Genomic DNA, 56589 nt, shown 5'->3' with positions numbered 1-56589 from the left:
TGCTTGTCTTTTTTCTTTTCCTTTCTTGTCTTTGTCTTTTTGCAATAGGTTTTTATTTGTTAATCGGTTCCTTTTTCAAATGCGCTGGTAACGGTGGCGGTATGAAACGTTGCGCATTTTGAAACACAAACTTATCAGCCTGCTAAGCCGTTGATTAATTGTTATTTCGTTCAAATATAGCACTATCCGCGCAATGTTTTATGACCGCGTGTTGTGCGTTCGTTTATTTTTTAATATCAATCCTAATGTTCAAATCCCAAAACTTATCAAAATCTATATATAAGTCACCTTCTTTCAAATCTATCGTCAATTTCTCATCGTATTTTTTCTTTTCATGGTCCGCCTCGCATCCATAAAATTCAACTTTATCATTTTTATTACATAAACCAGTAATCAAGGTATAAAGCTTTTGAGTATCCTCTGAGTAGTCTTTACTTTCTTTAACTGTAAAATCAATCTCATCAATTGTACTTTCATATTCAAAGAATTGCCTAATCTTATCGGTTAGTTCTTTTTTTGCATTGATTAGTTGTTTTGCTTCATTAATAATTTCACTCGGAATTTCTTGAATCCCAAATTTGCATCCACAACCTTCTCTAGTTCCAATATAATAGATGTTATTAGTTGAAAAAGTGTCTTTGTCAAAATCCGATTTATCAACTTTCACAACACAAAATTCAGGATTGTTCCTGTCAAATTCTATTTCTTTCAATTCTGAATCTGTCCCTATGTAGCAATTAACACACATATTTTCTTAAAAATCAAGTTATTGTTTATCCCACCAATTTACGATTTCCTCTGTCAATTTAAGAATATCCTTATCAATAGGGTCTAAACCGTAATAACTTATTAATTCACTTTTTAACACGTTAAATAACTTCTCATTATCTGAACCCTTTGTCAAATGAATTAGAATTTTATGATTCAAAGCATCGAACTCGTCAGATGGTGCCCCTGGTATGAAATCCCAACAATTTATCAGTTTTCTTAAATCCTTTTCCCAATAATAAAATTGACTCTTCATATCTTATGCTCAACTTGGTTTAGATGCACGATGTTAAATGACGCACAACGGATTGGTGCAAGTGCCTCTCGCCAACCGCCTAAATTAATTAGAGGCACATAACCAGCTAACGAGATGGAACTGCCGTAAAAGCTAAGAGGCGAGTGGCATTTGCACAGTGTTAGCGCAAGTATTTTGTCTTTTAGTCAATTTGCTTGTTTTAAGTTTTAACAGTATGACTTGCTCATGTGAACACAAACAGTTGTTAAGTAGTCTTTCTGACAGCGTTGATGGATTAAACGATGTTTTATATGAACTACGCAAATGCGGGTACGAGATTTCAGTAAACACAACTATTGTTGATGTCAATGATGCTCGTGCAGTTAGACACCCCATTATCAAAATCAGTGCAAATTTTTTATCAGACAAGGTTGATATGTAGTTTTTTTGCCAGTTGGTGTATTAAGGTTGGAGTATTGAAAAAGTCTTTTACTCCTACCACACATCCGCAATTTGAGCAACGAACAAACATTAGTCTGTAATTTGAGTTTTTGACAGGTGTTTCTGCGATTTCAAATGATGAAGAATCGCATTTTGGACAAATAGATTGAAGTGCCATGATTTTTTGTTTTTAGAGTGAATTAATAATTTATAAAATTTAAAAGTTAATGTTGTCTTGGTTTAAAAAAACTATTGAATGTGATTTTGATAAAAGATTTTCTCATTTTTTAAAAGCAGGCTGGTTTACCAAACAGGAATACAATCGCATTAAGAATCTTTTTTATCAGCTTCCAAAAGAGCGTCAAAATAGCTTGCTGTCTTGGGGAGATAGCGATTAACTATTTCTTTTCTTAATTCTTTTTTTGTTCCTGATATTACAGTTGTTGCAAACAGCATTAATTCAGCAAATTCTTCATTTACTTGTTTTTCTACTGTATCTTCAAATTTTTTAATATGTGGCTTTAAAATGTCATTTATAAATTCTTCGTCAACCTCGAATTTTAACATCATTTTCTTTATTTGCATTTCTGCAATTTTCTTTTCGATTGAAGCGGCTTCTTTAAATTTTTTTAAATCGAATATCGGCAGCAGTCCACTGAGCATTTCGTTATGAGATTTAAGTGCTTTTATTTGATTTTGTTGTATTACAGTTACGATTAAATATACGATAGTAAACAGAACGATTAGTATTAATTGTAATTCTTCCATGACAAATAGTTTATTGGTTTTTTATGAATATTTTGTTTTTACAAATGTTCCTGCTGATAAGTCATGTAATCCCTGCTTGTTTTTGGTAAAAGCAATCATAATGAAACCAATACCAAGTATTAAACCTGAAATGATTTTTGCAAAGAAACGTCCAGATGCCTTTCCAAAGGAAATTTTATTGCCGTTTATATCTACGACCTTTAATTTTAAAATACTTTTTCCAATTGTGGCTTGATAGTATGGATTGCTTTCTAAAATTGCGAAGTATAACCAATTTATAATTATATAATATGGGTGTGAGAAGAAATAAATAGGATACCACACCTCTGATTCGACTGCATATTCGACATTGAAAATTGTAATTATAACAACGTTTAAAATTGATATTATTACAAAATCTATCATAAAGGCAATAAGTCTTAATAAAAATCCTGCATGTACTTTCGGTTTGTTCAAGTTGAAGTACATATTTAAAAAGATGTCGTTGAGTTTCATTTTACTGCTTTTTTATAGGTTTTTTTTTGTGTTGTAATTTTGTGGTATGAAAAAAATAAAGACACGTTTATACAATGTTTTGTTTGCGATTAAATGGATGACTTATGGTTGTGTTACTTATTTATTACTTGAAGCATTATTAAAATATCTTTCCAGTTAGCAAGAACAAAACCGATTATACCACCTATTATGGCGTAAATCAATTTGTTTTTTAATAATTTGTTTTGTAGCCTTATATTTTCAATTTGTAAATTTTTAATTTCATTTTCTTCGTCAAACGACACAAATCTGTCTCCGCGAGGTGTTATTTCATAAACATCTTCACTTCGTTTGCTGATATAGTTGCCTTTTTCAAGATAATTTAGATGCGATTTTAGCTTGTCGCTATATTGTCCTTCTCCTATTTGTTTACCAATATCCTTCCTGTTTGCAGTTCTGCGTGCTTTTAAAAATGTTATTATTTGTTCCATTTGCTGTTTATCCATTTCCTTGTGTTTTTTCATCAATATTTGCGCTAACTAGTTTGTATGTATAAAAAAGGTATACTATATTTTATATTTGCGGTGGTATTGTCAACCTTTTGTACTTTATATTCATAACCAAAAAATGAACAATTGATTGACTTTTTTAATGTGCTTTCAGAGATTTTACGAATCATAGGAAACGGTTTTTGTATGTTCCCTGTAAAAGTAAGTATATTGTAAATAATAACCAACGAGCCAGCAGATAATTAGAGCACTAACCGCCTATAAAAACCGTCCATCTCCCCTATTTGCCATTCCAGACCAAAATGCGCATTTCTTCTGAAAGCTGAAAAACACTTCACAAAGAGCAAAAATAGAAGCATTTTTAAAGTCCGATGATGGCATCCGTTAAACTGTCATTGACATCAAGCTCCAATTTCTTTCGTAACCGGTAACGATGATTTTCCACTCCGCGCACAGAAATGCCCAACATGGGAGCAATCTCTTTCGATGACAAATTCATTCTCAGAAAAGCACAAAGTTGCATGTCACTGGGCGTAAGAAGCGGGTATTTATTTTTCAGCTTTTCAAAAAACTGTTCGTGTGCCCTTTCAAAATTAGTCTCGAATATTTTCCAGTCATCGTGGCTCGAAATGTTATCGTCAATTTTCTTCGACAGATAATTATAGTATTTATCGGGATACCGGGATCCCAGCTCCGCCTTTTGCTTCTGAATGATTGTTTTCAGGTCTAACAAAAACTCATTTTTTTTGATAATCGACATGGTTGAACTGGCCAGTTCTTTACTTTTAAAACGTATCTCTGCCTGTAGTTTTTCGTTTCTAAGCCGAATCAGCTCTTTCTCCTTTTTCTCCTGCTGCAGTTGTATTTTTCGCCGGGTCTGCCTAACACCCCAGTTTCTGAATATCAGCAACGAAGAAATGAGCACCAAAAAATAAAACAATTTTGCTCCAAACGATGCATAAAAAGGGGGCAAAACTTCAAAAGAAAATTTGTAAATCTGACTCTCATTTCCCCACGAATCAACAGCTTTCACCTTCAACACATAGTCGCCTTTGGGCAATCGCACGAAAGAAAACACCGGCCGACTCGTTTCTTCAGACCACTCATCGTCAATTCCTTCCAAAACATATTGATAATAAACCGGAAGCTCATTAATCAGCGGGAAAGAAAAATTAAAAGAAATATTATTGAAATTATGGCTTAACTTGGTTCCTTCTGACGCACCCAGAGGCAACAACTTTACTTTCCCTTTTTTATTGCGAACCTCAATCCTGCGTAACCCGGGCGTTTGCCTCTGAATTAAATCAGGAGAAGCTCCTTTTTGCGTGGCATCAAGATATGCAATGCCGTTTTGTAACGACAGGATAGCATTGTTGCTACTGAGCGGCAAAATGTTTTCGTAATTTTCAATAGGCACCGGATCGTGAAACAAAGACATCGGATACTCTTTTATCAATTCGATATTATCGTTTAAAATAGAAAACAGGCCGATGTACTCTTTGCCGATAAACCAGTAGTGATGATTTGGAGCGCTAACAATTCTGTGTGATTTGGAATATTTCCCAACGCCCTCATTTAATGTATTGTAAGGAATAATACTGTCATTCAGGTCGTCATACGTAAAAAATTTCTCACCCGTAGTAAAAACAATTCTGTTCTCTACCTTAAAAACATGAACGAAATAGTCTTTTCCGAAAATCTCTTTCCCGTAATAAATTGCCTCGCGCACGCTATCTCTCTTACTGTCAACTGCAATTTTATAAATTCCACGGTGCATGTGGCTTGCCCACAAATTTCCACGATGATCAAATTCAATATAGCGTATCAAATCGATGAAGCCACCAATTCGATTTCTGAAAACAATTCCATTTGTAGTTTTCTCAAAAACGATTAAACTATTATAAGTTGATTGGAGAATCAAATTTGGGTTTGCCGGATCCTCAATAAAATTGAAGCCGCCGGATTCGGTAGATATTTGCCTGACAGAACCGTCTTTTAGAGAGAATGTCCCCAGGTTATGACCAATAAGCAACTGGTCGTCAAAAACTTTCAAATCCCATATCTGTTCACTCAATTTCGGAACCATATTCAATTCATGCTCTCCGGGCTTTTCAGATTTTACAAAAAGCCCCTGGTTGGTTCCCAGGTACAGCTTATTCTTATAAATTGCCGTACTGTAAATAGCGCCTAATCCCGGAAGTTTCTCTATTTCAAAACTTCTGTCCTGGTTTCCCGAAACAAATCCAATCCCGTCATCCAACGCCAGCCAGATATTATTCAGCCTGTCGGGTTCAATTCCCAGCACCGTATTATTAGGCAGTCCGCTGGAAGTATTTATTTTGGAAATCATATTTCCATCCGTGTCGAACACCACAATTCCGTCAACCAAAGTACCCACAATCACATGATTATCACTGGTAAGGTACCCCCGGTTCAACTCGTTCTCCACAAAGTAATCGTTCCACGCCTTATTCCACGGGGTTAGTCTTTTCCCATCCCACAACAAAATCCCGTGCGAGATGGTACCAATCAGAATTTGATCTTCATAAAACGGAATAATAAACCTGACGTATTCATTTTCAAGCAGTTTATCCTGAATAACCGGAACAGCATTCAGCCCCGAAATTTCAAAAATACCTCTGCCGCTTACCGCAACAAGAACTTTATTATGAACATTATTCATAACCGATATTTGCCCGTGCAGGTCGACCTGAAAAACGGAATCGCCCTGATAGGCCAAAATTTGAGAAAACGACTGAAAGTAAACATTATCGTCGGTTCGCGCGATGTTCCAGAATTCAATATTTTTCGAAAAATACTTACTTGCCTTCGGAGTTAACGAAAAATAATCCAGCTCGCCGGTACTATTCTTTTTCCAGTAACCGAGCTCCATATATCCGCCAGTATAAATCAACGAATCTGAAGCAGCATTAACTGCCCTTAAAATGGTTTCCACAGGAAGCCGGTTCAGTTTCCAGCTTGTTCCGTCGAACATTAACAGGCCGGTATGGTTGGCAAAAAAAACGAACCCGTTTTCGGCAGCACTTACGCTCCAGTTTTGCCGAGATCCCTTAAAAGTAAGCTGATCAAATGCAATAACTCCTTTTTCGTGTTCGCTGGCGCCTGCACAAAAAATTAACATTGCATTAAAAAAAAGTAACAAAAAAGTAATTCGTTTATTCATTGCTGTATCTGATCGTTCCAAAAAATCACCCGAAAAATAGGAAAAATCCCAAACTTATCTCTCCTTTCCGTTGTTTTATTCCTTGAAATCGAGTTGCCATTTTTCATTTTTCACACATTAAAACATCAACATAAAATCCATATAATCAATCAGATATTTTATCATCGCAAAAATTGGTGTAGTAATTATGAGGTAGACTTTACGGCTCACGGCGACATGAGAGTCAGAAGTGTGTATAATTTTTTCTTAATCTATTAAGTCCAATCTATTTTTACAACACAAAATTAACCAATTCATAATAATTATGCGAAAACTAATAATCAGTTTATTCTTCCTGTTTTCAGCAACAGTGCTTTTTGCACAGGAGAAAGTAAATCTTTCCGGGAAAGTTGTTGACACGAAGGGAGTGACATTACCAGGGGTGTCTGTTTTAGAGAAAGGCACAGTTAACGGCACGGTTTCAGACATTGACGGAAACTACACGTTAGAAGTACGCAAAGGTTCAACCGTAGTATTTAGCTTTGTGGGATTTCTCTCTCACGAAGTTGACGCCAAACAAACTGCAACAGTCAACGTCACACTGGAAGAAGATGTGATTGGACTGGAAGAAGTTATAGTTGTAGGTTACGGTGGCATGAAAATGAAGGATCTTACTTCATCAATAACAACCATTAAAGCCGACGAACTGGTAAAAACACCTGCCGGACAAACTATGCAGGCATTGCAGGGAAAAGTTGCCGGTGTACAAATTGTAAACTCGGGCTCGCCCGGTAGCGAACCAACTGTTCGCATCAGGGGTATTGGCTCATTCCCAGGCAGCAGCAACTCTTCTCCGTTGTATGTTGTTGACGGAATGTATTTCGGTAACATCGACTTTCTGAACCCTTCTGACATAGAAACTTTATCGGTTTTAAAAGACGCTTCGGCATCTGCTATTTATGGAGTAAGGGCTGCTAACGGTGTTGTTCTTATCACCACTAAAAAAGGTTCTTTAAACTCCAAGTCAACCATTACTTACGAAGGATACTACGGAATACAGGTTCCGCAAAATGTATTACAAATGGCCAATTCTGAGCAATTTGTAAACTACATTACACAAACAGGTTCTGCTGCTGATATGACCTTCATTGAAAATGCCATGCAGCGTTACGGCAGAAGCCGCATCAACCCGCTGGTACCGGATGTAAATACCGATTGGTATGCCGAAATCATGAAAACATATGCACAACAGCAGAACCATTCGTTATCAATTTTGGGTGGGAATGAAAAAACATCGTACTCCCTGGGATTAAGCTACTACAACCAGGAAGGGTTGCTTGAAAGTGACAACTCGTACGAACGACTAAACATTCGCTCTTCGATTGATCATCAGGCAAACGAATGGCTAAAAGCAGGGGTCAATTTTAATGTAAGTAACGGTGTTCGTTACATTGCCAACGATGCTGCCTGGTTTAATGCATACCATGCCGTACCTATTTTACCGGTGTACGACGATGAAAACTATCAGAGCCTGGTTACTGAAGGCATATCAAATGCCAGTAACTATTCCAGCGCACAACTGCTCGGCTACAGAGGAGCACAAAACCCTTTCCTTAGCCTGGCTTATAACAACAACCGGCAGGATATTCGCAAAATATTAACTGGAATCTACGCTGAAGTTGAACTGATTCCCAACACGTTGAAATTCAAAAGTAATTACAACGTCTCCATGATGTTTCTCAAAGCACGGGATGTTGGAGTACCATACTTTATTACCAATTCAACAAACAGGCAGTTATCAACTATTTCGTCAAGCCGCACAACCGACGTAAATCAGTTTATTGATAACACATTGACATTTACCGACAGTTACGGGAAACACAACATTACTGCAATGGTTGGCCAGTCGTTCCGTGATGAGTGGTATGATTATCTTAGAGGCTACGCAGAAGATATTCCACTTTCTGAAAATTCATGGTATATCAACCAGTCGAATTCAGCCGCTTCTAAAACAGTTAGCGACAATGGCGAAAGGCTTTACGGGCTTTCGTATTTCGGCAGATTAAATTACAACTTCGACAACCGATATATTGCCTATTTCACCCTGCGTAGAGAGGGCACATCCAAATACCAGGAAAAGTGGGGAACATTTCCTGCCTTTGGGCTGGGATGGGTTGCTTCCGAAGAAAATTTCTTCCAGACTATAAATTTCATCGACTACCTTAAAATAAGAGGTGGCTGGGGTAAATTAGGAAACGACAAAATTGCTCGTCAGGATGGAGCAAATACAACCAACCCTATATACGTAGCCGTTGACGACCAGCAGATAAACGGAACCACAACAACAAGCACATTCGGATACCTGGGATGGGAAACCGTAACCGGCACAAACTTCGGATTTGATGCCGACTTATTCAAACACCGGTTGAATATAACTGCTGATTATTACATTAGAGACACAGAAAATGCAGCAATACCGGTTAGCCTTAAACTGCAATCGGGAAGCATTTTAAGAAATGTGGGCGAAATTCGCAACTCTGGGTTTGAACTGGCAGCCAGTTGGACACAAGAAATTACCAGAGACCTGAAATTCACCGTTGGCGGAAACATTGCAACACTGAAAAACGAAGTGCGTGACTTATACGGACAAGAATACCTGAACAGCGGAAGCGCAGAATTCAGGCAAAGGTCTGAAATTGGACAGCCGCTCCTCTCCTTCTACGGATATCAGGTTGCAGGCGTTTATCAAAACCAGGAAGAGATTGATGCCGACCCGATTGCTGTTGCCAACAATCTTGTGCCCGGAGACTTCAGGTTTGTTGACCAGGATGGAAACGATGCCATTGACGATGACGACAAAGTTTTCCTCGGTTCTTATTTCCCGAATTTTACTTACGGTGGTTTAATCGGAGTTTCATATAAAAACCTCGAGTTCTCGATGAACATTATGGGACAAAGCGGAAACAAAATTCTGAATCGTAAACGAGGCGAAATTATCTGGACCAATGACACAAACATTGATGCCGAACTTGCAAAAGGATTATGGAACGGAGAAGGAACTTCAAACACCTACACTTCAGCATCAGGATTAAGAAGGGGCTGGAACCAAAACTTCAGCGATTTTCTGGTAGAAGATGGTTCATTCTTCCGGATTCAGAATATTCAACTGGCGTACAATCTGAAAGGTAAAACCCTTTTAGGCGGTGACATGCCCGATGCGAGAATTTTCCTTACTGCGGAAAAACCGTTAACAGTGTTTAAATACAACGGTTTTAGCCCAGAAGTATCTAACGGTATCGACCGCCAGTTCTACCCGGTACCTTCAGTTTACACCATTGGTCTTAATCTCAAATTTTAAATTCGAACACCATGAAATTAATACAGATAAAAAATTATACCACACCCCTGCTACTTAGCGGATTGCTCCTTTTTTCAGCAATAGGGTGTACCGACAAACTGGACGCTCCGTTTGAAAACGAAGCTTTTACAAGCGATGTAGATTACACCATTGGAAGTAACATGAAGCTTCCGCTGCTGGGAGCATACTATGGTGTTTACACCCGCGCATGGGAAGAACCCGTAACACTGGGATTAAGGGGCGATGATGTAAATGCTGCCGGAGACCAGGTTCCCATGCAGGAACAGGATGAATTCAAATACATTGCCAGCCAGTGGAACACCAATTCAATTTGGCAGCAACACTACAACGATATCGTAAATATTTTTACTGCGATGGATGAAATTGAAAAATATCGTCCGGCTGCGAATAACGATGCTCTGGCCGACCAATACATTGCCGAAGCCAGGGTTCTCAGGGCATATTTGTACCTTAATTTGGCCAGGGCATTTGGCGGTGGTATTGTCATCGACGAGCTGGACAACATTCAGAATACTCCGGTAAGCAACAAAGCTGCAATTATGCAATACGTTGTTGACGAAACAAGCGCTGCTATACCCGATCTGCCGGCCATGCACCCGAACAAGCGTACCGACATTCGCGGAGGGGTAACCCGGTATACTGCTCTGGCTATTCAGGCTCTGGCTTACCAGGAAATGGGAGACTACCAGGGAGTTGCCAGCGCCACCGGTGAAATCATCAGTTCAGGAGAATTTGCGCTGGCTTCCGACTTTTACCACCTGTTTAAAAAAGCAGGAAAACTGGATAACGAAAACATCTTCGAGTTTCAGTATTCCGACTTCAACCAGGGCGAAGGCGACAGTTTTAACTTTCTGTGGGCACCTTTTGGAATTGGAGGCTGGACTCCCGCAGTTACAGGTTCAGATGCAGGATGGGGTTTTTACGAACCTACCATGAAATACATCACCTTTATGCTCGACAGGGGTGAAACGGTAAGGCTCGAAACAAGTGTGGTTTTCACACCCGACGGAATAAATCAACTGCACAACGAATACGGAAACATTCCGTCGTGGATTACCAACACAAACCGCGAAGGCGACATTTTCAACAACAACGCAAGAATGAATTTTGCCAGCGGCAAACATATTCAGCCATCAACAGAGTTGATTCCCGGAAGAAAAGGCTTCGGAAGCAATAAAAACTTCATTGTAATTCGTTATTCCGAAATGCTACTTATGTATGCAGAAGCACTTACCAGAGGAGCTTCAGAAAGCATTTCGATGACCGCTACTGAAGCTGTAAACATGGTACGCGCCCGTGCAAAAATTGGCGCATTGGGCACGGTTACAACAGAAGATGTGCTGAACGAAAAATTTGCTGAACTTGCCATGGAATGGGGTACCCGTTACTACGACATGGTACGCACAAAAAATACTTCGGAACTGAGCCACGAAGGAAAAACATTTACAATGGACAAAGCCTACTTCCCTTTCCCGGCAGACCAGGTTGCTGATTTGCCTCAGTTAGGCGAAGGCGTTGTCAATGAATAATATAAATCTCCGAAAATATTGTTACAACAAACAATTTTAATAAGATGAAAACATATAGTAAATTAATCATATTGGTGCTGAGCATACTCATGTTCAATGCCTGCGAAGAAAAATTCATTGACGACATTTCCCGTGTTGAGCCGGGGGTTGATGAAACCGCACCGCAAATTAAAGTAAACTTTCCGCCCGACGGATACGAATTGCAAACCAACGAAGCAGTCGCTTCCATCACAATCGATTTTGAAGTAAGAGACGATATCGAAATTGCCGATATTTCTGTTCAGATTGACGACGAAGAAATTGCCAGTTTTAATGATTTCAAAGATTACCGGATTGCATTTAAGAAAATCACTTACGATAATGTAACAACCGGTCTACATACCTTGAAAATATCTGCAAATGACCTTGAAGGTAAAAACTCTGTAGTTAATGTAAACTTCACTAAAGCGCCGCCTTACGTACCTAAATATGGCGACGAAGTATTTTACATGCCGTTTAACAACGAATACCTCGAAATGAACAGCCTTCAACTGGCTACAAAAGCAGGAATGCCCGGATTTGCCGAAGGAATCCAGCACGGAACCGCTTATGCTGGTGCAGCAGATTCATACCTTTCGTTCCCGGCGGCAGCGCTTCAGGAAGCAACTGAAGTAAGTGCCACCTTCTGGATGAAAGTTGGCAATACCCCGGATCGGGCTGGTGTTTTGGTTGTAGCTCCGCCGGCTGAAAACAATAACGACAGAACAAAAGGATTCCGCTTCTTCCGCGAATCAACTAACGGTGGTACTACCCAGCGTTTTAAACTCAACATTGGTACAGGAAGCTCCGACTCGTGGATTGATGGTGGCGCTGCTGCCGATGTTACTCCAGATACAGAAGAATGGACTCACTTTGCATTTACAATTTCACCCACCAGTGCAGCAGTATATATTAATGGTGAATTGGTAAAAGAAGGCGATATTGGCGGTATTGACTGGACAGATTGTGATCAGATTTCAATTATGTCGGGGGCGCCAAACTGGACCGGATGGGATCACTTGTCAGATAACGGTCTGATGGACGAACTCCGCATCTTCACCAAAGCACTGACCCAGGACGAAATAAAAACCATTATGCTGAAAGAGCAGTCATCATTATATATGAATTTCAATGGAAAATTCAGAGATGAACTCACCGGAACAGAAGCCACAGTAGTTGGTGCTCCCGGATTCAGTTACGGCGGTGGTGTTAAAGGCGACGCCTACCAGGGAAAAGCTGATTCTTACCTGACATTCGCAAATCCGGATGTACAGAATAATGAATTCAGTGCAAGTTTCTGGTTAAACATCAACGATGTTCCGGACAGGGCAGGTATTTTGGTTATGGGTCCTGAAGACACCGAAAACCCGGAAAAACAAAACAACAGGAAAAACGGATTCCGCTTCTTCCGCGAATCAAGTAACGGAGGAACAACCCAACGTTACAAACTAAATGTGGGCAACGGAACTGCTGATTCGTGGATTGATGGTGGCGCCGCTGCCGATGTTGACCCGACAACGGGCGACTGGGTACACTTTGCCTTTACCATCACCGATGATGCTGCCAAAGTTTACATTGACGGGGCAATGGTTAAAGAAGGCGACATCTCAGGCATCGACTGGACTGGCGTTGACCTGTTGTCAATCATGTCAGGGGCCCCCCGTTTTAATGGCTGGGATCACAAATCAGACGAAAGTTTAATGGATGAGCTTTATATATTCAAAAAAGCCCTTTCAGAAGAAGAAGTAAATCTGATGAAAGCTGATGGATTACAGTAATTAATAAAAAACATTCTAAGTTTTAAAGACCCGCCGGAATATCCGGCGGGTCAAAAAATTTCGGCATGCGATATTCTCTTGTACTTCTATTGATTTTCGGCCTGTTGTTTTCCTGCAAAGAGAAGGAGCCAATGGCAAACCCGGAAAAACTAAATATCACTTATGTGTATGTTGGTAAAACAACACTAACCACAAATGAAAGCAATAACAATATTTCAATTGACGAATTAATCGAAATCCGGTTCAACAAACCGGTTAATCAGGCATCGGCAGAAGACAACATCCGCTTGGTTGACGAAAACAACCAACCTGTTGAAACAGTTTTGTCTTTTTTCAGCCAAAACAGCCTGGTGAAAATCGAGCATCCTGCTTTTTCGGAAAATTCAACCTACCGGTTAATCATTTCAAGCCATTTAAAAGGAGAAGAAAACGAATCGTTTGTAGAAACTATCTACACTTTTTCGACCTTAACAAGGCCGCTTGTTTTAGAATCAATAACCATTGATGAAAAGCCGGCACGCGAGTCGGTTAAACTACAGGAAATTTCTTTACAGCCTGAAATAAAAATGGTGTTTTCTCATCCGCTGTCTCTGGAATCGTTAAAAAACAACATTCAGTTCAAAAGCCGCGGAGCAGTGCTGGACATTCAACTTACAGCCGAAGAAGAAAATATTTTCGTTGCAAAACCCGTTGCAAATCTCGAAGGATTTGTCATCAATAATTTCACCATTTCAAATAAATTAAAAACAGCGGACGGAAGCCTTTTCGAAGGGTTCGAAACAAATTTTTATACGCAGGCTGATTTAACTCCAAAGTTCCCTGCTATTTCCGACGACGAACTGCTCACGCTCATCCAAAAACAAACCTTTAAATATTTTTGGGATTTAGCCCACCCTGTTAGCGGGCTGGCCCGTGAAAGAAATAACTCAGGAGAAACAGTAACCATCGGAGGTTCAGGTTTCGGACTGATGACTATAATTGTTGGAATAGAACGGGGATTCATCACCCGAAGCGAAGGAGTTGACCGCCTGAAAACCATTGTCGATTTTTTGGGAAAAGCCGACAGGTTTCACGGTGTGTGGCCGCACTGGCTCAACGGAACAACTGGAAAAACCAGGCCTTTCGGCACAAAAGATGATGGCGGCGATTTGGTGGAAACATCTTTTATGGCCGCCGGGCTACTCGCAGTACGCCAATACCTGGATTCTTCAAAAGAAGATGAAAACGCCCTGATTGGAAAAATTAATGATTTGTGGAATGGCATTGAATGGGACTGGCACACCCGGGGAGGACAAAACGTACTTTACTGGCACTGGTCGCCAAATTACGGCTGGGACATGAACATGAAAATCTCGGGGTACAACGAAGCGCTGATAACCTATATTATGGCTGCTTCGTCTGAAACTCACACCATAGGTGCAGATGTTTACCACCAGGGATGGGCACGTAACGGAGCCATCAAAAATGGAAAATCGTTTTACGGAATTCCTCTTCCTGTTGGATTTGACTACGGCGGCCCGTTGTTTTTTGCTCACTACTCCTTTTTGGGCATCAACCCCCACAATTTGTCCGATCAATATGCAAATTACTGGGAACAAAATCGCAACCACACGCTCATAAACAGAGCGCATTGCGTTCAAAATCCCAACAACTTTGTAGGATACAGCGAAGAGTGCTGGGGACTAACGGCCAGTGACAACCACAACGGTTATCTTGCGCACTCGCCAACAAACGATATCGGGGTAATTACTCCTACTGCAGCCATTTCATCCATCCCGTTCACTCCCGAAGAATCAATGGAAGCCATTCGATTTTTTTACTATGTGCTGGGCGACCGGCTGTGGGGAGAATACGGGTTTTATGACGCGTTCAATGTAACAGAAAGTTGGACAGCAAGCTCATTTCTGGCCATCGACCAAGGCCCGATTATCATTATGATTGAAAACCACAGAACCGGCCTAGTCTGGGATTTGCTGATGTCGGCTCCCGAAGTGCAGGCAGGTCTCACAAAACTTGGTTTTAGCTATTAATAAATGAAACAACCATGGCATCTAGCATTTTCACAAAAAGAAAAAGCTAACGGGAATTCCATGAGTTGACTATATAATAAACGATTTACACGAATGATACGATTAAGAAACAACATATTTTCGCTCCTGGTAATTGCTGTTTTATTTGCAGCGTGCAGCTCTCAAAACAGAACCAGTGAAAATGCGGAACATACAGCCAAATTAACGCTGGAAGACTCGTTGCTGAATGTGGTGCAGCACCAAACATTCAGGTATTTTTGGGACGGGGCAGAACCCGTTTCGGGAATGGCACGGGAACGAATTCATATGGACAATATTTACCCGCAAAACGACCAGGAAATTGTAACCCTTGGCGGCGGAGGGTTTGGAGTAATGGCCATTCTGGTAGGTGTAGAACGAGGGTTTATTACCCGCGAACAGGCGCTCGAACGCCTTCAGCACATTGTAAATTATCTGGGTAAAGCCGACCGTTTTCATGGTGCCTGGCCACACTGGCTCAACGGGCCTACCGGCAAGGTAAAACCTTTCAGCAAAAAAGATGATGGCGGCGACCTGGTGGAAACTGCGTTTATGGTGCAGGGACTCCTCACCGTAGCCGAATATTTCAGAGACGGAAACGAAGCAGAACAAAAACTGGTTAACGATATCCAGAAACTTTGGGAAGAAGTGGAATGGGACTGGTACACCAAAGGGGAAAACGTTTTGTATTGGCACTGGTCACCAAATTACGGATGGGACATGAACTTTCCGGTGGGAGGATACAACGAATGCCTGATTATGTACATTCTGGCAGCCGCCTCTCCTACTCACACCATCGAACCTGAAGTTTACGACAAAGGCTGGGCACTTAACGGCCAAATAGCAAATGACACCGTGTATTACGGATTACCTACCGTGCTTAACTTCTACCAACACGGCGACGATCCTACCGGCCCTTTGTTCTGGGCACATTACTCTTACCTGGGATTAAACCCCGAAGGGCTGAAAGATAAATACGGCGACTATTGGAAGCTGAATCAAAACCACGCGTTAATTCATTACAAATACGCTTTGGATAATCCTAACGGATACAAAGGCTATGGCGAAAACCAATGGGGCTTTACATCAAGTTATTCCATGAAAGGATACGCGGGCCATCGCCCGGGAATGGATTTGGGTGTTATTTCACCTACTGCAGCTCTGTCGTCGTTCCCTTATACGCCAAAAGAATCCATGCAATTTCTGAAATACCTCTACCTGGAAGCCGACTCGCTGATTGGGGAATATGGGCCGTACGACGCCTACAGCCAGGAAAACAACTGGTTTTTACCCCGCTACCTGGCTATCGATCAAGGGCCAATTCCGGTAATGATTGAGAATTACAGAAGCGGTTTATTATGGAATCTGTTCATGAAAAACAAAGATGTTCAGAAAGGGCTCAAAAAACTCGGATTTGAAAGTCCGTTTCTAAACGAAAAATAAAAACACTTAACCATGATTCAGTCCGGAAACAGAATTTTTCTTGCAGCATTTTTTCTTTTGATTCTGTCAAAAGCAGCTTCCTCGCAGGAATATATTCCGCCAACATATTGTAATCCGCTTAATATCGATTACACCTACATGGTATACAATTCGGATAAGGACTGGTCGTACCGCTCTGGTGCAGACCCTGCTGTTGTTGAATTCCGCGGAGAATACTACATGTTTGTTACCCGCTCGTTTGGGTACTGGCATTCTACTGATTTACTGAATTGGAAATTCATCACTCCCGAAAAATGGTATTTCCAGGGCTCCAACGCACCGGCTGCATTCAATTATAAAGATTCTGTGCTCTATGTTGCAGGCGACCCGTCGGGTTCAATGAGTATTCTTTATACTGAAAACCCGAAAAAAGGAGATTGGAAAGCCGCTCCTTCCATCATCAACAACCTGCAGGATCCGGCATTATTTATCGACGACGACGGACAGGCTTACATGTATTGGGGCTCGTCAAACACCTATCCGCTCAGGGTCAGAAAGCTGAACAAAAACAAACGGTTTGTTGACACAGGCGAACATTTTGAGTTGTTTAACCTGAATGAAGAAGAACACGGCTGGGAGCGTTTCGGAGAAGACAATTTTCATCCTACCCTAAAAGAAGGATATATGGAAGGTGCCTGGATGACAAAACATAACGGAAAATATTATCTACAGTATGCTGCACCGGGAACCGAGTTTAACGTGTATGCCGATGGAGTGTACATTTCTGACCATCCGCTGGGGCCTTTTGAATATATGCCCAATAATCCCATTAGCTTTAAGCCGGGAGGTTTTATGAATGGTGCCGGTCATGGGTCAACCGTTTTGGCAAACGACGGACAATATTGGCATTTTGCGTCCATGGCGCTTTCGTCAAATGTAAAATGGGAACGGAGGTTATGCATGTATCCTACCTATTTCGACAACGACGGGTTAATGCACAGCAACACCCATTACGGCGATTATCCGCGCTTCGCACCCGGCGTTCCGGGAAAAGCAGGCCAGCCAACCGGATGGGTTTTGCTCTCGTATAAAAAACCGGTTACTGTTTCTTCTTCACTTTTACAACAACGAAGTGTAAGCACAGGAGACAAGCCTGTGGTGGAAAATTTTCCCGTTGAGAAAAACGAAAATGGCGAGATAACATCCGGTGTTTTAAGCGATGAAGACGCCAAATCGTTCTGGGTTGCCGAGGCAAACGATACCAACCAGTGGGTTACAATCGACCTGGAAAACATCTATAACATCTATTCATTCCAGATAAATTATCACGATTACAAATCGGATATCTACTCCCGGGAAGATGGACTTTATCACCGGTACACCATAGAAATATCGCTTGATGGGATAAACTGGAAAATGGTAACCGATAAAAGCAAAAACTTTAGCGATGTTCCAAACGATTATGTGCAATTAAACACGCCCGAAAAGGCCAGATACTTCCGTTACAACCATATTCATTCCCCCACCCCGTTTTTTGCCCTGTCCGACCTGCGAATATTCGGGTTGGGAGATGGGAAAAAAGCCGAAAGGGTAAAAAAATTCAAGGTCGAACGCCAGGATGATCGTCGCGATGCCCTGATTTCATGGCAAAAATCTGCAGATGCATTTGGTTATAATATTCGCTGGGGCATTGCTCCCGACAAACTTTACAATTCGTGGCTTATCTACAACAACGACAGTTTGTTAATGCGCAGCCTCGATAAAAACACAACCTATTACTTTACAATTGAAGCATTTAACGAAAACGGGATTTCTGAAAAAACCAATCCTATAAAAGTAAAATAGACAACTAAGAAAAAACAACCACCGGGAAAAAATAATGAAGATGAAAAAGTTAGGAATTATACTTTTAGCTATTGCCCTGCTGGCAGGGTGCCGGAAAGAAAATACAGATCCGGCAAAAAAAGAGATGGACAAATTCGTTTCTGAAATGATGTCAAAAATGACAATTCAGGAAAAAATTGGTCAGTTAAACCTGGTAACTCCCGGAGGAGGAATTTTAACCGGTTCGGTAGTAAGCACCGATGTAGAGGCTAAAATTAAAAACGGACAGGTAGGAGGAATTTTCGGCGTTTATGGCCCTGAGAAAACACTTCAGGCGCAAAAGCTGGCAGTTGAAGAAAGCAGGCTGGGAATTCCCATGCTTTTTGGCTCAGATGTAATTCATGGTTATAAAACCACATTTCCTTTACCCATCGGCCTTTCGTGTTCGTGGGACATGGAATTGATAAAGGAAACTGCGCGTGTTGCTGCGCGGGAAGCTACTGCCGACGGAATTTTCTGGAACTTCTCCCCCATGGCAGACATTGCCCGCGATCCGCGTTGGGGGCGTATTGCTGAAGGTGCAGGAGAAGATCCTTACCTTGGTTCGATGGTAGCACAGGCAATGGTAAAAGGATACCAGCAGGATGATCTCAGCAGAAACAACACCATGATGTCAACAGTAAAACATATGGCTCTTTACGGAGCATCAGAAGCAGGCCGCGATTACAATACTGTTGACATGAGCCACCTCAGAATGTTCAACGATTATCTGCCCCCATACAAGGCAGCAGTTGACGCCGGTGCAGGTTGCGTAATGTCATCGTTTAACGATGTAGACGGTGTTCCGGCCTCCGGAAACAGATGGCTGTTAACAGATTTACTGCGAACCAGATGGGGCTTCGACGGCTTTGTTGTTTCAGACTATACTTCGGTTAACGAAATGATTGCCCATGGCATGGGCGACTTACAGCAGGTTTCTGCTCTCGCACTTAAGGCAGGTCTGGACATGGACATGGTGGGCGAGGGATTTTTAACTACGCTGGAAAAATCGCTGAACGAAGGCAAAATTAACCAGGAAGATATTGATTTGGCATGCCGCCGTGTGCTGGAAGCAAAATACAAGCTGGGGCTTTTCGAAGACCCATACCGGTATTTCGACGCCTCAAGGCCCGAAAAAGATATACTGATTGATGAACACAGGTCGCTTGCCCGTGAAACGGCTGCCCGTTCTATGGTGCTGTTGAAAAACGAGAACCAATTGCTTCCCCTAAAAAAATCGGGAACAATTGCGCTGGTCGGGCCGCTGGCTGACAGCAGGAACAACATGCTCGGAACCTGGGCGCCAACCGGAGACCACAACCTCGCCGTTACAGTACTCGAAGGGTTCAAAAATGTTGCAGGGAACACTGCAAATATTCAATATGCAAAGGGTGCCAACATTTGCGATGACCCAGAGATGGCAAAAAAAGTAAATGTATTCGGCCCGAAAATCGAAATTGATAAACGTTCTCCGGAAGCCATGTTGAAAGAGGCTTTGGCTGTTGCCGGAAAAGCTGATGTTATTGTTGCAGTAGTTGGCGAAGCCTCAGAAATGACCGGAGAATCAGCAACCAGGTCAGATATTTCGTTGCCAATGAGCCAGAAAAAACTGGTAAGAGAACTGGCAAAAACCGGAAAGCCACTGGTAATTGTAAACATGAGCGGACGTCCGATGACCATCGGCGAAGAGGTTAACCATGCAGATGCGTTACTGCAAATGTGGCACGCCGGTGTGGAAGCAGGAAATGCGCTTGCCGATGTGCTCTTTGGCGATTACAATCCTTCAGGAAAACTAACGGCAACCTTTCCGCAAAACGTTGGGCAAATACCTATCTACTACAGCATCCGCAACACCGGAAGGCCCCAGGAAGGCAGCAATTTTGAAAAATTCAAATCGAACTACCTGGATGTAACCAACTCACCGTTGTTCCCGTTTGGCTACGGACTGAGTTACACCAGTTTTCAATACGCCAACATCTCAACCGACAAAAATGAGATGGCACAGGATGGAACTATTCACGTATCGGTAGAGGTAACCAACACCGGAAATTTCGATGGAGAAGAAGTAGTTCAACTTTATATCAGGGACATGGTAGCCTCAGTTACCCCTCCCCTGCGCCTCCTGAAAGGGTTCAAAAAAATATTCCTAAAAAAAGGCGAAACCACTACAGTTGAGTTTGCAATTACTGCCAACGATCTGGCATTTTACCATCCCGACCTTTCGTTTTATGCGGAACCCGGAGATTTTACAGTTTTTGTGGGAGGTGATTCCAATGCTTCACTTTCTAAAGTATTTACACTGAAGTAAATGTATCATGATCAAAAACAGACGAACATTATTTCTGCTTTTTGCCGGCCTGGCTCTCTTACTCCTGGTTCAATCCTGCCAGGAAAAAACAGAAGAAACTGCAAGGCCTAACATCATTTTTATAATGAGCGATGACCATGCTTACCAGGCCATCAGCGCGTACAGCGACAAACTGATTCGCACGCCAAATATCGACCGGATTGCCCATGAAGGAATGCTGTTCACCAATGCCAGTGTAACCAATTCGATTTGCGCCCCGTCAAGGGCAACAATACTCACAGGAAAACACGCCCATATTCACGGGAAGGTCGACAACAACTTTCCGTTCGACACCACTAATGTGACTTTTCCGCAGTTGCTGCACCAATCGGGCTACCAAACCGCCATGTTTGGAAAACTGCACTTCGGAAATAACCCGAAAGGATTTGACGAGTTTATGATTCTGCCCGGACAGGGAGATTACTACAATCCCGAATTTATTACAAACAAAGGCGACACAACTATCGAAGGTTACTTTACCGACATCATTACCGATTTAACCATCGACTGGCTCGACAACCGCAAGAAAGACGATCGGCCGTTTTTGCTGATGTACCTGCACAAAGCGCCACACCGGGAATGGATTCCAGCAGAACGCCATTACCGCGAATTCACGAAAATGACTTTTCCTGAACCGGAAACGCTTTTCGATGATTACAGCGGAAGGGGAACCGCCGCGAAAGAAGCCGAAATGAACCTGTTGAAGCACATGACTATTTCAGCAGACAACAAGATTTATCCTGAACTTGCAGATAAACTGGGAATAAAAGAGCCAAGCGACTGGGGGAAAAATGTATTCTACCAAAAGTATAAAAGGCTGAATGAAGAACAGAAAAAGAGTTGGGATGAAGTGTATCAACCACTGAACGACGAATTTGAAAAACTGTATCCAACCATGAATGATACTGCATTTATGCGATGGAAATACCAGCGTTACATGCAGGACTACCTGGGCTGCATTGCCTCTGTTGACGAAAACGTAGGCCGACTTCTCGATTATCTCAAAAAAACGGGACAAGACAAAAACACCATTGTTGTTTATACTTCAGACCAGGGATTTTACCTGGGCGAGCATGGCTGGTTCGATAAACGATTCATCTACAACGAGTCGTTTAAAACTCCGTTGTTAGTGAAATGGCCGGGCACAATTGCACCGGGCTCTGTGTCTGACGAAATGGTACAAAACCTCGATTTTGCGCAGACTTTCCTCGAAGCAGCAGGAATAACACCACCCGACGATATGCAGGGAGAAAGCTTAATTCCGCTTTTAGAAGGCAACGAGAATTTATGGACACGGGATGTCGTTTATTACCATTATTACGAATATCCGGGGTTCCATATGGTTAAACGCCATTATGGTATTGTAACCAAAAATTACAAACTGGCTCATTTCTATTATAACATTGACGAATGGGAACTGTACGACAGGAAAAATGACCCGATGGAAATGACGAATGTGTACAACGACCCGGCCTATGCCGATGTAGTAAAGGAAATGAAAGAAAAGCTGACTGAAATACGTGCCAAGTACAAAGACACAAAGGAGTCGGATCAAAAATATATTGACAAATACAGAGAAAGAGGATTGATCAAAGAGTAAGGTCCAGGGAAGTGCAAACTTCCCGGCCTTTACTTTTTTTTCAAACATCTATTCCTCAATAACTTACAAATACAAATATCAAAAGAGATTGTATTTTGGGCTTATAAAACACAAATTTATTTCCGAGGCTTCTTCAAAATACGACTAATGTGCAGAGGCAGATTTCGATAGAAAATTGGAAACTCTAACCTTATAAATTTTTTGAACGTCTCAATATTTTTACGATTCGATTGTATATAATTTCTGACAAACTCCAGGTATCCCCGCCACTGGTATTCACAAACTGCACAACAACAGCATCAATATCTTTGCAATATCGCGCAATACTCTGATATCCTGGCAATAACCCCGTGTATCCGTACTGATAAATGGAGGAATAAATGGCTTGTTCATCGTCGCTTAGCAAAGAGCCATCATTTAATGCGCGCAAAAATATGCCCACGTCTTGTGCGCTGGCAACCATCGATCCTCCCGGATGAATATAATCATTCAGTTTTATGTCCTCATCATAACCTACAAAGTAACCACTCATAACATCGTCTGAATCTACTTCTTTAAGCAAACTGTATGTATTGTTCAGACCAAACGGCGTAAGAATTTTCTGTTTAACATATTGATGATGACTATACCCAAGTGTTTTATCGAGAATTTCGCCAATCAACAGATAATTGGTATTTGAATAGCTGTACTTTTCATCAGGCTTAAAATCGGCCGGCATATCCAGCACCAGCCTGTATACTTCGCTGTTGCTGTTGTACGGATTGGCCCACGGATAATCAGGATGATCAGCATAATTAGGAATACCACTTCGGTGTTGCACCAACATTCTCAGGGTAATATAATCTGCATTTTCAATTCTTCCGGCAAGTTCGGGCAGGTAACTGGCAAGCGTTTCATCCAAAGACAGGCGTTTGTCGTTCACTAGTTTGGCAACTGCAACAGCAATGTACAACTTGCTAATGCTGGCAATTTTAAATAGCGAATTTGGATCTGCAGGAACCTTATTTTCCCTGTTTTTCCATCCGGCAGAGTAAAAAGCCGGCATGCTGTCCGCCTGATCGACATAAACAATTATTCCATCGAGTCCATATTCGATGGCATCTTCAACCTGTTCCTGTACAGTATTCGGCAACGGAGCTATCCACGCCCTTACAAGTAACCAGGGAACAAACAAAATAATGCACGATATTGCCACTGCCGGCATAACTATCCTGAGTATTCCTATTATTCTTCTTTTCGTCCTATTTGTCGATCCTGTCAAATCAATATCTTTTGGGTTCAATAACTCTTGAAAAAACGACAGACCTATAATACTAAAAATGTGCGATTTTCGCTTAATATACCGCTCTCTTTTTTTATCACAAACGACAAAAAAAATATTTTTAACGCGTTTAGAATTCAATATTTACTCTGAATATTCTATCGTACCCCATTCAACTACATGCCCGACATTTTGTTTTAACAGGAAACAAATTACAAGAGTCTGACTTTTTCACAAACCTATCCTGCGCCGATTGTTACTCAAGAATGACGCCCCATTCTGTTACAAAATATCCGTCTCTCCTGAACTCGTCGATTGCCGGTTCAGTTAAATTATCTTGAAACTGATTACTCCCTTTAATAACATAAAAGAGCCTCAGAACATTTTCAGGTTGTTTCGAAAATTCGATTTGTATCACACGTTTAATAATATCTTTTGTTTGAGGGCAAATTGAATACACCTGATAACTGTTTAAGCGGGGAATCCAATAATCGATAAAATCCTGAATTTCGGCACTATTAAACCCGTAATCTTTCATGTTATGCCTAAAAAACGCATCCAACTGGTCGGCCTCTACTTCCCAGCCGTAATTTCTTTGCCAAACATCAGGCTGCTTACTTTCGTAAAACAAAAATGAATAAGCATTATCTATTACCCCTGAAGTGTCAACGTTAATATTCCATCCATTCCCATATTCCGGAATTGACGTAACAATCTTTCCGCCCAACGGGAATTTAAGTCTGACCGACAATTCCATTTGCTCTTCAGGATAAATGTAAATATTGGGCTTGTAAACCATTGAGCATGTATCGCACTCATTAATTTCGTCATCGGGCTCACAACTCTGAAAAGGAACTGAAACCACTAAATAGACGAAAATCAATAGCGGTAATCCCAAAAATTTTGTCGTTTTCATTTTTTATTTTTTGTTTTTTATTATGATGCACTATTAACTTTTCTGGTTGCGTTTACAATAGAAAACAAACAACAAAATGAAACATGCCTGATTTTGGCACTCCATCATTATTCACGTTGTAAACGTTTGAGGGGGGTAAAATGATAAAATTCGCTAAAACAGAGATGTATAATAAATCAATATTTCCGGATAGCGTTTATTGATTGTTGTTCAGGCATATTATAAAGACGATCAGTCGATAAACCTATTTAATTCGCCCCAATCGTGCGGTAACCCTTACAGTTTGTTTCGAATAAAATACAGGAACAATAAACCGCTTTGTTTCATACTGAGGGTAAATTACCACGTCGTACCCCGGGTTGTCTCTCATTAAATTATAAAGTGCATATCTGCTTGCCTTTCCCTTCCCATAATCTCCAAGTACCGGAATAATGGCAGAAACTGCTCCTATTGCGGACAATGATTGTTCAATGGGATCTATCATGAAGTTTCCGGTTATACCAACATCGTTTGACTGAGAACCAGAATGGTCTGAATTAATCTCACCTGAATTCCACTTAAACAATCGCCGCCAATCTATTCCGAACACACGAACCGATGTAGCTTCGGCTGATACTTGTTCAGAATAGTCGAAATCTGATTTATAAAATTCAATGTGATAATTCGGGGTTTTCATCGAATGGTTAGAAACCGAACAACTATTCATCAGCACAATCAGTCCGATAAAAAGCAAGTAGGCAAATCTTTTCATTATTATGATTTTTATTTAATAGAGATAATACAACTTAATATGGGTTAGCGGTAGTATTTTTCCCAGTACTTATTAACTCCGATTATTAACTTAATTGTGAATGTTTGTTCCGACTTTTGCCGGGCTTGGGTGGCCGGTTTCCATTTTGGCATTTCATAAAAAAGTTTTTCCAATGCAGCATCAACACCATAATTTAGCGCTTTCGAAAATGCCACGTTTTTCAACTTTCCGTCTTCAGCAACAGTAAACGAAACATTTACCGTATCGGCATACCCATTTTCGAAAGCGATTTTGGGCAGCACAAATTCCTGAGCGGTATAATTGTCAAGACATTCATATCCACCATTAAAAACAGCCATTTCAGAAACAAAAAAGTCTTCCACTTTAAAAACGGCAAGCTGATTCTGCCTGGGTTCCTGCCAGTCCTGGAAATTGCAAACGCTTTTCTTAAAAGGAAGTTTTTTGGGAAAATGTTGGGTTAAATCTACAGTTTCAAGTTCGTACACAATGTTCGTCAATTTAATCTGAAACGAACTTGTATTTTCAGGCGCATTAAAACTAAATGACTGATAATTAATATGAGAAATTTCTATTTCGTCTTTTGCATCACAATAAAATTCAATTTCTCCGTTCTGATCCGACAAATAAAAGCAATCGTTATATTTTGCAGTCAACCGAACATTTGACACCGGAGTTCCGGATTTTTCATCCGTAATTTTACATTTAAACAACTCCCCTTTCACCCTTTTGCATTTTATTGGAATGTCCAATTTGTTATTCGCCATTCTCACAGACGTGGTTATTTGAACATTTACACTTTTGCCACGATGCCTGCCGGGAATCCATCTGAATTTGTTCAGTTCATTTTCGAGTATTTTGTAGAACTGTGTCAATTCAGAATTTGTTGAAGTAATAACAGCCTCTCCGTTGCATGTTACCCGAAAACCAATATATGTGTTACTGCTCTTCAACACCGATTTGGTTTTGGCATCAATTTGTTCCGACACATTGTCCAAAAATGTATCGTAATCGCCAAAATATAACGGCATTTGTGGAACCACAAAATAGGTTGTAGTATCACACTCCGTTTTTTCCCGGCTAAAAAGTACGTGGGAAACAGCTAGCAGAATCGTAACTAAAATAATTTTTTTCATCTGTATATTCTTCTGTTAAAAAAAGGTTTGTACATATTACTGACCAAAACTAAAAGTGCGTTCCTGCCCGGGAAACCTAAACGGCAATGAACAATTGCCAAATATTACATTGCCAAGCCCGGCAATCAATTCTAAAATTATTGTATATCGTTTTTCATCATCTTACTCCAGGGAAATAATCAACATACTTGATCTTAAAATCCGGAAAATTTTCGACTATTCTTATCCTAAAATCAGGAAAATTCTCAACAATCTTCCATTTTCCTGGTGAATCGGGGAAATGCTCTACGATTTTAACATGCAAATCAGCAAAGTTTTTTACAACTTGTACATCGTAGTCCGAAAAGCTGTCTACAATCTTAATCTTTCCATAAATCTTTGATAAATCAGGTTTCGCCATTTTACAGTAATCAAATGCTATTCTTAGAAAATTAACTCGTTATTAATACAATAGTGTTTATTCTGTTGTATTTAAATCGTCATCTTCTGATTTTTTTTGAACTCCCGCTACATGAAAAAGTAAGTGTCTGTTTTTTCAATTGCATTTTGGGAGAATGAACGAATCATAAGGTTACGATTATGGTTTTGCTTTTTTGTTTACCTGTAAAACTAGCTAAAAAAAGTAAAACGAAACTGCTTAGGAGTTTATTTCCCTTGAAATTTAGGAAGAGTTTTCTACAAAATTCTTCTTTTTTTTGCCTGCTCAATGGCTTCAACTTTTGAATGCACCTGTAATTTCCGGTAAATGTTTTCGATATGCCGGCGAACAGTAGAGGGAGAAATAAACAGATTTTCGGCAATGGAAGTGTACGGAAGCCCGGCAGATAATTGTTCCAGAACTTCAATTTCCCGGTTGGTTAACTGCACCAAATCGTCTTCGTCGTCGGGAAGCGACGCCGGCGAGCTACGCAAAAGGTTGAGTGCTTTTAGCGCGATAGACGGCGTCATCGCGGCACCTCCTGCCATTGTTTGAATAATGGCGCTGTACAAATCCTGCGGAGCGGTTTCTTTCAGCAAATAGCCGTCGGCACCCGACTGAATTGCTTTAAAAATATTTTCATCGTCATCAAAAACAGTAAGCATTAACACCTTAATTTGCGGATATAGTTTTTTCACCATTGCTGTTGCCCTGATGCCATCCATTTCTGGCATTTCTATGTCCATTAATATAAGGTCAGTGTTTCGCTTTTCTTTCAGAATATTAAGCACCTGCCTGCCCGAAGATGCAGTAAATGCAACAGTAATATCGTTGTAAAAAGAGAGCTTATCTTTTACTGCCCGGATGAGAAAACTGTTGTCATCCACAACGGCAATTTTTATAGGTTGCTGCATTGCTTATGTTTTTATGGGAAAATTACATGTGATGCAGGTACCGGTATTCGAGCGAGACACAATTTCTAACTCACCATAAATTGCGCTGGCCCTGTTCTTCATATTCTGCAACCCGTTTCCGTCGTACAAATCGGTTGTAACAAATCCTTTTCCGTTGTCCTCCACACACATCCTCACCAGATCATCTTGCTGTTCAAAACTAACCGTTATGTGAGTTGCCTCTGCATGCTTTAAGGCGTTGTTCACGGCTTCCTGAAGTATGCGGTAAATATTCATTCCCGTTTTAGAATCGAACAACACTTCATTGTCGTTTTTCATCCGCGAAGTAAACGAAAGTGTGGTTTTGCCGGCAATCTGGTTTGCTGAATTTAAAAAATTGGCAATGCGTGTTTTGAGGTCGGTAATACCAATGCTTTGCCTGTTCATTGCCCAAATGGTATCGCGTAGCTCCCGTATGGTGTCTTTGGCAAACGAACTCATGCTGCCCAGCCTGTCTATCATTTGAACATCGCGGTTTGCCACAAACTGTTTCAGGGTGTCAATAGAAGAAATAATGAACGTTAAGTGCGCACCAATATTATCGTGTAAATCACGCGAAATAGACAGCCGTTCTTCCTGTATTCTGTTTTGGTTTTCTATCTTTTCCAGTGCCAGTTTCATTTCATTGTCTTTTTGTTGGCTTGCATTTTTCAGCAACTGCTGTTTATACAGCAAAAAACCTGTCAGCCCAATAAGAATAGTTAACGAAGAGAGTCCGAAAATCCAGAAATTTCTGTTTTTTAATGCCAACTGATTCTCCGTAATTTTGTTTCGTTGTTGCAGAATAAGGTTCTCCTTTTCTGCTGTTTCGTATTTTGTTTGTAACCTCAGCACTTCCTTCGCCTGTTCGTTGGTTTGCAAACTGTCTTTCAGTTGTTGGTTGATTTTTAAAAACCGAACAGCCTGAGCCAGTTCCCCTTTTTTTTCATGCATCTCAGCCAGCAATGCTGCCGACTGTTGCGCTTCCAGCGCAAACGATTTTTCCGTGGCCATTCGGTAATTCTCATTCACAAGCGCAAATGCGGGTATTAAACGATTTTGCTCCATATAAAGACCGGCCAACTCATTATTGGTAATTATCAAATCCTTAATATCTCCGTTTTTTGTTCGAATGGCAATTGACTTCAAATAGAACTTTTCCGCCTCATTGTAATTTACTAAACCTTTGTAGGCTTTTCCGTAGTTATGATACAGATAGGCCATCAAACGTTCGTTGTTTTCTTCATTCCAGTATGCAGATGCTTCTGTAGCATACTCAAGTGCTTTCAGATATTCTTTCAGATGATTACTGTAATTTGCCATGTTATTCAGCGCAAAACCCTGGTAAAAATTCTGACCGAGTTTTCGATAAACCTGCCGTGCCTTGTTGCAATAATCAATCGCTTTTTCGTACTCTTTTATATAATGAAAATCGCTTCCGATATTGATATACAGATTTGCCATTGCCATAGAGTCTTTAAGTGATTTGGCATAATCGAGAGCTTTCAGTTCATATTCGATGGCTTGTTTATGGTCATTCAACAGCCCGAAAGAGTTTCCGTAAGTCTGGCAGAGTTTCAGCAGATACCGCTCGTCGCCCAACTGCTCGGCCAAAGGATCTATTTCGCGAAGTTGCCCAATAGAGCTTTCGTATTCGCCTTTTTCATATAAAATAATGGCATTTTGTATGGCTATATTTACGGTCAAATGAACTGATTTTATTTGCCCGGCTAAAGCCCTCGCTTTGTTTACATAAAGTACAGCACTGTCGCTGTTCAGAAAGCGATACTCTTCGGCAATCCGGGTCAGCAGTTCGCACCGTGCCGAATCGGTACGTGCTTTTCCTACTTCGTTGTGCAAACTGTCAATCTTTTCTTTCGGCTGGGCTAAAACTACGGAAGAGGATACCAGCAGTAATATTGCGAAAAAAAAGTTAACAGAAACAGGAACCGTAAAGCAGTTATGATAATCAGAATTGGGTCGACTCATAAACAGATATTTGTTACATAACCATAACAAATGTTCTGCTTATTGGTTCCTGCTCCTGTTGTTAAAAGAACACCGAAAAATTAGTTAATAGTTACGCTTGTCAGACTGTAAGACGCTTGCCTCACAAAATAAACTTTTTTACCACCCAACGTTTTGTTCGTAATTGTGTAGGCATTTGCCTGGATGATTCCGTTTTTAGTAGTGCCCAGCTCCTCAAGTTCTGCGGCCGTAAACGTACAGTTTGTGCTTCCGGCATCCATTTCTTTCAGCAGGTACTTGTCGGCCGATGCATAAATAGCATAAAGCACTTTTTGCGACGAAGATGCAAAATTGTTGGTAAGCGAGTACCCTTCGGATCGGGTAATGATTTTAGCACTTGTTATTTTAGGGGTGCCGGGCAGGCTGCTCAGCGTTTCGTTAATATCCGGATTCTTCACATCCCAAACAATACTTCCGCCAAGGTCAATCCCGGTTAACGAAGAAAGATCAGTGAAGTTGGAAAAATCGGGCATCCAAACATGTACGCCGTTCTCAAATTTCAAATCTGTGCCGTTTAATGTTACTTTGTCTGCTTTGGCGTTATCTTTAAAAACAGCAACCCCCATTCCAACATCGATGATAAGGTCGTCTCCACTATCCGACATTCCGGGAATAGAAGGCAATTGCGCGGGCGAGGCGGATGAGGATCGAACGGCAACCAACACGGCATCTGCGTCGTCGGGCTGAGGGTACGCAGGAACCGGAAACGAGCCACTGTCCTGAAGCACATCTGTATTGTTCTTTTCACAACTGGTAAACAGAAAAATAGCAAAGAGATAGAATAAGTACTTTTTCATTTCTATAATTTTTTTTGATTTCTGAATGTTCAAAAAATTTGAAGACATTCAGGAACTCACATAAACTTTAATCATTTCTTTTTGTGAATTTTGAATGAATAAAATTCATGTTCGTTTCATAACATTCATAAATAATTATTAAAAAAATTTGGTTTTGAATTCGTTAACATGATGGCTCAAAAATGTATTGAGTGCCTGATTTACGCCATTTTCGTATTTAGCAGCGTCGGCTTTAATCAAAGCCGTATTTTCTACCGAAATATTATCGGCCCGGTACATTTTTCCGAAAGCGGTTTCAGTGCCAATAAAATCGTGATCAGTTTTTGCGTACGATTGAATTTTTTCTTTCCCGATAACTCCGGTAATGTTCAAATCTTTCTTTAACACACCGCAATACGTCCCCAGTGGCGAGCCGCCAATTTTGTTTCTACCCTGAATGAAATCGATGGAAGAGACACACTGAAATGTTTGCTCTTTTGTTGATCCGGTGAGACCAAGTTTGGTAGTTGTTGAATTGTTGGCCACCCTGCCTGTGATGTGTTCGTTGGCAGAGAGGCACAAGTTGGTGGTTGCAGTAACTTTTGCACCATTTCCCTGATACGCCTTTTCGTCGTTCAGAAATAACACGTACAAATCGACGTTAACTATTGTTGCATCATCCAACTCGGCAGAAAGCTTCGGGTAGGTGCGTATTTCATCAGCTCTAGCATTGTGTGCATCGCCTGTCACGCGGTCAATACTACCCAAAAAGCCACCTTGTTTTTTCTGTCCGCCAGAGGTAAATCCCTTCACAAAAAACACGGTATTTTGCGGATAAACAGTTACAACTCCCGGAGCTTCAGCCAGGCTCATTTCCATGCTTTCAAAGCGCTGGTAGCCCTCGTAATAACCAGTATTGGCAGCCGCGTCTCCGTTGAGAACGTTGAAACCTTTGCTTTCCAAATCCTGAACAAACTGCCGGTACGCATCGTCAGTAAGCTCTTGCAAAGTATTTACAGGAATATCCAACCCCACAGCCAACGAAGCTTTTGTGTTACCGGATAACATTCTACTTCCGAGGCCACCCTTGGTAGTACTCGTTCTCAGGTTATAAAGCTGATAGTTCACCGAAAAGTTTGCGATATAAACATCTTTGGAGGTGAATTTTCGCGGTCCTCGGGCACCCCGGTTTTCTTCGGGATTAAACTTACCTAAACTCTGTGCGCAAAGGACTGTTGAAAGCCCCAAGAAAAGTGCAACACAAACCATTAATCTTGTCGTCCTAGTCATTGTATTCTTTTTTTAATGTGATTGAAATACAAAACTAGTAGCTGGCTGCATGCCGTTAAATAGGGCAAATGCCCCATTTTGTTTGGGGAGGGGAAGCGGTAACAAGCTAAGGTTTATAAACCGCCTCTGCGACAGATACCATTATCTATAAAATCTCTTTCAAGATATGCATCTAGGATTATATATGTTACTCTAGCATTCATTAATCTTAAGATTACTTCAAATTTCATCCCGAACTGTAAAGAAACCCTGCCAACAGTATGAATGTGAACTATCCCCCAAATAATAAACTGAACCCTGATATTATTAAACCCGATGGCATGCAATAAGAAAACCGTCTAAAAAAACTAAGACGGTCTTCTTTTCTCTCTACAAGCACATACATATAAGCTATTGTATATTCATTATTTTAAGCCAACATTAGCAACAAACAACAATAAGATGGTAATCAAATACATACAAACAAACAGCATAAATCACTACCCAATACCTTATTCTCTAACACAACGAATAGATAAAGCCCTCGCCCTGGGTGCTCCATTAACTGCAGCTGTTCCGCCAACGCCAAAAGAGGGAGAAAATGCAGCGCCTACTCCTGCTTCTCCGGGTATAACTGAATTCACCCAAAAAGTGCCATAATTTGCCGTTGCATCCATATTTCCCATAACTTCCCGATATCCGGTATAACTAAAAAAGTTAGACTGGTCGTTATAAATAAGATTGTGTCCTCCTTCAATGTTTTTATCAAAATGCTCATCAGCCAGACCTGCGTAATCCTCGAGTGCGGGCACTTTCCAACCGGCAGGACATGGATCGTAAGCAGTTTTACTCCCATCTTCGCTTTGCCACCAATTTGTTACAAACTCATCACACCAGTCAACCCATTGGGATTTCACAAAAGTATGAGGATTTGAAGTGACAAAAGCCAGGTTTTTTGATCCATCGACTGTTGCAATCTCAGGGGTGTTTCCTTCCAAATCATACAGCAACACTTCAGAAGGTGTCCCGTAGTCAGCAGAAGCAGTAAACGGATCTTTACGTCCAAACTGAAACTGAACGCCAACGGTTCCAATTTCGCTTACTGTTTTAGATGTAGCGCCAAGATTCCGATCCATTAAAATGGATCCTGAGGGCATTGTTACCGTCCCAATTGACACAGGGTCTTCATCCACCCAAATGTGCCATGACCACCTGACATTGTTATTAACTTTTACAGCAACAACAGCATTTCCGGAAATATTTCCAGTTGTTACCACAACATTGCCCGATGACCCTGTTCCGTAGGTAAATATATCTTCCACAACATCCAGGTTATCCATCCAAATTAATTCGGCAGAAATATCATCATTAGAAGAAATTTGTGTTCCCAACGCTGAACTATTTGCTTTTGAAACAGGGATAATAACCACATCGTCTGTTCCAACCAGGTAACTATTTGATTCTGCCAACGGTTCTGCCGAAGGAGTAAAAAAACTCACTGCATTTCCATAAACCACATCTTCGGAAACAGCAATGGCATACGCGCGAACATAGTATTCTGTACCCGGCTCTAAATCAACTATTTTCAAAGTAAATTCACCATCCATCGGGTCTATATCAGCCAATGAATTATCATCAATGGTCGGCTCAGCTATTGTTCCCCAACAAATACCTCTTTCGCTGATTGTCACAGAACCTGAAATAGTTCCGCCGCTTTTCGCGGTGAATGCAGTCAAACTGCCCACCGAGCTGGTTGTTACCTGCAGATCGATGGTTTCTTCATCGTCTTTGGTACAACCAATCACCGCAAGAATAAAACCTGCAACTACTAACAAACTTTTCATTTTATAACTCATAACTTTTCAGATAAATAATTAATATTAAATGTACATCACGCTTTTCTGTGCTCTTTATTTATTTTTATGTTTATTCTAAATATTATTCCGATTTTTGTTCTTTTACAATATGATATAAACGTCCAATTATTTCCTCCGGCAAACCATCCTTAACAAGTACCCGTTTCTCTTTATCCAATAAATAAAGGCAGGGGATTGCACGTAAATCATAAAGGTTGTTGGTAACAATGCTTTGGCTGCTGTTAAATGCAGCTATCCAATTTTCGGGGCAGTAAGATTTTCTCCATTCACTTTCATTGCTATCCGGAAAAACGGAGAGGACGGTCACCTTTTCAAACACAGTAAGCTGGTTGAGCAAAACGGAATTCTTCAGTTTCGATGTTGTATTCAAACAACGACTGCACTCTGGATTATTAAAATAAAGCACAATTAATTCCGATTCTATGTCAGTCAACTCACTACTTTCGCCTTTTGACGTAATAAAATCAAAGTTACGGGCTTTGCTGCCAACCCTGTTTTTATTCAGGAGCTGTTGCTGAAACACAAATCTGGATTTATTCCACTGACTTATCTGTTCGTTTTTTAAAACAGACTCCAATACAAACAGATAGCTTTCGTCATTTCGGTGTGGAGACTCAGGACGAAACAGGTATTTCTCCAATATTTCATCGATCATATACCGTATTATCAGAGTATCTGCTACAAGTGTTTTTTCCATCAACGAGGCAAGAGCCGCTTCTTTTTCTTCCGGATAATATTCCAGTAAGCTCAGAAACGTTAGCGCAGGTTGTTTTAATAGCTCGGGGCTGGCAATATAATTTGGGTCGGTAAAATCAAAGCTATCCCAGAAAGTGTGAATACCGTTTTTATCCGATGCAGTTGAAATGGCTTCACGTTGTTTTTTCTCAGAAAAGGCATCGCGTATCCATGTTTTGTATGCCATAGCAGTAACACGCTCGTTATTTTTTCCATTTGACAAAGCACTATCTGAATTATGATCTGGCTGGCTATCAAGATCAAAATATTTATCCGTGAAAAACACAGCCGCGCCCCCAAGCAAACCGACGGCAAGCACCACACTCCATATTATCGGGACTTTTTTCATTCAGATGTTATTAAAACTCAACTAATACTGCTTCTCCGTCAGCAATAAATTGTGTCAATTGCTGGTTATTTACTTTAACTCGTTTCTCTTTGGTTCCCTCTATCAAAGTTACATACTGAACATTTTCATCCAAACTCACCTTAACTGTTGCGCCTTTTCCCGGCAACAATGCCATTAAGAGCACCCGATAATTTCCAATTTCATCTATAAAACAGCCTGCTATGCTATCATCTCCACTTACGGACTCCACAGGCCCAAAGCTTTTGATTGGTTTGCCATAAAGAGGAAATGGCTCTTGAGCTGTTTGAATGACTCCAAAAGCATCACAACCAAGTAAAATCTCCCCTGTTTTTTTTATATCTGAATTAAGACGTTTTACATAATCGTATTTTTTTGTCTTTTCCCCTTTCTGTGTTACCAAGGCATTGCTAAATGTTTCTTTCCCGTTTCCCGGAGACCAGTAGCAAAAATACTGAATGCCTTTTGCTCCAAAAGCAAGGTTTGACCAAACCTGCCACCTGATTTCTTCTTCATTTGGTTCTCTTTTATCAGGAACACCGGGAGTTCGGGCAATAGAAAGGGTTTGGATAAATGTCCAGAAAGGAATGTTTTTGTCCAATGTTTTTTTTCTGATTAAATCCAGGTTATAAAAATAATCCGTAACTATACCTCCTGATTTTAACAAAGGATAACTGTCATACGATAAATACCGAGGCTGAATTAATTCAAGCCACGAATCGATATAATCTTCGTAGCTATGGGTTTGTATCCCCCCTGTTGCGTAAGTCGGAAACAGATTCACATGCCACATTTTTTCGGGGTACAAACTTTCAAATTGTTTGGTGAATGCAGCTACTGCCTGAAATAATGGTTTCCCTGGCTCGTCCATAAGCAACTCTCCGGCATAAGCCGGATGATCCTTATAGCGTTTGGCTGCGTTCAACATATCATTTACCAGATTCTTGTCAGCTTTTTCCGCATACGACAAAATTGCTTCGTGTACAATTCCTCTATTTACAAAATATTTCATTCCATACTTTGCACATAAATCAAGAGAAGAGTTGATATCTTCCACATTGTTTTCATAAAATCCAAATCCATTAACGAAGTTTATCCCGCTTTTTGCAATTCGTCTGTATTGCTTATCATTTCGAAATTCATCCGGCGGTGTAACCCACAATCCAACCGGCAGCTCTCCAAGGCATAGAACATCATATCCATCAGCATTTGTCGCCCTGATTTGTGCCATTGAGTTTATAAAACACATTATCCCCCCCACTAATATCAGGGTATATTTAATTTCAAAAAACCTGTTCATTTTAACCAATTTTTTTTCATTTTTTTAAAATTCCACAAAAACAGCTTCACCGGCATCAATCTGAAATACTATCTGGTTTCCACTCACCAGTTGTTTTTCAGAACCGCCGTTATTCCAAACCTTTACTTCGGAAACCTTGTCTGAAAGGTGGAGGATAACACTGGCATCCTTGTCAGGGGTTAGAGTTGTTATCAACACTTTCTTTTCCCCATCTTCATTTTCAAAACACCCCATAATATTGTCATCACCTGTTATTGACCGGATTTCGCCAAAATCATTCAGACGTTCATACATTTTATAATCTTTAACTGAAGTTTGGATAACTCCTTCCGCATGGCAATTCAAGAGAATCTTGCCGATGGCATTTATATCGCTGTTAATTTTTTTTACGTAATCATACCTTACTGTTTTCTCTCCGCTTAGTCCGATGAGTGCTTCGCCAAACTGCTCGGTCCCATTCCCCGGCGACCAGTAGCAGAAATACTGAATCCCTTTAGCGCCAAACGCCAAGTTACTCCAAACCTGCCAGCGTATATCGGCTTCACTGGGTTCTCTTTTATCCGGCACCCCTGGAGTTCCTGCAATTGACAAGGTTTGTATAAAAGTCCAGAAGGGGATTTTCCGGAACCTCGATTTTGAACGAATAATATCCAGATTATAGAAGTAGTCATCTATTATTTCGCCGGTAGAAAGCAATGGATAACTGTCATATGAAATATGTTTTGAAGGAACGGTCATCAACCAATTGTTAATATACTCGTTGTAGCTGGACGCCTGAATCCCGCCTGTGGCATAAGTCGGGAACAGGTTCACATGCCACATTTTGTCCGGGTAAGCTTCGTCAAAAGCTTTGGTAAATGCAGAAACGGCCTCAAAAAGGTTTTTCCCCGGTTCATCAATCATCAATTCCCCGGCAAAAGCCGGATGATTGGCATAAGGCTCAATCTCGTTTATAAATTTGTTCAGTAACGACACATCCGGGCTTTTTGAATAATTTACAATTCCTGAGGCAACAGAAGCCTTATTGGCAAAAAATTTAAGATCGTTCTCTTCGCAATAATCAAGAACTTTCAGTATTTTACTATGGCTGTTTTCGAAGTAATGAAATCCGTTTACAAAATTTAAACCGCATTCCTTAATTCTTTTATATTCTTCGCTCGTTTGATAACCGGAGGGGGGAGTTACCCATAATCCGGTAGCTATTTCACCTAGGCCAAGCACATCGTAATTATATTCTGTCCTGTCCGGCTTTTCGGGTTCAACGTCGTCTTTCTCACAACTTACAAACAACAGAGAGAAGCAAAAATACAATACCAGAAACTTTTTCATAAAACTAAAATTGTTCATTTATTAAGGTATTACAAGCATCCGGCTTGGACATTTAATCCGCTTTCTGGACGATAACCATTGCCAGGATCGTTTCATATTAAGTCACTATTTATATCTTTTCGTATCCTTTTCATTCCGGCTCAAGTCTGTTCGTTACAGCATTATTTTCATAGCACATTTTATTGATTTGACATATTCTTTTGCCCTAAGGCGTCTGAATTTCCATCGCCTTTTTTCAAAACCGGTACAGCACGGTTTTGAAAAAAACGGTTGAATTGGGAAGTGATCCTATACCTCGTTAATTATATCCCGGATTCTCAATCAGGTTTGAATTTTGCCCTATTCTATGTTTTGTAATCGGAAAGTAGTAACACCTTCTAGGAAAGTTTGGTGTTTGATCACCATCAATATCGCTATGGATTAAAACTTTATACTTGCCGGTAGAATAATCAAGGACGTACTGCAAGCCGCTAAAGGAACGGGTCAGTTTTTCTTCTGCTTCTCTCCAGCGCCTAAGATCCCAGTATCGGTGTCCTTCAAAAGTCAGTTCAACTCTCCGTTCATTTCGAATTTGCTGCATTGATACTGATGAAAGTTTTTGTATTCCCGCACGTTCCCTGATTCGGTTAATCGCCAATAAGGCTTCATTGGGTTTGCCTATTTCAAAAGCTGCTTCGGCAAAATTCAGCAATGTTTCTGCAAATCTGAAAATGGAATAATCCGTTCTGGATTCCATCAGCCAAACCATGTTGTCGGCATTAGGATCAAGATACTTCATAATTCCAAAACCGGTATTTACAATTCCTGTAGAAGCATGAAAATAGGATTGGTCTCCCACTACCGGCATTCCGTTATATGACTGGCTAAAAGAAGTCATCATTGTTCCGTCTGATGTTATCAGCCCTCTGTGAAAATTAATTGTGTCTTTTCCAAAGTTACTGGGCACTGCATCACGCCAAGGTGTCCCGTTGGTCCAGATAGAAGCATAAAAACGGGGATCTTTATCGACCCACAGTTCTTCCATAGTCCACAACCTGGATTCAACATATTCACGATCAAGCGTTCCGGGCCTGCCATCAACATATTCAAAAGCTTCTATTAATTCAAGATAAGGAGCCTGGTAATTTCCCTGCCCCCATACCGAAGGGCGAGGTGCGTGGCAAATATCCCACGACCAGGTTGTTGTGCCTCCGCCCGGATCGAAACTTTGTCCGCCATGTTGCTTGGCAAAAATGGTTTCAACATTCCGTTTTACAAGAAAAACATTTTTATAATTCTGTATTCTTGAATGAATGTCGCTATTATCAATGTCCTCCTGGTATAAATCAAAAGGCCCTTCGTTTTGTATTTTGGCAGCGGCAGTATATGCTTTTGTATAATAGTCATTAGCTAAATCAGCCGGGATGCCTGTTAATTTATTTCCCGAAAGTTCTCCATATTTAGCAACACTGCCGGCATATAAAGCAGCCCTTGAATACAATGAAAGAGCGGCCCAACTGGTTGCGCGACCGTATTCATCCTGAACATCAGGCAATATTTTTGCTATCTCCCCGGTTTCATTCAGCACAAAATCCCATATTTCCTGTTCAGTATTCCTTGCAGGATATAACAATTCTTTAGGAGAATCCAACTGCGGGACAACAGTTAAAAGAGGCACCCCACCATACCTTTTAACCATGGCAAAATAGCTAAATGCCCTTAAAAACCTGGCTTCTGCTACACGAATTACTTTAATGTCTTCGGACAACGGGGAAGAAGGAACTTTTTCAATAAATTCATTGAGATTCCTAATCACATAATAAGCATTTTCCCACCACTCCATCATTCCACCGTCAGAAGATATTCCGTTAGCTTTTTCAGAGACCACATTTGCCCAGGCTCCGGAAGTGTATTTGGCCTCATCGCTAATTTCGATAGAAAGCCCGGGGCCAAATGTTTGAGCGCTGTTTCCAAACCAATAGCGTAAATTACCGTCGGCACGGGGGTCTCTATTCATGGGAGAACCATCCCAGCTTGAAAACATAGTAGTTGCATCATTTACCATCACCGGAGTATAGGCGTATTGCGATAATAAAAAAGAATTAATAAGCAATGGATCTTCCCAAACTACTGCATCTGTGTATCTGTCCAATGGTTCCTTTTCCAGAAGGTCATCAGTACAGTTAAGTAATAATAAACCAAATAAAATCACTATTATGTAACCTGTTTTTTTCATATCTAAAACTTTTACAATTAATAACTTACAGATAAACCTAAACTAATTGTGCGCTGCTGTGGGTAATAATATGCCGGTGTACCTTCCGGTGCTTCTGGATCTACCCCGTATTTCGACAAACTGCTAATAGCAAATAAATTCGTTCCAGCTACATATACTCTCAGGTTACTCATTTTAAGTCGATCCAGTAAATTGCTATTCAAGGTGTACCCTACCGACATATTCTTGAGCCTCACGTAGGAAGCATTATGGTTTCTGTAATCTGAGTACCACCAGTTTGCGGGATTTTTACTTCCCGGCCTCGGCACAAGTGAATTCTTGTTATTTTCTGTTTCGGTCCACCGATTTTCAAACTTCAATACGGTTGGAGCTGTTTCAAGGTCAATATATGAGGTATAACCAAAAGCTCCCTGGAATAACATATTAAGATCAAGGTTTCTGTACAAAATGCCCAAATTTACACCATACATCCAGTTTGGCATTGTTCCTTTACCGATTTTCACCTGGTCTTTCCAGTCAAGAACTTTATCTCCGTTAACATCTATGTATTTTACATCGCCTGGTTTTATAGATTCATTTCCACCAATGTCTTTATAAATATAATCCAGTGCACTAATCTCTTCCATTGAAGTAAATACGCCGTCGGAAATATAGCCGAAGCGCTCGTCTGTCCATTTTCCGGTCACGCCGTAAATCCGTTTCTGATCTGGATCTTCATATTCAGGTTCGTCATATTTTACCCATTTGCTTCTGGCCCATGAAATGTTTCCCGAAACGCTGTAACTAAATTCAGCCAATTTGCCGGATGTCCCTATCTCTACCTCAAATCCCCTTGTATCAATACTATTCAGGTTTTCAAGCGGCAGGGCTGCACCAAACGTTGAAGGAAGGGATTCGGTGCGGTAGCCCGGGATGCCATCGCGCGAGCGGTAAAATCCTTCTACTGTCCCGTAAACATTTCTATCTAAAAAAGAAAAATCAACTCCCATGTTATATATTGAAATCCTTTCCCAGGATAAAATAGAATTGGCCAATCCGGTTGAATAAAGGCCTTGCGAAATTTCATTGCCTAAAATATAAGCCATATCATAAGAATATCCGGCATAGTACTGATAGTTTCCAATACCATCATCACCCGACTGTCCAAAACTTCCCCTTACTTTCAGGTTATCAAGCGCTGTAACGTCTTCCAAAAACCTCTCTTCTGAAGCCATCCAGCCAACGGAGACACTTGGAAAGAATCCCCAGCGCCCATCTTTAGGAAATTTAGCCGATGCATCCGCCCTGAAAATAGTTTCGACCAGGTACTTGTTTTTATAGCCATAATTCACACGGCTAACGAAGCTTGATCTGCCCATTTCTGACGCAGTAGCGTTGTTCGATGCAGTTGTAGGATCACCTGCAAACATTTGGTCGATTACGCTTGTTTTAAAATTCCCCCGTTGCGTATCAAATCCTTCATTTTTATAGCTTATTCTCTCATGCAATGCCAATACAGACAAATTATGGTCATCATTAAAAGTATTCCGATACGAAACAGAATATTGCTGCGTTAAATCATCGCTATATGAAGAACCCTGAGAAAGTATGGTTGCATCCTGTGCTTTTCGTTCAAAAGAATACTCATCGGTTCCGGCGTTATAAGAATAAAAATCAGGCTGTTTTTTGAACATTTTACTTAAACCGAAATAGCTATTATAGTGAACAAAAGCCTTTAATTTCAAACCTTTAATACTTTGAAAATTATACATAACCGAACCATTAATACGGATACTTTGATTGTTACTACGACTATAACCGGCCAGGTTTCTGCGGGAAACAAACAAAGCATTACCGTATGAACTGCCAGCGTATGAAAGTTTTGTTTCATCAGGAAGATGCAAATGATATCTCGGGTCGCTATCATAAAGGGCATAATAATAATTAGAATGGAACAGATTCATTGCTGTAAAATCTCTCAATTCTTTAATATAATTTACACTGGAAGACAATGAAAGCCCTTCAATAATATCTGCATCCACATTACCTTGAAAGTTTATTCTGTTATAGCCTCCGCCGTCGTGGCGCGAAATTGTTTGTTGATTATTGTACCCAAGATATGACAAAAACCGCACTTTTTCGTTTCCTCCGCTAACGGACAGGTTATGATTCTGTTGTGGCGCCCATGGTCTGACAACAGAAGAAAACCAATCAGTATTTAAATATTCGGGATCACCGCCATCGAAAAATTTCTGAATTTCAGTTAGTGTCCACGGTATTTGAGATGAAGGGAGATTAGCATTAATATGTGCTTCTCGCTCCCACTCTGCTCTTTGGCCAGAACTTCCCGATTTAATTAGATTCGTGGAATTTTGAAAGGTCACCGAACCATTGGCAAAAACTGAGATCTCTGATTCACGTCCGCGTTTAAGGGTTACCAGCACAACACCGTTTCCGGCACGAGCGCCGTAAATAGAAGCAGCTCCGTCTTTCAGGATTGAAATTGATTCAATCTGCGATGCGTCAATATTATTAAAACTGGTTTCTACCCCATCTACAATTACCAGCGGAGAATTAAATCCCCGAATACTCAATTTTGCGCCATCAGATCCGGGTATGCCGGATATTTGTTTTGTTTTTAATCCGGCCAGTTGCCCACCCAATGTATTTGTAACGCTCGTTGTAGGAGCTACTGTTAATTTATCTGCTTTAACTGATGCTACGGAACCAGTAAGGTTCCCTTTTCTTTGTGTGCCATATCCAATAGCAACAATTTCATCCAACCCAATAGCATCTACTTCCATTACTATATCAATCAGTGCTTTCCCTAATACTGAAACTTCTTGTGTTTTCATTCCCACAAAAGAAAATACCAAAATTGCTTTTTCTGGAATATTTGTCAATGAGTATATGCCTTCCGCGTTAGTAACCGTACCTTGTATTGCACCCTTCACAACTACGGTTACACCAGGCAGTGGAGAGCCAGAAGAGTCAGTAACTTTTCCGGAGACCGACTTTTGTTGAAAAATTGCCACCTTAGTCATTAAAATAATATTATTGCCAACCATGCCAAATGACACATTTGTTCCTTCAAAAAGATTGTGAAGGACAAATTCCACAGGCTTCTCTTCAACGTTAACATCCACCCTCCGAAGCAGATCAATTTCATTTTTATCGTAAACAAAAAGGTAATCGGTTTGATCCTCTATAGAAAAAATCACCTGTGCGACAGTAACATTCCTCAATGCTATGTTAACCTTAGCATTTTGTGATTTAACCTCATTGGCAAATAGCGCCGATACACAAAAGAAAAGCAATAAAGCTGTTATTTTCATTTTTCGCAGTAATTGTTTAGTTGTGTCAGGATATTTCCCCAACAATTTTTTTTTCATAAATTTGTTTTTGTACTGTTAATACTTGAAATGTTTTTTGCAAGAAAACCAGGTATTGACCTATGTACCGGCAGGTGCTGGAACACCTGCCGGTTTTTTTATTTATTTCAATCAGTCATGGGCAAAGCTTTTAGGTTGAATTAATTATTTATTCTATTGTTATTTTACTTCTTTTTTCATCAATTTTGTAAATAAACTCATTCTTCAATTGCAGCACTTTAAGAATGTGCTCAATCCCGTCTTTGGTACGGAATTTTCCCGTAATTCGGGAATTTGCCATTCTGATTGTTTTAACCTCAATTTCAAGATCAAAATAGAGTTCTAATTTGCTGACCAGCTCAGTAAAAGTTACGTCGTTAAAAGAGATAATTCCTTCCTTCCACAAAAAATGGTCACTGTGAAGGATAGAACCATGTACAAGTTTATTGGCACTAAGAAAAACCCGTTCTCCGGGATTAAGTTTAAACCCCTTGGCAATGCCCGGTTTTAACACTTCAACCGAGCCATTAAGCAGGGACAGTTCAAAATTTTCAATTGATGCATAAGCCATAAGGTTGAATTGTGTACCCAGTACTTTCACATTGTAACTATTGGTTTTGACAAAAAACGGTTTTGACTCATCATGTGACACATCGAAATAACCTTCGCCATCCAGTTCTACTTCTCGCGTTTCACCCTTAAATTGGGTTGGAAAATAAAGCGTAGATTGGGCATTTAACCATATTTTAGTACCATCCTCAAGAATAAGCTCGGCACGCTGTCCTGCCGGAACATGCAGTGTCTGCATTACAGGTTCTGAATAGCGGTCATTCGGATAGAAAGGAAAATACTGATATCCCAGTATAGCAATGGCAAAAATTGCAGCCACTTTAACGGCTTCAATAAGGATTCGGTTTTTACGAAAAAGATTGACTCGTTTCTTTGGCTTCTCAGAAATTGAAATTTCCGAATCTGCCTGCCAGATGGTTATATCATAGAGTTTCCGAAGAGAAAGATACTCCTTCATATTTTCAGGAGCAGAATCCATCCACTCTACAACTTTTACTTTCTCCTGCTCAGAGCAGTCACCTTTAATGTATTTTAAAAGAAGTTTATTCACTGGTTTTAAATTATGCATACATATTAATAACGACCAAGGATTAAGTTTCCCTAGTAGTTTTTTCATTTTTTTCAGAAATATCTTTTTATTTAACCAATTTACACTGTCATGTTTGGAAAACCATATCTAAAGTTGCTGACGTTACTACTTTAAATATTTGAAAGGTTAATTGATCGAATCGACTCTTGACTTGCCTGTATAGAAAGCTTCAGACAACGTCAAACACGAAAATTCAACCAACTACTAAGAAATATGAACGCAAAAAATAGAGTAAAGAACTATTAGAACGCTGGACATCGTATTTAAAAATATTGGATGATGTCTAACAGGTGTCTCAATAATTCAAAAACGATAAAAAACCGATAAGAGGCAAATAATCTTTTAACGAAATCCGCAGTTGCCTAATCGTCTGAGCTATGTGATATTCTACTCCTTTCATCGATATATCAAACAAGTCAGCTATTTCTTTATGCGATTTGTTTTCAAACCGGCTTTGTATAAAAATTTCCCTTGTTTTTTGGGGAAGCGACTGTAATGTTGAATGAATAATTTGATGTATCTCTTCTGAAAAAATCTCTTCAGGATTACTCATTTCAAGTGACGTTTTCCGCATCTCCAACTCCCTGACCAGAGTATTTTGAATAACATCGCGGACATCTCGTTTTATTTTTTGGCGTTTCAAGTAATCAAGTGTCCTGTTTTTTAGCATGGTAAACAAGAACGGAGCAACCGGATCAATTTTTCCGAGTTTCATCTGCTCCCACAACTTTATCATCGTTTCGGTTACGATATCTTCGGCAGCCATATCGTCATGAACATATGACTTCACATACAAAAACGATCTCCTGTAAAATATTGTATAAATCTCATTAAAACTATCGGTTTGATTAAAATTCATCTCAAAAGTTTTGAGGCCATAGTTAGATGAAACAATTTTTCATATTGAAAGCTTCCTTTTTATCAATTATTCCTTCAAATTAAACAAATTTTTTTTACTATACAATTGACCGCACAGAATTTAGATTACACTCCCTTTTTTCTATTAACAGTTTATCGTCATCAAAACACAAAAAGACTTGTTCTATGTTTCCAACCAACAAAAAGCCCCCCACGAACACTTCGTGCGAGGCTTTTATTTCCAATATATTGTAGAACCTAATCTTCTTCTGATTGATCCATTTCGTCGATAACCCTGATTTTATCTTTCAGGGATTCTATTCTTTCCCTGGTTTGTTCAATCTTCTTTTTCACATCTTCTATCAGCGACTCTGCATTTTTAGATTTTGCAAAAAAACCGATGTTGTTATCCAGAAGCACCAAATCATTCTCCAGTTGTTTCAGCTTGTTCATGTATTTATCGCGTTCAAGGCGCATTTTATTCTGCCCGCGCGACGACTCAGAGAAAGAAGCCATTTTAGTTCTAAACTTAAGCATATTGCGCCTGGATTCATCCAAATTCAAATCATCAAACAATTTGTTAATGGCGTCTCTGAACTGCTTTTGAACTTCATCTTTCTTTTTAATCGGAACATGCCCAATCTCTGTCCACCTTCGTTGAAAATCTTTTAACATCCGCAGATTTTCATCGGCATCATCAGTCGGCTCAAAGTTTCTGACATCCGCTATCAGTTGTTCCTTTTCTTTGAGGTTATCTACCTGCTCTGAATCGACACTGGAAAAGTGTTCTGACTTCTTATCAAAAAAGAAATCGCAGGCAGCCCTGAAACGTTTCCACAACGCGTCTGAATGTTTTCGGGGCACCGGGCCAATTTCCTTCCACTGCTTTTGAATATTAATAAGATCCTGCGTTGTTTTACGCCAGTCGTCACTGTCTTTTAATGCTTCGGCCTGCATGCACAGATCAATTTTCAGCTGAAGGTTATTTTGCTGAAGTTCTTTATTCTTTGAATAAAAATCGCGTTTTGCATCGAAAAACTTATCGCAGGCTTCGCGAAACCGCGTGTAAATTTTGTTGTTCTCTTTACGCGAGGCAAAACCGATTGTGCGCCATACTTTTTGCAGGTTGACTACTTCCTTCGATTTTTCGCCCCAATCTTTGTGAGACTCAAACTCCGTTTCATTTATTTCCTCTACCTGCTCACAAAGCGCCCGCTTGGCTTCCAGATTTTTCTTCTGCTCAGTCTTCCTGCTTTCGAAATACTCCTGGTGTTTTTTGTTGATTTTGGCAGTTGCGGCTTTAAAGCGCTCCCAAATATCATCTTTGTTTTCACGCGGAGCAGGACCAATTTCACGCCAACGCTCGTGCAACTTCTGAAGATGATTAAACGCTTTTATGGTATTGGTTTCCAAAAGCAACTCCTCGGCCTGCTCGCACAACCTGATTTTCATCTCAAGGTTCTTCTTCAAATCAAGGTCGCGAAGCTCTTTGTTGATTTTTATGTAGTCGTAAAAATTCTCTACATGAAAATGGTAGGTGTCCCACAAATCTTTCATTTTGCCTTGCGGAACCAGGCCAATTTCGCGCCAGCGCTGCTGTAGGTCTCTAAATTCCTGAAATGTTTTATTAATGGACTCTTCTTTATGAATCAGCCCTTTAATCTCCTCAATAATATCGTATTTAATCTGGAGATTCGTCTCTTTTTCCTGCTCCAGTTTTTTATTGAATTCGTGCCTGATTTGACGGTAGCGTTTCAGTAAATCTTTAATGTCCTGTTCATAAGGATTCTCCTCCGGAACAAACTCTTCCTCGTTTCCACCTTCTTCCAGAAACTGTTTTTTCTGCTGCTCGTGTTCTTCTTTCACCTGTTTATAGAAAGCGCTTCTAATGGCTTCCACCTCATCACGGATATCGTATTCCTCATCTTTTTCGAGAACATCGCGCAGAGCGTTTACCAGCTCAATCTGTTTATATGTATTATAATCAACCTTTTCCCTTTTTGGAGGAGCAGGGGCAGGTTCAGCTTTTTCCTTCACTTCAGGGGCAGATTCGGTTGCAGCATCTGCCTTTTCGTCGTTCTCCGGTTCTTCCTCTGCTTCGGCAACAACCTCAGCTTTTTCCTGAGAACTTTCTGTTTCCTCACTAAGATCCTCTTCTTCTGAAACTTCTTCGTTTTTAGGCTCTACTTCCGAATCTGATTCGGCTTCTTCTACCAATGATTCAGACTGTTCGGAAACCGTAGTTTCTTCTGCAGGCTCTTCGCTTTCATCATCAGTTTCTTCTTCGGAAGGAGCATCAACAGGTGCTTCCTGCTTCACCTCAGGAACAGATGATTCTGCTGCATCCTGATTTTCTGCAGATACCGTTTCATTGCTATCAGAAACCTCATTGGTTTCAGGCTCATTTAACTGATTGCTCTCTTCTGACTTTTCAGTTTTTTCAAGATTTTCAGTTTGCTCAGTCGAAGCAACAGAATTGCCTGATTTTTCGTCGTTGGCATTCTGACTGCTCTCCAACCCTTCAGGTTTTTTTAGATCTTTAGGTTCCATTTACAAAATTTTAAATACCATAAATTCATGGTGTGCATAAAATAACAGACTACGAAAATAGGGAATTACACCTTAATACTCAAAGAATTTAAAATCAATTTAAGTGGATTATTCGGGACATTTTTGGGAAAATATTTAATATAATCCGTTGTATCTGCATTTTCAAAGAAAACCCACAACCAAAAATTATGCTGAAAAACATCTGTAAAACTTTAGTTTTCAACAAAATCAATCAACCTTAAATTTTGAAAAATCCGTTTTTAATTATACTTTATCGGCAGAAATGTGAAAGAATAGCCAATAGAACTATAAACCAAAAACCGCGGTCTGATGAAAATATTTTTTTTAAGTAATCAAAATTCCTGCAGAAGCCAAATGGCCGAGGCAATCCTTCGCAGTTACAATAAAAATATTGAAATTTATTCTGCGGGAATCAAGCCGACAGATCATGTTAGCCCGATTGCAATTGAGGTGATGGCAGAAATAGGAATCAGTCTGAAACCACAAGTTCCGCAGCACTATTCAAAATTCGATGATATGGAATTCGATTACCTGATTACGGTAGGCGACGGGACAGTGGAACAACTGCAGGTTCCGCCCATTAAATGCAAGCGAAAAATGCATCTCGGCTTTCATAACCCCTACCAATGCTCCAACGACAAAGAAGAAATAAAACAAAAATGCCGGGAGATAAGGGATGAAATAAAAACCGAGATGGATTATTTCTATTATCGGATTTTGAAAAAACAGATTGACAAATCCGCTTAACCAGCAACAACTTTTGCCACTTCTTCCGGATCAATCGGAACCCTCTTTCCAATAACTTCGCTACCTGTTTCTGTTATCACGATGTCGTCCTCAAGCCTGATTCCCCCAAAATCACGGTATTCATTTACTTTATCGAAATTAATGAAATCAGCATTGGTTTTATCGCGTTGCCACTGGTCAATAAGTGCTGGGATAAAATAAATTCCGGGTTCGTTGGTAACTACAAATCCGGGCTGTAACCTACGCCCCATACGCAATGCAGAAGTCCCAAACTGAGTAGAAGGACGAACCTCATCGTCGTATCCAACATAAACCTGTCCCAGGTCTTCCATATCGTGTACATCAAGCCCCATCATGTGGCCTATTCCGTGAGGGAAGAACAAAGCGTGAGCCCCGTTTTTAACAGCTTCCTTAACATCGCCTTTCATAAGTCCCAATTCTTTTAAACCGGAAGCAATTACCTCAGCGGCTGCCATATGAACCGATTTATATGTTACACCCGGGCGGGAGAGTTCTGTTGTCTTATTGTTTGCAGCAAGCACGATTTCATAAATTTCACGCTGCTTCTGCGTAAACTTTCCGCCAACCGGAATGGTTCGGGTGAAATCTGAAGCGTAATGCAACAACGATTCTGCGCCGGCATCCACCAGCATCAATCCGCCTTCACGCAAAATTTGTGAATGGTCGTGGTTGTGCAGTGTTTCACCATTTTGCGACAAAATTACCGGGAATGAAATAATACCGCCACCTGCGGCCGCAATGCCTTCGATGGTTCCTGCTATTTTTTGTTCCCAGGCGCCGGGTTGAGCCATTTTCATGGCAGTAACGTGCATTTCGTAACCGGTTGCACAAGCTTTTTTTATCTCTTCAAGCTCTTCCGGACCTTTAACTGAGCGCAAATCCACTACGGCTTTTATCAGTTCAACCGAAGCATAATCGCCAATTCTCAGCGAAGAAATCCCCAGTAGTTGTTCCAGCCAGATTTTATTTTCGGCGCGGTACGGGGGCAAAATATGTACTTTCCTGCCTTGTTTAATTGCTCCGGAAATAAAGTCATTCAGTTTTGCCAGCGGAGCAGTTTTTACAACACCTACTTTTTCAGCATTTTCCTGAATGGAAACTTGTGGCCCCATCCAAATGATGTCGTCCATGTCCACATCATTTCCAAAAATGTAATCTTCACCATTGTCAAAATCAATTACACCTGCCAGTCCCGGAAAATCGAGTCCGAAAAAATATAAAAAAGAACTATCCTGTCTGAAATAAAACGTATTGTCCGTACAATTCATGGGAGAATCAACATTCCCCAAAAATAGGGCTACGCCTTTATTCATCTTACTTTTAAGGCTATTTCTTCTGCTTGTGTAAACTTCTTTATTAAACATATCTTTCTTATTTTAATTACCTTAATAACCTACGAATATATAATTTTTAACCTGTTTATTTTTTAATTTGCAGTATTATTTGTCGTAACAAATAATTAGTTTAAAAAACCAAAAGAATTAAAACCGAGACAATGAAAAAACTATTCTTTGCCATTTCCCTCCTTTTCATTTTTTTCTCCGCCGGGGCGCAGGAAACCAATTCTGAAAACTTTTTAAACCTGAACAAACCCGAGCGACTGGAGTGGTTTCGGACTTTAGGATTCGGAATGTTCATCCATTTCAGTTTCGACAGCCAGCTTGGGGTTGTAATCAGCCATTCGATGGCCGGTGCATCCGATGATTATCTCAACCGGTTTGTTAACGAATTGCCCAAAACCTTCAATCCGAAAGACTATTCGGCAAAAGAAATAGCCGCCCTCGCAAAACTGTCCGGCATGAAATACATTGTATTCACAACCAAACACCACTCCGGTTTTTGCATGTGGGATACCCAAACCACTTCGTTAAACATTATGAATACTCCGTACGGGAAAGACATGCTGGCCGAGTATGTCGATGCAACGCGGGAAGCAGGATTGGCAGTTGGATTTTACTATTCTCCGGAAGATTTCAATTTTCTGTACGAAAACGGACTGCAGGTTCGCAGAAGGTTTCCAAATCCGTTGCCCGACAGCACAATGTTGAAATACCTCGAATTGTTAGAGCTTCAGTGCATGGAACTGATGGCTCAGTACGGCGATATTGACATCATTTTTTTTGATGGCGGAGAAGGACCGTTGCAGGAAAAATGCAAAAAAGTGGTGTGGGAACTTCAGCCCGATATTGTTGTAACGCGCGGCGCCATAAAAACGCCGGAGCAAACCGTTTTGGGAATTTCGTCTGACGAGCCATGGGAATCGTGCATCACCATGGGAACGCAATGGGCATACAAACCAACAAACGAAGCGTACAAAACCGGGAATCGGCTCATCGAAATTTTAATTGAAACCCGCGCAAAAGGAGGGAATCTGCTTCTGAATGTCGGGCCGAAACCAAACGGCGAATTGCCCGAACAGCAGGAAGCCAATCTGCGGGAAATAGCTGCGTGGAATTTCATTAACCACGAAGCTGTTGAAAACGTGGCTCCGTGGATTTTACCCAACGAAGAGAACATTTGGTTCACCTGGAATCCCCGCGAAAAAACAGTGTACGCATTTCTTACCAAAATTCCGGATTGGGCTAGAGGCGAACGAAAAAATTTTCTTATCAAATCGGTAAAAACAACAGAAAAAAGCGAGGTGAGTGTGCTGGGACAATCAGGAGAACTGGTAGAGTACCAGCCCAAAACAGATGCAAAAACCTACTTCGAACAAAAAAAGGACGGACTACATATTTCCTGCGTGCGCGCCCAGCGAATTTACAACAACCACAAGTGGCCAAACCCGATTGTTTTAAAAATTACTCATGTGGAACCCGCTCTTGAACCGCCTGCAATAATTACGCTACCTGCATCTTTTTCTGAAGGAAATAGCAAGCTGACTTTTCACGGCCAAATAGCAAAAACAGGTGATTCCAACTTATTGAAAGCCGGTTTTCAGTATCGGGAATACGCTGGCTTTGTGGAAGAATTGTATTCGGATGAGTGGAAGGAAACCGGAACTATTTCAGTTTCAGAAACCATGGAGTTTTCCGTAAATCCAAAAATTCAGAAAAAAGGAAAAGAATACCAGGTCAGAGCATTTGCCGACCACCCAAAACTACGAGTCTACGGAGATATTACAAGAGTCAGATTTTAATCAGCACTTGTCAAAACAATCAGAAAAACTATCTTAGTGCTACTAAAAACAAGGAAAGTGAGACTTTTGAAAATTAAACTGCACTGGCAAATCCTCATTGCTTTTATTATAGCTGTACTTTTTGGTTATTTTGTTCCCCACGGAGTTCAATATATTTCGTGGATTGGCGATATTTTTCTCAGAGCGCTAAAAATGGTTATAATTCCGCTGGTATTCAGCTCTATTGTAAGTGGTGTTACCAGCATGGGCGACGGAAAAAACCTGGGAAGACTTGGGGTGAAAACAATGTTTTACTATTTGGCAACCAGCACACTGGCAATTCTAACAGGACTTGCAGCTGTTAACATAATTAGGCCCGGAGTCGGAATCGACCTCGGATTCTCGAAAACAGTGGAAGGACTAACTGAAAACACCAGCTCTGTTAAAGATATTTTATACCGGCTGATTCCTGAAAATGTAATCGATTCAATGGCGCGCGGAGACATTCTCCCTGTAATATTTTTTGCCATTCTTCTCGGTTTTTTCATTACCAAAGCCGGAAAAGGACACCGCCAGTTGCTAACAAACTTTTTCGATGCCTTTTTTGATGTAATGATGAAAATTACGCTCTTCATCATCAAATTTACACCGCTGGGAATTTTTGGGATTGTAGCTACTGAAGTCAGTCGAAATTCTGAAGAGCTGGCCAGTATTGCAGGCAGCCTTGCCGTTTACAGCCTCACGGTTGTAATAGCGCTTCTTTTCCATGCGCTGGTGTCGCTTCCGCTTATTGTTCGCTTCATCGGCAAAGCCAAACCATATTCTCACCTAAAAAACATGGCAGCGCCGCTTTTAACTGCTTTTTCCACTTCATCGTCAAGTGCAACACTGCCACTAACCATGGAAGTACTGGAAAACAACAGTGGCATTTCCAACAAAGTTTCCAGTTTTACTTTGCCTTTGGGGGCGACAATAAATATGGACGGAACCGCACTTTACGAATGTGTTGCGGCCATGTTCATTGCACAGGCATATGGCATCGACCTCTCTTTTGGACAACAGATGCTGGTTGTATTCACTGCACTTCTTGCGTCAATCGGAGCCGCCGGAATTCCAATGGCCGGCCTGGTAATGATGACCGTCATCCTCTCTGCAGTGGGGCTTCCGTTGGAAGGAATCGGGCTGATACTGGCGGTTGACAGGATTCTCGACATGCTGCGCACATCGGTTAATGTTTGGAGCGACAGCTGCGGCGCCGTAACCATCGCAAGGTCTGAAAAAGAAAAAACAAATGTAGCAATTTGATTCTTTAACTTTTATGGAAAGTTTTTCTCAGGATTCTCTATTTTTGCGCCTTTTAACAGCTATTATTTAACCAAAACAATATGAACGTGAGTAGAATTATACGGTATTCAATTTTAATTGCGATTCTGTTTTCCCTTTCCAACTGCAAACAATCCAAAACCGATGTCCTTTACGATCGGAAATACATTGACCAAATAAAAGCTGCGCGAACTGACGCCGGTTTTTACCTGTCGGCTAATCTCGTTCCGGGAGGCAATTTTGCCGTTGCCAAAAACGGTAAAATTATTTATTCGGAAGGAATGGGACTTGCCTCTGAAGATTTAAACGTTCCGGCAACTCGCAATACCAAATTCAGAATAGGACAGGTTTCTGAGGTTTTTACGGCTCTTATTTACCAGAAAATGGTAGAAGAAGGAACGCTTCAACCCGACTCTGTTGTACAATACTACTATCCGGGTTTTCCAGAGAAAAAATTCCCGCTGCCAATTCATCACCTGGTTTCTCAAACTTCCGGAATAAGGGAACCGAATGAAAACGAAAAAGACTGGAGAGGACTGAATATTTCGTCAGAACAGGGGCTGGATAGTTTTAAAGCAGATTCGTTGTTGTTTACCCCCGGAATGTACATGCTTCCCTCCATGTTCAACTACAACCTTTTAGGGGTAGTTATGGAAAAAGCCACCAATAAAAAATTTCACAGCATTTTAGAAGAGTATGTTACAGATACGCTGAATTTGAAATTTACCGAACCCGACAATCCGCTTGCCACCATAAAAGGGAGAAGCGATTTTTTCGACCATAATTTTATTGCCCAGGTTGTAAAAGCAACTACCCGGGACATGCGCTACAAAGCGCCGTCAGAAGGATTACTCTCCAATGCCGAAGATTTGGTTAAACTTGGAAATGCAATACTTTATTCTGATTATTTCACAACCGGGTTTAAAGAAAAACTGTTTGAACCGGTTCTTATTTCAGGAAGCACGCCTTCGCGCATGGCAAACGGCTGGATTCTGATGACCGACAACAGCGGACGGAAAATATACGGCAGAAGCGGCACGGTAACCGGAGGAGGCGCTGCATTGCTAATTTATCCGGACGAAAACCTTGTTGTTGCATGCGCTGTTAATGTAGGCTCGTTATCTGACGATTATCCGGTTTTTGCAATGGCACAACACTTCTTTTCTGAAAACGAAAAGCAATCTAAGGAAAACACGCCTGCCGAAAACAAGGAAGAGGAGGCACAGCCGGACAAAAAATAATTTGGTTTTTGCCCATAATAAAACAAGGGGGATACTTAATTTAAGCATCCCCCTTGTTTTGTTATCATTTAAAAAATAGGCTAATTCACAGACGGAGTAATCACAATTTTCCGAAATTCAACCGGGCCATGGTCTCCCTGCAAAATAATTGGTCCGGGGTTGCCTTCCTTACTGTCGAGCGAACCACCTGTTATTCCGGGAATAATCCGGTTAGAAATAATTTCAACTCCATTGTACACAACGGTTACATGCCTTCCTACCAGCGTTATTTCATAACTCTGCCACTCGCCTGCCTTTTTTGCAACGTTTACCGAAGGTTCAATAAAACCGTAAATACCACCAACGCCGGTGCTGCTTACGTCAGTTCCGTAGTCGTCCATAATTTGGAGTTCGTACCTGCCACGCAAATAAATTCCGCTGTTGCTTCCTTCCGGATACCTGAATTCGACACTGAGTTTAAAGTCGTCGTACCTTTCGGTTGTTACCAGATTTCCTCCGGCTTTCGCATTAACCAAAACTCCGTCGACCATGCGAAACTCGTTTTTTGCCGGGACAATCCAGCGCGACAAGTTATCGTCCAGCAGATTTTTCGGATTTCCCCACACCGGAGGTTCTTTTCGTTCGAGGCTCGGCGCCCTTACACCTGTCCAGTAGAGTTTATGGCCGTCCAGTATTTCATAACCGGTCAGCTTGTCATCCTCCAGAGAAAACTCAAAATAAATATCTTCAATATCCATCCACTGTGGAGGAATGGTGAAATGGTATTTACCGTCTTTAGCAGAATAGGAAATTTTAGAAATCGGACGGGCGCTTCCCTCGTACCCCACATAGTAGCCAACAAGCGTAGAAAAACCGGAACGTTTTATTTCCAGCCATCCGGGAAAACCATCGGCATCCATCAGTCCGTGGCGGAAAAGTCCCAACTCTTCCATGTCATCATCTTCAATAACCACGGTAAGATTCCACCTGCCAATCACTTCAGAACCATCGCCGGGTGATTGCGCAGACACGAAAACGGGAGCTAATAATGTTAAAACCAGAAGTAACAGAATGTTTTTGTTTTTTTTCATCGCAATTAATAATTATAGAATAATACAAAGTTTCCAATAGACAGAGTAAAATCGCCGGAGCGAATCTATGCAAAAAGGATTTTAAAAGAAATCTCTATTAAAATCTCGTTTTTATATCCGGCAGGTAATTATTGCGCCAGCCGGCAATATAATTGAATTAGTTTTCCGGCCGATCCACATAAAGCTGGGCCGCTTCCACTTTTATTACAACAATTTCGTCGCCTTTATCAATAAAACCACCTTCGGTAACAGCGTCGTAAACTTCGCCTTCGATGAGCACTTTTCCTCCCGGACGAAGGACAGTTTGAGCGATTCCTTTTTTTCCTTTTAAGGCGATAAATGACGAATCCACATTCAGATACCCATCTTCTACATCCTGAACAGTATTTAATGCCAGATTTTTAAACGGGCCGGAATGGGCAGAAAACAACTTATTGCCGAGATACAACGACAAAATAAATCCGCCGAAAACGCCTGCAACAACAGTCATTATTGCAACGCCAAGCCGCTGGGTATTCACCGGTTCAAAATCGAACACCACATTTTCAATCAGGCTCAACACCAAACCTATAAAAACAAGAAGAACACCGGAAACGCCAGCAACTCCAAACCCCGGAATAACAAAAACTTCAAGGGCAATTAATATCAAACCAACAAGGAAAAGCAAAATTTCCCAGTGTTCGGCCAGTCCTTCGAGGTAAAGCGGGGCAAAATAAAGAACAGCAGCAAGAATCGCGACTCCCAGAGGAAATCCAATTCCGGGTGATTGCAACTCAAAATAGATACCGCCAATAATGGCCATTATTAAAAGCCCCGAAATCATCGGATGAACCAGAAAACCAATTATCTTTTCAATCCAGCTCGGCTCATACTCCACAATTTTGTATTCATCGATTCCCACTTTCTGCAATACCTCCGGCACATTCTCGGCAACTCCTTCGCAAAAGCCGTATTCAATCGCTTCGCGAGGTGTAAAAGTCAGGACCTTTCCCGTGTCGATAATTCCTTCAATAAAAACTGAAGGGTCAACCATTGCTTCCGCAATTTTGGGGTCGCGACGCCACTTGTAAATGGTATCATTTTCCGAAACAATTGTATCCTTTCCGTGCGACTCGGCCGTTGAGCGCATTGTTGAGCGCATATAACTCTGGTATTTATCGGGCATGGCCTGGCCGGTTTGATTAACTACAGTTGCGGCTCCAATACTTCCTCCTGAGCGCATGTAAATGCTGTCGCAGGCAACCGAAATTAACGCCCCTGCCGACGCGGCGTTGTTATCGATAAAAACATATACGGGAATCGAACTCTGCAAAATTTTTGTTCGAATGGAATCGGCATCCAAAACTGTTCCGCCATAGGTGTTCATATGAATCAGAAACACATCTGCGCCCAACGAATCTGCCGCTTCAAACGCCTGCTTTGTCTGCCGCCAGGTTGCTTTTGTAATTTCTTGTTTAATAT

General features: G+C 40.8%; 39 protein-coding genes (1 of these 39 running past the window's edge). 13 read left to right on the top strand and 26 right to left on the bottom strand.

The genetic code is table 11. The features are described from left to right. Positions 1-223 precede the first annotated feature (223 nt). Positions 224-712, bottom strand: coding sequence for a hypothetical protein (locus tag BUB08_RS16260; RefSeq protein ID WP_139249760.1), 489 nt, complete (start codon positions 710-712; stop codon positions 224-226). Between the two features lie 526 nt (positions 713-1238). Between BUB08_RS16260 and BUB08_RS20525 the strand changes: the two genes are divergently transcribed. Then, complete coding sequence (locus BUB08_RS20525; protein ID WP_139249759.1) at positions 1239-1445, top strand: hypothetical protein; 207 nt, start codon at positions 1239-1241, stop codon at positions 1443-1445. A 326-nt stretch (positions 1446-1771) separates the two neighbouring features. On the opposite strand, the gene BUB08_RS16245 is transcribed toward BUB08_RS20525, so the two are convergent. From BUB08_RS16245 to BUB08_RS16230, 4 genes are all read right to left on the bottom strand, one after another. Further along, positions 1772-2212 carry a hypothetical protein gene (locus BUB08_RS16245; RefSeq protein WP_073002960.1) on the bottom strand — a complete coding sequence of 147 codons (441 nt, stop codon included), beginning with the start codon at positions 2210-2212 and terminating at the stop codon, positions 1772-1774. A 21-nt stretch (positions 2213-2233) separates the two neighbouring features. After that, positions 2234-2707, bottom strand: a complete 474-nt coding sequence (locus BUB08_RS16240) for an RDD family protein (RefSeq protein WP_083570815.1) — start codon at positions 2705-2707, stop codon at positions 2234-2236. A gap of 113 nt (positions 2708-2820) precedes the next feature. Further along, entirely contained in the window at positions 2821-3192 is a 372-nt protein-coding gene (locus tag BUB08_RS16235) for a hypothetical protein (RefSeq protein ID WP_139249758.1), read from the bottom strand. Positions 3193-3556: 364 nt separating this feature from the next. Then, positions 3557-6337, bottom strand: a complete 2781-nt coding sequence (locus tag BUB08_RS16230; RefSeq protein ID WP_175550027.1) for a helix-turn-helix and ligand-binding sensor domain-containing protein — start codon at positions 6335-6337, stop codon at positions 3557-3559. Positions 6338-6683: 346 nt separating this feature from the next. Here BUB08_RS16230 and BUB08_RS16225 point away from each other — a divergent pair, with 346 nt between their 5' ends. The 8 genes from BUB08_RS16225 (at position 6684) to BUB08_RS16190 (ending at position 22342) form a co-directional block, all read left to right on the top strand. Then, positions 6684-9716: a SusC/RagA family TonB-linked outer membrane protein gene (locus BUB08_RS16225; protein ID WP_073002956.1), complete on the top strand. Its 3033-nt coding sequence runs from the start codon at positions 6684-6686 to the stop codon at positions 9714-9716. An 11-nt stretch (positions 9717-9727) separates the two neighbouring features. Next, positions 9728-11266: a RagB/SusD family nutrient uptake outer membrane protein gene (locus tag BUB08_RS16220; protein WP_073002955.1), complete on the top strand. Its 1539-nt coding sequence runs from the start codon at positions 9728-9730 to the stop codon at positions 11264-11266. Between the two features lie 44 nt (positions 11267-11310). Then, a complete protein-coding gene (locus BUB08_RS16215) occupies positions 11311-13062 on the top strand; it encodes a LamG domain-containing protein (protein WP_073002954.1) in 1752 nt (583 codons plus the stop codon). Positions 13063-13127: 65 nt separating this feature from the next. Further along, positions 13128-15092 carry a glucoamylase family protein gene (locus BUB08_RS16210; protein WP_073002953.1) on the top strand — a complete coding sequence of 655 codons (1965 nt, stop codon included), beginning with the start codon at positions 13128-13130 and terminating at the stop codon, positions 15090-15092. 93 nt (positions 15093-15185) lie between these two features. Further along, positions 15186-16553 carry a glucoamylase family protein gene (locus BUB08_RS16205; RefSeq protein WP_073002952.1) on the top strand — a complete coding sequence of 456 codons (1368 nt, stop codon included), beginning with the start codon at positions 15186-15188 and terminating at the stop codon, positions 16551-16553. Between the two features lie 12 nt (positions 16554-16565). Beyond that, positions 16566-18377: a family 43 glycosylhydrolase gene (locus BUB08_RS16200; RefSeq protein ID WP_139249757.1), complete on the top strand. Its 1812-nt coding sequence runs from the start codon at positions 16566-16568 to the stop codon at positions 18375-18377. A gap of 40 nt (positions 18378-18417) precedes the next feature. Beyond that, entirely contained in the window at positions 18418-20703 is a 2286-nt protein-coding gene (gene bglX, locus BUB08_RS16195) for a beta-glucosidase BglX (RefSeq protein ID WP_245820214.1), read from the top strand. A gap of 7 nt (positions 20704-20710) precedes the next feature. Next, the gene (locus BUB08_RS16190) at positions 20711-22342 is read left to right on the top strand and encodes a sulfatase family protein (protein ID WP_073002950.1); all 1632 of its coding nucleotides are present in this window, start codon (positions 20711-20713) and stop codon (positions 22340-22342) included. Positions 22343-22532: 190 nt separating this feature from the next. On the opposite strand, the gene BUB08_RS16185 is transcribed toward BUB08_RS16190, so the two are convergent. The 18 genes from BUB08_RS16185 to BUB08_RS16095 all read right to left on the bottom strand — a co-directional run bounded on the left by BUB08_RS16185 (position 22533) and on the right by BUB08_RS16095 (position 47587). After that, positions 22533-23603: a serine hydrolase domain-containing protein gene (locus tag BUB08_RS16185; protein ID WP_245820213.1), complete on the bottom strand. Its 1071-nt coding sequence runs from the start codon at positions 23601-23603 to the stop codon at positions 22533-22535. Between the two features lie 256 nt (positions 23604-23859). Continuing rightward, positions 23860-24519, bottom strand: a complete 660-nt coding sequence (locus tag BUB08_RS16180) for a hypothetical protein (protein ID WP_139249756.1) — start codon at positions 24517-24519, stop codon at positions 23860-23862. Between the two features lie 244 nt (positions 24520-24763). Continuing rightward, the gene (locus BUB08_RS16175; RefSeq protein ID WP_073002948.1) at positions 24764-25270 is read right to left on the bottom strand and encodes a hypothetical protein; all 507 of its coding nucleotides are present in this window, start codon (positions 25268-25270) and stop codon (positions 24764-24766) included. A gap of 44 nt (positions 25271-25314) precedes the next feature. Further along, positions 25315-26424 (bottom strand): energy transducer TonB, encoded by a 1110-nt coding sequence (locus tag BUB08_RS16170; protein ID WP_073002947.1) that lies wholly within the window; start codon positions 26422-26424, stop codon positions 25315-25317. Positions 26425-26581: 157 nt separating this feature from the next. Continuing rightward, positions 26582-26824 carry a 7(1) septoil knot domain-containing protein gene (locus BUB08_RS16165; protein WP_073002946.1) on the bottom strand — a complete coding sequence of 81 codons (243 nt, stop codon included), beginning with the start codon at positions 26822-26824 and terminating at the stop codon, positions 26582-26584. A gap of 275 nt (positions 26825-27099) precedes the next feature. Continuing rightward, positions 27100-27756, bottom strand: coding sequence for a response regulator (locus BUB08_RS16160; RefSeq protein WP_073002945.1), 657 nt, complete (start codon positions 27754-27756; stop codon positions 27100-27102). A 3-nt stretch (positions 27757-27759) separates the two neighbouring features. Continuing rightward, positions 27760-29763, bottom strand: coding sequence for a tetratricopeptide repeat-containing sensor histidine kinase (locus tag BUB08_RS16155; RefSeq protein WP_073002944.1), 2004 nt, complete (start codon positions 29761-29763; stop codon positions 27760-27762). A gap of 80 nt (positions 29764-29843) precedes the next feature. Further along, complete coding sequence (locus BUB08_RS16150; RefSeq protein ID WP_139249755.1) at positions 29844-30599, bottom strand: hypothetical protein; 756 nt, start codon at positions 30597-30599, stop codon at positions 29844-29846. Between the two features lie 138 nt (positions 30600-30737). Further along, positions 30738-31868, bottom strand: coding sequence for a hypothetical protein (locus BUB08_RS16145; RefSeq protein ID WP_139249754.1), 1131 nt, complete (start codon positions 31866-31868; stop codon positions 30738-30740). A 491-nt stretch (positions 31869-32359) separates the two neighbouring features. Then, a complete protein-coding gene (locus BUB08_RS16135) occupies positions 32360-33691 on the bottom strand; it encodes a fibrobacter succinogenes major paralogous domain-containing protein (protein ID WP_073002940.1) in 1332 nt (443 codons plus the stop codon). A 94-nt stretch (positions 33692-33785) separates the two neighbouring features. After that, complete coding sequence (locus tag BUB08_RS16130) at positions 33786-34808, bottom strand: DUF5106 domain-containing protein (protein WP_073002939.1); 1023 nt, start codon at positions 34806-34808, stop codon at positions 33786-33788. A gap of 10 nt (positions 34809-34818) precedes the next feature. After that, entirely contained in the window at positions 34819-36126 is a 1308-nt protein-coding gene (locus BUB08_RS16125) for a beta-galactosidase (RefSeq protein ID WP_073002938.1), read from the bottom strand. Positions 36127-36150: 24 nt separating this feature from the next. Then, positions 36151-37455 (bottom strand): beta-galactosidase, encoded by a 1305-nt coding sequence (locus tag BUB08_RS16120; protein WP_073002937.1) that lies wholly within the window; start codon positions 37453-37455, stop codon positions 36151-36153. A 298-nt stretch (positions 37456-37753) separates the two neighbouring features. After that, positions 37754-39670 carry a RagB/SusD family nutrient uptake outer membrane protein gene (locus BUB08_RS16115; protein WP_073002936.1) on the bottom strand — a complete coding sequence of 639 codons (1917 nt, stop codon included), beginning with the start codon at positions 39668-39670 and terminating at the stop codon, positions 37754-37756. A 17-nt stretch (positions 39671-39687) separates the two neighbouring features. Then, on the bottom strand, positions 39688-43041 hold the full coding sequence (locus tag BUB08_RS16110; RefSeq protein ID WP_073002935.1) for a TonB-dependent receptor: 3354 nt from the start codon (positions 43039-43041) through the stop codon (positions 39688-39690). 148 nt (positions 43042-43189) lie between these two features. Continuing rightward, positions 43190-44206 (bottom strand): FecR family protein, encoded by a 1017-nt coding sequence (locus tag BUB08_RS16105; protein WP_083570814.1) that lies wholly within the window; start codon positions 44204-44206, stop codon positions 43190-43192. Between the two features lie 268 nt (positions 44207-44474). Beyond that, entirely contained in the window at positions 44475-45038 is a 564-nt protein-coding gene (locus BUB08_RS16100; protein WP_073002933.1) for an RNA polymerase sigma-70 factor, read from the bottom strand. Positions 45039-45295: 257 nt separating this feature from the next. Then, on the bottom strand, positions 45296-47587 hold the full coding sequence (locus BUB08_RS16095) for a DUF349 domain-containing protein (protein WP_073002932.1): 2292 nt from the start codon (positions 47585-47587) through the stop codon (positions 45296-45298). A 330-nt stretch (positions 47588-47917) separates the two neighbouring features. On the opposite strand from BUB08_RS16095, the gene BUB08_RS16090 reads away from it, so the two are divergent. Beyond that, complete coding sequence (locus BUB08_RS16090; RefSeq protein ID WP_073002931.1) at positions 47918-48355, top strand: arsenate reductase ArsC; 438 nt, start codon at positions 47918-47920, stop codon at positions 48353-48355. On the opposite strand, the gene BUB08_RS16085 is transcribed toward BUB08_RS16090, so the two are convergent. Continuing rightward, positions 48352-49740: an aminopeptidase P family protein gene (locus BUB08_RS16085; RefSeq protein WP_073002930.1), complete on the bottom strand. Its 1389-nt coding sequence runs from the start codon at positions 49738-49740 to the stop codon at positions 48352-48354. The two genes, BUB08_RS16090 and BUB08_RS16085, sit on opposite strands and share 4 nt — an antisense overlap. Positions 49741-49871: 131 nt before the next feature. On the opposite strand from BUB08_RS16085, the gene BUB08_RS16080 reads away from it, so the two are divergent. The 3 genes from BUB08_RS16080 (at position 49872) to BUB08_RS16070 (ending at position 54058) form a co-directional block, all read left to right on the top strand. Beyond that, positions 49872-51515, top strand: a complete 1644-nt coding sequence (locus BUB08_RS16080; RefSeq protein WP_073002929.1) for an alpha-L-fucosidase — start codon at positions 49872-49874, stop codon at positions 51513-51515. 57 nt (positions 51516-51572) lie between these two features. After that, positions 51573-52799 (top strand): dicarboxylate/amino acid:cation symporter, encoded by a 1227-nt coding sequence (locus BUB08_RS16075; protein WP_073002928.1) that lies wholly within the window; start codon positions 51573-51575, stop codon positions 52797-52799. Positions 52800-52885: 86 nt separating this feature from the next. Continuing rightward, on the top strand, positions 52886-54058 hold the full coding sequence (locus BUB08_RS16070) for a serine hydrolase domain-containing protein (protein WP_175550026.1): 1173 nt from the start codon (positions 52886-52888) through the stop codon (positions 54056-54058). An 80-nt stretch (positions 54059-54138) separates the two neighbouring features. Here the strand turns inward: BUB08_RS16070 and BUB08_RS16065 are convergent, their stop codons facing one another. Then, positions 54139-55128 carry a 3-keto-disaccharide hydrolase gene (locus BUB08_RS16065; RefSeq protein ID WP_073002926.1) on the bottom strand — a complete coding sequence of 330 codons (990 nt, stop codon included), beginning with the start codon at positions 55126-55128 and terminating at the stop codon, positions 54139-54141. Positions 55129-55285: 157 nt separating this feature from the next. Next, positions 55286-56589, bottom strand: the 3' portion of a protein-coding gene (locus BUB08_RS16060; protein ID WP_073002925.1) for an NfeD family protein. The gene runs 100 nt beyond the window's last position; the window shows 1304 of its 1404 coding nt (coding positions 101-1404); the start codon falls outside the window, past its right edge; its stop codon occupies positions 55286-55288.

It is taken from the genome of Mariniphaga anaerophila, assembly GCF_900129025.1.
GTDB classification, from domain to species: Bacteria; Bacteroidota; Bacteroidia; order Bacteroidales; family Prolixibacteraceae; genus Mariniphaga; species Mariniphaga anaerophila.
Note: the sequence above shows the minus strand (reverse complement) of the source record. Positions and strands in the feature narration are given on the sequence as shown.

Coding starts and splice junctions, on each gene's coding strand:
- BUB08_RS16215 (WP_073002954.1), top strand. CDS start 11,311: ATGAAAACATATAGTAAATTAATCATATTGGTGCTGAGCATACTCATG.
- BUB08_RS16210 (WP_073002953.1), top strand. CDS start 13,128: ATGCGATATTCTCTTGTACTTCTATTGATTTTCGGCCTGTTGTTTTCC.
- BUB08_RS16090 (WP_073002931.1), top strand. CDS start 47,918: ATGAAAATATTTTTTTTAAGTAATCAAAATTCCTGCAGAAGCCAAATG.
- BUB08_RS16240 (WP_083570815.1), bottom strand. CDS start 2,707: ATGAAACTCAACGACATCTTTTTAAATATGTACTTCAACTTGAACAAA.
- BUB08_RS16165 (WP_073002946.1), bottom strand. CDS start 26,824: ATGGCGAAACCTGATTTATCAAAGATTTATGGAAAGATTAAGATTGTA.
- BUB08_RS16100 (WP_073002933.1), bottom strand. CDS start 45,038: ATGAATTTTAATCAAACCGATAGTTTTAATGAGATTTATACAATATTT.
- BUB08_RS20525 (WP_139249759.1), top strand. CDS start 1,239: ATGACTTGCTCATGTGAACACAAACAGTTGTTAAGTAGTCTTTCTGAC.
- BUB08_RS16150 (WP_139249755.1), bottom strand. CDS start 30,599: ATGAAAAAGTACTTATTCTATCTCTTTGCTATTTTTCTGTTTACCAGT.
- BUB08_RS16130 (WP_073002939.1), bottom strand. CDS start 34,808: ATGAAAAAAGTCCCGATAATATGGAGTGTGGTGCTTGCCGTCGGTTTG.
- BUB08_RS16160 (WP_073002945.1), bottom strand. CDS start 27,756: ATGCAGCAACCTATAAAAATTGCCGTTGTGGATGACAACAGTTTTCTC.
- BUB08_RS16225 (WP_073002956.1), top strand. CDS start 6,684: ATGCGAAAACTAATAATCAGTTTATTCTTCCTGTTTTCAGCAACAGTG.
- BUB08_RS16170 (WP_073002947.1), bottom strand. CDS start 26,424: ATGAAAAAAATTATTTTAGTTACGATTCTGCTAGCTGTTTCCCACGTA.
- BUB08_RS16230 (WP_175550027.1), bottom strand. CDS start 6,337: ATGTTAATTTTTTGTGCAGGCGCCAGCGAACACGAAAAAGGAGTTATT.
- BUB08_RS16145 (WP_139249754.1), bottom strand. CDS start 31,868: ATGACTAGGACGACAAGATTAATGGTTTGTGTTGCACTTTTCTTGGGG.
- BUB08_RS16095 (WP_073002932.1), bottom strand. CDS start 47,587: ATGGAACCTAAAGATCTAAAAAAACCTGAAGGGTTGGAGAGCAGTCAG.
- BUB08_RS16235 (WP_139249758.1), bottom strand. CDS start 3,192: ATGGATAAACAGCAAATGGAACAAATAATAACATTTTTAAAAGCACGC.
- BUB08_RS16190 (WP_073002950.1), top strand. CDS start 20,711: ATGATCAAAAACAGACGAACATTATTTCTGCTTTTTGCCGGCCTGGCT.
- BUB08_RS16110 (WP_073002935.1), bottom strand. CDS start 43,041: ATGAAAAAAAAATTGTTGGGGAAATATCCTGACACAACTAAACAATTA.
- BUB08_RS16065 (WP_073002926.1), bottom strand. CDS start 55,128: ATGAAAAAAAACAAAAACATTCTGTTACTTCTGGTTTTAACATTATTA.
- BUB08_RS16245 (WP_073002960.1), bottom strand. CDS start 2,212: ATGGAAGAATTACAATTAATACTAATCGTTCTGTTTACTATCGTATAT.
- BUB08_RS16115 (WP_073002936.1), bottom strand. CDS start 39,670: ATGAAAAAAACAGGTTACATAATAGTGATTTTATTTGGTTTATTATTA.
- BUB08_RS16200 (WP_139249757.1), top strand. CDS start 16,566: ATGATTCAGTCCGGAAACAGAATTTTTCTTGCAGCATTTTTTCTTTTG.
- BUB08_RS16205 (WP_073002952.1), top strand. CDS start 15,186: ATGATACGATTAAGAAACAACATATTTTCGCTCCTGGTAATTGCTGTT.
- BUB08_RS16085 (WP_073002930.1), bottom strand. CDS start 49,740: ATGTTTAATAAAGAAGTTTACACAAGCAGAAGAAATAGCCTTAAAAGT.
- BUB08_RS16220 (WP_073002955.1), top strand. CDS start 9,728: ATGAAATTAATACAGATAAAAAATTATACCACACCCCTGCTACTTAGC.
- BUB08_RS16155 (WP_073002944.1), bottom strand. CDS start 29,763: ATGAGTCGACCCAATTCTGATTATCATAACTGCTTTACGGTTCCTGTT.
- bglX (WP_245820214.1), top strand. CDS start 18,418: ATGAAAAAGTTAGGAATTATACTTTTAGCTATTGCCCTGCTGGCAGGG.
- BUB08_RS16180 (WP_139249756.1), bottom strand. CDS start 24,519: ATGAAAACGACAAAATTTTTGGGATTACCGCTATTGATTTTCGTCTAT.
- BUB08_RS16080 (WP_073002929.1), top strand. CDS start 49,872: ATGAAAAAACTATTCTTTGCCATTTCCCTCCTTTTCATTTTTTTCTCC.
- BUB08_RS16175 (WP_073002948.1), bottom strand. CDS start 25,270: ATGAAAAGATTTGCCTACTTGCTTTTTATCGGACTGATTGTGCTGATG.
- BUB08_RS16125 (WP_073002938.1), bottom strand. CDS start 36,126: ATGAACAGGTTTTTTGAAATTAAATATACCCTGATATTAGTGGGGGGG.
- BUB08_RS16135 (WP_073002940.1), bottom strand. CDS start 33,691: ATGAAAAGTTTGTTAGTAGTTGCAGGTTTTATTCTTGCGGTGATTGGT.
- BUB08_RS16105 (WP_083570814.1), bottom strand. CDS start 44,206: ATGAAAAAACTACTAGGGAAACTTAATCCTTGGTCGTTATTAATATGT.
- BUB08_RS16120 (WP_073002937.1), bottom strand. CDS start 37,455: ATGAAAAAGTTTCTGGTATTGTATTTTTGCTTCTCTCTGTTGTTTGTA.